This window comes from Halorubrum sp. B52 (assembly GCF_059752555.1).
Genome location: NZ_MWTG01000009.1, coordinates 1,164,405 through 1,213,822, shown reverse-complemented (window position 1 = coordinate 1,213,822; position 49,418 = coordinate 1,164,405). Strand labels below are relative to the sequence as shown.

The following is a 49,418-nucleotide window of genomic DNA, read 5'->3' as shown; positions in this document are numbered from 1 at the left end:
CTACTTCCGACGAGCGGTGTCGTTGGAGTTGATGCGTCAGGATTCGACCGCAGTCACGCCTCAAAACACTACACGAAACGCGCCGAACTCACGATTCAGCAGCTCAAAGTGACGCTGTTGGTTGATGCGAAGGTCAACGCAATCCTCGATTTCCACGTGACGACGACAGGAAAACACGATAGCCAGATCGCTCCATCGTTGATCAAGCGCAACCCCGAGAGTATTGACGTTCTGCTCGGTGACAAAGGCTACGACGACCAGAAAATCAGACGACTTGCCCGTCAACACGAGGTTCGTCTACTGATCAAGCATCGAGAGTTCACATCGCTCCATAAGGCATGGAACGCGCGCTTAGACGTTGATCTCTACGGCCAGCGGGGTCAATCCGAGACGGTCAACTCTACGCTCAAGCGAAAATATGGTGCGTTCGTCCGCTCACGACGCTGGTGGAAACAGTTCCGGGAACTTACCATCGCCTGTCTCATTTATAATGTAGACCGATCACTCTGAGCGGTCAATACAGGTGAAATATCACTCATGATTGGGTCGTTGGTTCTATCTCATCGAAGAATGCCTTAACTCGCTCTCGGATTTTATCACGAACCGCTTGATAGGAAGAGAGAGTCTCACCAGCAGATGCCTCTAACTCCCATTGACGCGCTTCTCCATCCCATTCGTCCGGGCGGAAATGCTCGACAGAGCACCCCATTGTGACAACATAGTCGGCGTCCTCAATGTCGGCTGGCGTGATTTCTCGCGGCGTTCGGTCGCTGATGTCGATGTCCACTTCTTTCATTACTTCAACAACCTCGTCGTGGACGCTATCGGCTGGATTGACGCCCCCCGTTATGATTTCAACATCCAGCTCTCGCTCATCTCGTTCAACTTCTGCGAATGCCGTTGCCATCTGGCTCCGCCCAGCGTTCCCAACACAGACGAATGCGAGTTTCATACTCCGATGTTGCAGTCGTGGCGGCAAGAGTGTGAGGGCTTAATCGCCTTGTACCCTGTCGGAAAGTACAATTGGCGTAGGGCGCTCCGGTAGAAGCCAAGCCGGAACCACTCTTGTAAGAACGACCATTCCGGTCAGTTCGATGAGTGTCTGCGTCACGACGACGGCCGGGGCTAACTCATAGCCTGCCGGGAGCGCCAGCGCAAGCGGGAGGATGACCAGCGAGTTGCGAGTCACAGAGGTGAACACGAGTGCGCGACCCTCGCAAACATCCATCCGGAACAGTCCGGCCGCCAGCCGCCCGAGTAACGGCATAATGACTAGAAACGCAACATATATCGGAACGGCCACCGCGATCTGATTGATCGAATCTTGCACGCGGGGTAGTTGCGAGGCGATGACGACGAACAGCGTGACACCCATCATCGGAACGGGCAACCAGCCCATCGTCTTCTGCCACGACTCACCTCTCGGAGACCGTTCCGCCCATACTTCGGTGAGCCAGGCGAGCGCAAGTGGGAGTGCGATGATTATCAGAAACGCCTCGATGAAGGGGCCAGCCTCGATAACCTCCGCAACCTCTGTTCCCATAAACAGCCAGAGATACACCGGAAGTAACAGGAGTTGGACCAGCATCAAGGCCGGCGTCGCCGCCGTTACCTGCTCGGCGTTGCCGTCGGCGAGGTCGGTGAAGGTGATGACGTAGTCGATACACGGCGTCAAGAGAACCATTAATACACCGACGAGAACGACCGGCTCGGGCGGGAGAAACCGAGTGAGTCCCCACACGATGATGGGGACAACGAGGAAGTTCATCCCGAGCGCGGCCGCCAAGAAACGCCCGTTCGTAAACGCCCGCCGGAGCCGAACGAACGGAATTTCGAGAAACGTTACGTACAGAAGAATCGCCAGCACGGGATTGATAAGTCCCTCAATGAAGGTAGCCGATTCAGGGCGGCCTACCCCGACACCAATCGCCAGTATGACTGCAACCGCGTACAGGGCGACCTGATGCTGTTGGAGCCAGTCCTTAGTATCCATTCTTGCGCTACTTTGGTTCCGGCGGATAAACTATCATTGATAGGTTTGCAACTCTGATCGACCGGGTGTTTCGGGTGAGAACCTATCTGAAGAAGAGGACTTCAACAGAGCCACGGAATTCAATAGGGCGATCAACGGATTACTCCGCCGATATCTACCTCAATTGCCGCACTCCCTACTATCAGTATCCTCGTCAATCAAAGAACCACTCGAAATTGTAGGCATCATCCCATGCGTCGTGTGTTCCAAAGAGCGTGGAGAGGGACATTCATACACACCATATAATTTGTTTCTATAAATCTCTCAATACATCTGTACACTTATTTAACGTCTGTTTCACTGGAGGTGGCATTTAAGTAATGTAAATTCAACAGAGTGAGTCATTTTTGATGATAGTTCAAATTTAGCTGTGGTTGCTGGCTGGACACAATCGATAATTATCACTCCAAATAAGACAGATGCAGTAAATTATAAATTTAGCCTTATCTAATTATTTCACAATGTTGAGTGCGATCATGGAAGACTATCTCAAAGCGATCTATTATCTCCAGAACGAAGCAGACGACCGGGTACGAACCTCGGTACTCGCTGAGTATATGGATGTAGAGCAACCGACGGTTACCAGTATGATGAAAAAGTTATCAGAGCGTGATTTCGTGCTGTACGAACCCTACAAGGGAGTTGAGCTCACCGATACTGGAGTTCCTATTACTCTCGAAATTATTCGCCATCACCGACTGTTAGAACGATATCTGACGGACCACCTTGAGTATGATTGGGCAGAGGTACACGACGAAGCAGATCGTCTCGAACACCATATCAGCAGTAAGTTTGCCGACCGGATTGCAGAGCAGCTAGGACAACCAGCGGTTGATCCGCATGGCGACCCAATTCCCACCGCGAATCTGGATGTCTCGGGAGCAAAGGATGGTGAACGTCTTGCTGATCATCAAGTGGGTGACAGCGTTCAGATCGTACGGGTTCCGGACACAGATCCAGATCTCCTCCGGTACCTGTCCAAACACGGGATTCTCCCCGGAACTGTCGTAGATGTTGTCGAGATTGCGCCATTTGGAATGGTCACACTTGACCCTGATAGCGGAGATGGTCCGGTTGCGCTACCCGAAGAAGTCGCATGTTCCATATCCACCCAATCTCTCACACAGAGTTCTCACTGAGAAGCTCGGAAGTCTGCTAGTCTATTTTTAGATTAGACCTGTTCGAAGTTTAGATGTGTCTAATTTATATATTGGGCTCATCCACTATCACATATGGGTATCCGAAGAGTCAACCCGTCGAGGAGATCATGCCCTCGATAGATTACGAGAGTGCGGCAGATGTCACCAAACGACTCGAACAGCGTTTGGTTGAATCACTCACTGGTGAAACGAGCGTCAGTCGTCGCACGGTACTCGGCAGTCTTGGTGTCGCGGGAAGTGCTGCCGTTGGACTCGGGAGTTCACGTGCAAGTGCGTCACCCGGCCACGAGGGCGATGATACACACGGTAACTTCGGTGCGGTGGGCGAATACCGAGATTTGGACTTCGATCCGCACGAGTTCCTCACCGCGTTCAATACCGGAGACGGCGGCCAGGATAACGTTCCGCAGCAAGTCTACGAGGAGGATGGTCGAACCGTACGGGAGTTCGAATTCACCGCGGTCGACACAACGATCACCATCGCGCCGGGCATCGAGTTCCAGGCGTGGGCGTACAACGGCCAGGTGCCGGGCCCCACCATCCGCGCCGTCGAGGGCGACCTACTCCGAATCAAGTTCACGAATCTGGGACGACACGCGCACACGATTCATCCGCACCTGAAGAATCTCAACCCGCGAATGGACGGAATCCCCCAAAACGGGCCTGGTGTCCTCGAAACGGGAGAATCATTCACCTACGAGTGGATCGCCCAGCCCGCCGGTACGCACTTCTATCACTGCCACTCGCTCCCGCTGAAAGAACACATCCACCGCGGACTCTACGGCACGATCATCGTCGATCCGGACCCCGAACGCGTCAGGGAGAATCCACGCGACTATGTCAATTACCCCGGCCCGATTACCGACGACATGCGGACGCAGTTCGTCGAAGAGGCGAAGAGCCGGAACCACGAGTACGCCGAAAACGACGCCGTCAACGAGATGGTCATGGTGATGAACTCGTTCGACACTAACTTCGACGGCGGGAACGAGGTCTACGCGGCGAACACACGGGCATTCGCATACGGGGTCGGTAGTACCGACGGCACCGGCAACTGGACGGCGGGCGAGACGAAGCGTCCCATCCAGATCGACAAGAACGAACGGCAACGCGTGTATCTCTCCAATGCGACTGAGTTCGACCTCATCAACTCGTTCCACACGCACTCGCAGTTCTTCGATTACTATGACCACGGGACTACGCTGACACCGGCGCGCAAGACCGTGGACACGATCATGCAGACGCAGGCGCAACGCGGTATCATCGAACTCGACTACTCAGATCACGAACCCGGGCTGTACATGTTCCACGCCCACCAGTCCGAGTTCGCCGAACTCGGCTGGATGAGCTTCTTTGAGGTGGTCTAACATGGCGGATAAGACACAAAAACCGACGCCAGACGGAGGTGTATCTACTGAAAACGAGGTCACACAGCCGCTGGGACTACCGCGATGGGTCAGCGCGATACTCCCGATCGTGTTGCTCGTGCTCGTCTTGGGTGTGTTCGCGTTCACGTCACCACTCGCGAGTATTCAGAGCCAGAGTGGTGAACCGCTTCCCGACGTGACGATCACGCACACGACGCTTCCGAGCGACGAAACGGTCGTGTTACACGTAACGAACAACGGGCCCGATTCCGTGACGATAGCACAGGTCCTCGTCGATGAGGCCTACTGGAATTTTCAGGTCGAAGGAGCTGGTGGCGACCAAACGCTCGCTCCGATGGAAAGCGCACAGATCGTGATCCCGTATCACTGGAATCCGGGATGGGATCTCAACGTCGCCCTCGTACTCTCTGACGGGGCGACATTCGAGAATACGATCGTCGCTCCGAGTCAGGCACCCGGATTCAGCCTCAGTCTGCTCTGGACGCTTGCAGTCATCGGGCTGTTCGTCGGTGTGATCCCAGTCGCATTAGGGATGCTGTGGTTCCCCTACATCAAGACGATGAGCGATCGGTGGCTGCACGCCGTGCTCTTGTTCGCGGCCGGCGTCCTCGGTTTCTTGGCGTTCGACGCCGGGTTCGAGGCGTTCGAACTCGCTCAACGAGTTCCGGGCGCGTACGAGGGCAACCTTTTGGTCGTCTTCGGGATCCTCGGCGCGCTCACTCTCGTTCAGGCAATCAGCGCGTGGCGCAAAGGCCGTGTCGCCGCCGGTGACAGTCGGGCGAGTAGCGGTCTCTGGATCGCATATCTGGTTGCGATCGGAATCGGCCTACACAACCTCGCGGAAGGGCTGGCGATCGGGAGTTCGTTCGCACTCGGGCGTGTGTCGCTCGGCGCGTTCCTCGTGATCGGGTTCATGCTCCACAACGTGACGGAAGGCCCGGCCGTCGTTGCACCGGTCGCCCGCGGAGAGCGCCCGTCGTTCAAGCACTTCGCCGCGCTCGGCGTCATCGCCGGTGCCCCCGTCATCCTCGGCGGGTGGATCGGTAGTCTCGCGTACTCGCCGACGATCGGAGCCTTCTTCCTCGCGATCGGGGTTGGTGCGATCCTACAGGTCAACTGGGAGATCGCGGGAATGGTTCGGGATGCAGGCGGTCGCGTGGCCAACGCCACGAACCTGCTCGCGTTCCTGCTCGGCCTCGGCGTGATGTACGTGACCGACCTCTTCGTGGCGCTCTGAGAGGTACTATCCATCTCTGTTCCAATGGCACTCAAATTCTACAATCGACGGACGGTATTGCGACTCAGTACTGCCGCCTTGGCGACGCTCAGCACCGCCGGATGTTTGAACGGACAGTCACCGTCGACCCTGACCGTCACGATGCCCGACGATCACACGTTCGAGCCGAAGACTGCGACGATCGAAACCGGAGGGACAGTGACGTGGACGAACGAGAGCGACATCCAGCACACGGTCACAGCGTATGAAGACGAAATTCCTGCCGAGGCCGTGTACTTCGCAAGTGGTGGCTTCGAGTCAGAGCGTGCTGCGAGAAACCGGGTTACTGAGGGACTCATCGCCCCGGGAGAGAACTACGAGCACACGTTCGATCAACCCGGAACGTACGGGTACTGTTGTATTCCGCATGAAAGTTCTGGAATGGTCGGGACAGTCCTAGTGAGATGATCTGACAGGAGTATTAATAACTCAACTCACAGTAATTATTAATATTTAACATAATATGGGCCAGATATCGCAGTAGAGTTAATAAATCTGTAGCGGCAAGCGGTGAGTAATGACCTCACCTGACGACGATTCCCACGACAAACGTGGCGAACCACCGAACCGAACCCACACGCACGAAGAGGGATCTCAGCATCGTCACGAGTCCGCTCAGCATGCAAAGGGTGTCGATGACACCCCCCCACCACACGGACAAGGGGATGTTGCACAGTTCTCGGTTCCGGAGATGGACTGTCCCTCGTGTGCAGGGAAAGTTGAGAACAGCGTCGAAAAACTGGACGGGATCAACAGTCTCGACCCGCAAGTGACGACGGGAACGTTGACAGTCTCATACGACTGCGAGCAAACCAGTGCTACCGAGATAGCTGATCGGGTCGAAAAAGCGGGATACACGGTCGAGGACGTCGACGAAATAACGACGAAATTCACGGTGCCCGAGATGGACTGCCCCTCGTGTGCGGGGAAGATCGAAAAGTCACTCGACAAGGCTGGAGTCACAGCATATGAGACCCAGCCAACGACCGGAACCGTCGTTGTCACGTACGATTCTTCGGAGACCGAAGAAGCTGAGATAATCAGTGCTATCGAACGTGCTGGATACGAGGTTACAGACAGTTCGAGCGACGAGTCCGAAGGTCAGAACGCGACCGAGGAACGCGAGAGCATCTGGGTGAGTCCGCGGGCACTCAAGACGTGGATCAGCGGTGGGTTCGTCGCTCTCGGTTTGCTCCTTGAATTCTTCCTCACTGGGCAGAACGTACAGATTGCGAGCCTTCTCGGCACGGAGCTGTTCGTTGCCGACGGACTGTTCCTTGTCGCCGTCGCCTTCGGGGGTCAAGAGATCCTTCGCAACGGATACTACTCGTCGCGGAATTTGAACCTCGATATCGACTTTTTGATGTCGGTGGCTATCCTCGGGGCGTTGATCGCGAGCCTCGCCTTCGGTGAAGCGCTTTACTTCGAGGCCGCCACCCTCGCGTTCCTGTTTAGCATCGCCGAGCTGCTGGAGCGGTACTCAATGGATCGCGCCCGGAACTCGCTCCGGGAGTTGATGGACCTCTCGCCAGATGAAGCGACCGTCAAGCGAGACAGTAGTACGGAGACGGTTCCAGTCGACGAGGTCGCTGTCGGTGACGTCGTCGTCGTGAAGCCGGGCGAGAAGATCCCACTCGACGGGACCGTCGTCGACGGTGAAAGCGCAGTCAATCAGGCGCCCATCACGGGCGAAAGCGTGCCTGTCGACAAGGCGATGGGAGACGAGGTGTACGCCGGTACGATCAACGAAGAGGGGTATCTCGAGGTGGAGGTTACCTCCGAGGCCGGCGATAACACGCTCTCGCGTATCGTGGAGATGGTCGAAGACGCTCAGTCGAACAAGACCGAGCGTGAGCAGTTCGTCGAGCGCTTCTCGGCATATTACACGCCGGTCGTCGTTGCCTTCGCCATCCTGACGACAGTGGGGAGCCCGTACGTCCTCGGAATCACGTGGCCCACGGCCGTCGTTTATGGGCTGACACTCCTCGTACTCGCCTGCCCGTGTGCGTTCGTCATCTCGACGCCCGTCTCCGTGGTGTCGGGGATCACGAGCGCTGCTAAGAACGGGGTCCTGATCAAGGGCGGCAACCACCTCGAAGCGATGGGGAGCGTCGACGCCGTCGCGTTCGACAAGACAGGGACGCTCACGAAAGGGGAGCTCACCGTCACCGACGTCGTTCCACTGAACGAAAATTCCGAAGAAGATGTCCTCCGGTGTGCGCGTGGGCTCGAACAGCGGAGCGAACATCCCATCGGCGAGGCAATCGTCGCTGAAGCCGGCAGTATGGGGGTCGACGAGCGCGATATCGATGACTTCGAAAGCATCACCGGAAAGGGAGTGCGTGCCGATCTCGGCGGCACGCCGCACTTCGCCGGGAAGCCGGGTCTGTTCGGGGAGTTAGGTTTCGATCTCTCACACGTCCATGCGACGACCGACGGAGGTGTCGTCAGGCAGACTGCCCGGCAGATCTGTGATCGGAACAACTGCCTCGATCTGCTCGAAGAGACGGTTCCGAAGCTTCAGTCGGAAGGGAAGACGGTCGTCCTCGTCGGCACTGAAGACGAACTTGAAGGTATCGTCGCCGTGGCCGACGAGATCCGTCCCGAAGCAGCGCGAACGATCGCTCGACTCAAAGATCTCGGCGTCTCACGGACGGTCATGCTGACCGGCGACAACGAGCGAACTGCTCGCGCGATCGCTGATCAAGTCGGAGTCGACGAGTACCGGGCAGAACTGCTCCCAGACGAGAAAGTGGCTGCCGTCGAGGAGCTCATCGAGGAACACGAGGGCGTCGCGATGGTCGGTGATGGCATCAACGACGCTCCAGCGCTCGCGACGGCAACGGTGGGTATTGCAATGGGCGCGGCCGGAACGGACACCGCGTTGGAGACGGCCGACATCGCACTAATGGGTGACGACCTCGCGAAGCTCCCGTACCTCTACGAGCTTGCGAAGGACGCAAACGGCGTCATCCGGCAAAACATCTGGGCCAGCCTCGGTGTCAAAGCCGGACTTGCTCTCGCGGTTCCGTTCGGGTACGTCCCCATCTGGCTCGCCGTCCTCGCCGGCGACGCGGGGATGACGATGGCCGTGACCGGGAACGCAATGCGACTCTCTCACGTCGAACCGGAGACAGAGAACAACTGACGCTTGAGAGTTGTAATACCGGATATTACGAATTTATCAGATCAATACGTATGAGTCAACACGGGCATGCTCACGAAGAGACGGAAGAATATGAACTAACAACCGAAACAGGCAGCAGTACGCGCCGACTTGCCCTCGTAGCGGTCGTCAATTTCCTTGGCTTCCTTGCCGAATTGGCTGGTGGACTCCTCTTCGGTTCGGTCGCTCTCATCAGCGATGCGCTCCACATGCTATTCGACATGCTTGCATACGCGATGGCGTTCGGCGCGAGCTACACCGCGGAACGATTCGAAGGCGGTGCTGAGTGGTCGTACGGACTCCATCGACTGGAGCCGGTTGCTGCGTTTCTCAACGGGATACTGCTCGTTCCGATGGTCGGGTACATCCTGTGGGAATCGTATCAACGGTTCCTGGACCCGGTTGAGATCGATCCGACAATGACGCTGATCATCGCCGTCGGCGGCTTGCTTGTCAACTTGGGATCGGTCTATATCGTACAAGGGGGCGAGATGAGCCTCAACGAGCGCGGCGCATTCTATCACCTTCTCGGCGATGCCGGTGGATCAGTCGCGGTGATCATTTCGACACTCGCCGTCGTCACGTTCGATTTACCTGTCGCCGACCCGGTGGCTGCCATCCTCATCAGCGTGTTAGTGCTCGTTTCGGCAGGAAAGGTACTCCGCGGAAGCACCTCAATCCTCTTAGAACGGAGCCCTATCTCACCGGATAAACTTCGAAATGAACTGACAGCTGTCGATGGCGTTGAAGACGTCGACGACATACACGTCTGGCAAGTATGTAGTCAGTTGACCGTAGCGACAGTGCGTCTTCAGTATGAGCCCACATCACTAGACCAACATCAGGCGATCCGCTCTCGCGTCCATCAGCTTCTTTCCGACCATGGAATCGATCACGCAACCGTCGAACTAGTGGGTGAGATGGAGAGGGACCCGGAGACTGCCGACAACACGAGTCACAACCACTGATTTTCAAATGACAGAAATAACGACACGGATTCAGTCTGTCGGGAGTGCAGTTGGGCTCACGTACGGCTCAACGGTTATTGGGTCGGTAATTGTCACCATCGTTGCCGCACTGCTGGGCGCATTCGGGGTCGATGTAACCGCTCGTCCATCGTTGCGCCTCGTAATGAGCACGATCTTGTTACAAGGGGTGACATTCGGAGGGCTCTCAATCCTCTATCTCAGATTCCGAGATCTCGACTTCGAATTCGTTTCGCTTTCGATTCCGGACAGGCGAGATGTTGCTGTAACCATCGGAGGGGTAGGTACACTCCTCGGATTACTCATTGTCTCATCACGCGTTATCTCCTCGCTCGGACTGGAATCAGCAGAAAACCAAGTAGTAACAGTTGGTCAGCAAAATCCGACAGCTTTTCTAATTCTCATTCCTCTATCGTTTCTGCTAGTCGGTCCGGGCGAAGAGCTGTTATACCGAGGACTGGTTCAGGGGACACTCCGAGAAACGCTACATCCAACCCGTGCAATCGTTCTTGCGAGCGCCCTCTTCGCATCGATCCATCTCTTCTCGTTGAGTGGAGAAGGGAAGCTCGTGTACGTCGGTATCGCATTCGTTCTAGCTCTGGTACTCGGTGCGACCTACGAGTACACCGATAACCTCGTTGTTCCGGCTCTGATTCACGGTGCGTACAATGCGATTCAATTCACGAGCGCGTATCTGACGGCAACAGGTGGAATGTAACTGTTTGCTATCTGTGGGTCTCAGATCTCAGTTCTTTCGACAGCAAACCCTTAGTTTGCTTGTGAAGCCCGTCCGACTGTTGCCGAACATATTCGCTTGCCTTCTCAAAAACAGGGATTCTGCAGTCCTCGTTTGTCGCGACAGCCCAATGTGTCGAATGAACCATGACGACACCTTTCGGTGCCCCCGGAACCGGACTGTCCCGGCGAGAATTTCTTGCTGCGACCGGCGTGACGGGCGTATCGGCGTTGGCGGGTTGTTCGTCGAAGACGATTAACGCGCCGACGGCGGCCACGAACACTCCGAACGAGGCACAGACATCTTCGTCAGATCTCCCCTACACCAGCCCTCCGACAGTCGTCAACGTCGACGATCAGGGCGGGTCAGTGACGATGGGGACGCAGCCGGCGCGACACGCCGTCCACCCGCTCGATTCGATGGGCGGGCCGGTCGAGTTCCCCCGCGTCTGGGCGTGGCAGGCCGACGACCACGACCCGAGCGTCCCGGGTCCGATCCTCCGGACGACCGAGGGGAACGACATGGAGGTGACGCTCGACAACACGAACGGGCGCCGGCCGCACACGATCCACTTCCACGGCGTCACCAAGTCGTGGAAGAACGACGGCGTCCCGACGTCGACCGGGATCAAAGTCCCCGCGGGCGAGAAGCACACCTACGAGATCCCGGCGAACGTTCCGGGGACGCACCTGTATCACTGTCACCTCCAGACCCACCGCCACATCGATATGGGGATGTACGGGATCTTCCGGGTCGACCCCGAGGGCTACGAGCCGGCGGACCGGGAGTACTTCATGACGATCAAAGACTGGGACTCGCGGATCCCGAAGAAGTGGGGCGGTGAGGGGAACTTCACGTACGATACGACCTCGCGGACGCCGGACGTCTTCACGGTCAACGGGAAGAGCGCGCCCCGGACGCTCCACCCCGAACAGGGGTCGCCGATCATCGTCGATCAGGGCGATTTGGTCCGCGTACACCTCGTCAACGGCGGGTACATGTCGCACCCGATGCACATCCACAACCATCGCTTCCAGCGCGTCGAAAAGGACGGCGGGGTCGTTCCGGAAGCCGCCCGACACGACATCGACGTCACGAACATCGCCCCCGCAGAACGGCACACGATCGAGTTCACGGCCGACGCAGATCCCGGGATCTACCTCATGCACTGCCACAAGGTCAACCACGTGATGAACGGATCGTTCTACCCCGGCGGCATGCTTACCGGAGTCGTGTACCGCTCCGTCATGGACTCGGATATCTTCGGCCAGCTCATGGAGTACGCCGGCTACGAACCGAACTGACGCGATCTGACACGGACTTCTGAACCGTCCCGAAGAACTCTACAGGACGGTTCCACGCATATACAGACTCTGAGGGCAGTCACGAGGTCCGTCTCGGGGGGAACGAGAGAGACAGATAATTGTGTGTGAGTCACTAACCCCTCGCAATGACCCAGAAAGGCGGAAAAGGGGGCGCTGGTGCTGACAGACCGAAACCTCGACGAAGGTCGCTCCGCCTACTCGTCTTGGTTGCTGTCGGGATCAGTCTCCTTTCTCTGATCCCGACAGTTTCGGCCCACGGTGGCGCTGAATCGTCGGGACTCTCACAATCGCACGGGTTGGCGATTGCTGGTATCGGTGCCCTCGTAGTCGGTACGCTCGTCCTCCTCAAGCGAAGGGGGCGGATCTCGCCGAGAACCGCTCTATACGGAATTGCGATCGGCATCGGTGTTGCTATCGCCGGCGCGATCATCTTCGAAGGCCTGGCCCCGGATCCGACGTATCAGGCGGACTCAATGCCGTTCCCGCGGTCGTGGTATCAGCCGCTCGCGATCGGAACCGGCCTGCTAGTCGTGGTCGCGAGTTTCGTCACCGGACTCGTGCGATGGACGACACGTCCACGGTACATGGCTCTCGGCATGCTGCTCGGCGGCTGGATACTGTACCCGTATCTGCTGCCCGGATTCAGCGGCTACACCAACCCGATCGGGTACGGGATCGTCCTCGCGACACCACTACTCGTCGGCTACATCCTCTGGAACGACGTTGGCACGGCACTGTCGACGATCCTTCGGGATCCGGTGGCGCGTCGGTTCGGATTCAGCGTCGGAGCCATGGTGAGCCTCTTCTTTATGGCGACGACGGGATACCTATCCTTCTTTAGTGAGGAGGGCGCTCCGCAAGAGACGACCGTGGCGGTTCTGAACGTACTGTATCAGATCGTGCGATGGCCCACCCTCGAGGTTCTGCTCCCCGACGTTCCGTTTTTCATCGCGATCTCTCCCGGTGTGGTCATCGTGATTGGACTCCTCGGCGTCCTCGTGGGGTTGAACGCGGCCGCCGTCGCTCACTCGTGGCGTCTCGATCAGCAGGCGGGAGCAACACAGAGCACGGCCGGGACGGCGACGGTCGTCGGTGCGTGTACGTGTGGGTGTTGTGGCCCCCTTGTCTCCCAAGTCGCTGTCATCGCGGCCGGCCCGACGATCGCGGCACCAATATACTGGATCTTCGTCGATTCAGCGTCGCCGCTCAGTTCGATATTCCTGTTAGGGAGCATCGCACTGTTCACCGGAACGCTCGTGTATTCGATCGACTCCCCGACACCCGTCCGGCAGGACGCGTCTGAGCTCAGTGCGGGAGTCACCGAGTAAACATCCCGGCCACGTCGATCCACGGCTGCTGATCGTTCATCGAGACTTGTTGAACACGAAGCGCGGACCCCCAGACGTAGTAACCCGAATTAGAACGCTTCAGACGGACTGACACTGTGACTTTGGGGGCGGTACCGGACAGAACCGCTACGGACTAACACGGAATTCGCCATGTTTCATCCCGAGGAAGTACGCGACCACCGAGAACGCGATCATCGAGGGAAGAACCATCATAAAGACGGTCGAGGGTGTCATCACAGCGGTTAGCGCGACCGTTGCGACGGCGACGATCACGGCGAGTGGAACTACCGAACGCAGGAAATCGAATTCCATGGAGGTAGTAGTGTCTGGACAGGATTAGTCCTTTAGAAACAGAAGCGATGCGGATCCGGGTGGCGACCTCAACGATCGGATCGACGGTGCTCGAATGATAGATAGCCACTCTTCCACGTCAGTAGGATGACTCGGCTCCGAGTTCTGGCGGCGACCGAACCTCGCTACCCGAGGAGTTTCCGTCGAGTGTTTACCGCGATCAACCCACCGCCAGCGATGACCGCGGCCGCTGCCGTCAGCGGATTGAAGAACCCGACGGCCAACGCCGCGAGCGCGATACCGTTGTAGGAGAACGCGAGGAGATTGTTCTGTTTCACGCGACGGCGGGCCGCTCCCGCAAGGTCGAACGCGGTTTCGACGGAGCGGATGTCGTTATCGACGATCGCAACATCGGCGGCGTCGGCGGCCAACGCCGTCCCGCCGCCCAGCGAGATGCCGAGGTCGGCAGCGGCGAGCGCCGGGGCGTCGTTGGTACCGTCACCGACCATCGCGACCTCCCCATCAGATTTGAGCCGCCGGATCGTCGCCGTCTTCCCCTCCGGCGGAACCGTCGCAAAGACGTGCGTCACGGCGTCGTGTCGCTTGAAGAAGTCTGTCGCCTCCTCGTCGTCGCCGGTCAGGACGACGATCTCCGTGCCTCGTTCCCCGAGCCGAGAGACGGTGTCATCCCAGCCGTCTCGCGGCTCGTCCCCGACGACGATCAGCCCCTCTGCTGTCCCGTCACGACCGACGACGACCGGAAGCTGTCCGAATTCCTGAGCGTCGGCGACCCGAGACCGGATGTCGTCGTTAACGGTCCACCCCTGTTCTGCAAATAGATCGAGGTTCCCGACGAGGTACGACGTGTCGCCGATCACGCCTTCGATACCGGACCGATGGTTCGTGAAATCGCGTATCTGACCGACGCCTTCCGTTCCGACCGCGTCATCTCCCGAGTCCGGCAGAGCCGCTGCGGCGTCGCCATCGTCACTGCCCGCGAACGCCGTCGTGATAGCGTTCGCAGCGGGGTGTGACGCCCGTTGTTCGAGTGCGGCGACGGCGTCGAGTAACTCGGGAGGCGCGTCCGCTTCGATCACCTCCATCTCCCCAGTTGTGAGTGTCCCCGTCTTATCGAAGACGACGATATCGACGTCGCGGAGCCGTTCGAAGACTGTTTCGTCGAAGATGATGATCCCGCGCCGGAGCGCACTGGAGAGGCTCTTCGCGACCGACAAGGGCGTCGCAAGTCCGAGGGCCCACGGCGAGCCGGCAAGGATGATCAACAGCGCGAGGAGGACGGCATCTGGCAGGCCAATCCCGAATGCGAGTACACCGACGCTGCCAACCGCGACAGCGGCTCCGACGACGAGGAAGACGGCGTACGACGCGAGTTGGTCGGCGTGGCGTTGGACGCCGTGAGTCGCGCTCTGTAGGTCCCAGACGGCGGTCGTTATCCGGTCGATACTACTCGTTACGTCTGGGCCGACACGGACCAACGCTGCACCGTCCGTCACGATCGACCCCCCGATCACGTCGTCTCCGGCGCGTTTGAGCACCGGAAGCGATTCACCTGTCACGATCGCTTCGTCGACGGTACAGCTGTCTTCAACCAGTTCACCGTCTATTGGAACACGTTCGCCCTGTCGAACGAGCACGACATCCCCTGTATTGAGATTCTCCACGCGAACTTCCTCAGTCTCTCCGTCCGAGTCGTACGTTCGTGCACTCTCGACCTGTGATATGGTGAGCTCGGTGAGACGATCAAGTGCCCGCTGTTTGATTGACGATTCGTAGAATACCATCGCGGTAACCGCGGCCGTGACGATGATCGCGAGATCATAGAAAATGTCGTTTTGCCCGAGGATAACGGCAGCCGTACTGTACGCGTACGCGCTGATGGCGGTGAGTGCGACCAACAGATCGGTGTTCGGGCGTCGCATTTTGAGACTGATATACGCGCCACGCAACACTGGCAGACCGGTAAAGACGAGAATGATACCAGTCATCACGAAATACAGTCGGAGGAATACGAATGCCCCTTGGCTGTCCAACCGAAATGCGCCCTCAAATATTTCGAGCACTTGCCAGTCGAAAATCGACGCGAGCTGCGCTGGATAGAGGATCGCAACGTATGGGACCAACAGAAACGCACCGAAGAGGAACCCAACGGAGTATCGCATCCCCAAGAGCTGGTCGTCTCGGCGCTTTCGAATCCCACCCATCTCCCGTGATCGACGTGTCGTGCCACCGGCCTCTCCCACGTCTGATGAGGCATCCTCACGGAGATACGCCGTGTACCCCAGAGTGCTCAACGCCTCGCGCAACGATTCCTTCGAAGCAGTGTCTGGATCGTGTTCAACTCGGATCGTCTCCGTGACGTAACTCGCCTCGGCACTGGTCACTCCCTCTTGTTTCTCGGCGAGAGATTCAAGATACGCCTCACACGTCGCGGAGTACATGCCGTCGATCCGAAGAAACGTCCGAGAACGATGCTGATCAGTAGGAACCGCGTCTTCCTCTTGATCGATCCCGTTCTCAGTTGTCTGGGTGGTATCGAGGGAATCGGGAGCTCCAAGCGTCGTGTACACATCGTGGCACCCACTTGAACAGAATGACCGCTCACTAACAGTCTCAAATGTGGAAGATTGAATCACACGACCACACAAGTCACAGTTGCCAGTCATATCTCAGTATCGGTGGGTCCGTCTGTCTGTCTGATATCAGATCGATATAAATAGAGATGATGGTACACTCTTTGTTTCCCAAAGTGGTCAAGTGGTAGAGTATCAATCGCTTATACCTCGGTACGCAGGTCGTGTTTATGTCGTTGTTGCTCTCTCCTACTCAGACACACTCTGTAGTAAATATCGTGTCGATGTTATAATATATGGGTGGACTCAAAAAACATAAATAATAGTATGTTTTAATAGCGAAACGAAGGCACGCATCAGATCCATCCTCCGAGGTTGTGGTAGTTCACGTTTTCGGGATCTCAAATTCTACCAACCACTAGATTGCTGATAATTTCTTTGCGTGGCGGTATCGATTGACAAGACAGCTATGAGTTCAATAGAGATGTGAAACAGTTGATCTGGCGACTAATGTGACGACTTGAAACCGCTCGCCGCCGCGCTCAGAACTACGATGACTTCAAAACGGATGTCGGCGGTTGATGACGACGCCCCCGCGCTCGCGGGGGCGATCGTCTATCACGCTGGGGAAGTCTGTGAATCAGTGGATCATCTCTGGCGTGTTCTTGGAGAGGTATCGATTCCAGTTGACGGACTTACCGACGACCGCCAGCAACACAAGGCCGCAAACGGCACCGAACCGATGGCTCGGGTGTATCTCTATCAGAAGATCTACGACCTCGCCCAGAGCGAGGTCGCAGATCGCCTCGAAAACCAACCATCACTCCTGAAGACGCTTGATTTGGACAAGGCACCGAGCCAGCAATCAATCTCGTACGCATGGAAGCAGTTCAGTGAACAGACCAAACTGACGCTCAACGCGGCAGCTACAGGTATCGCACAAGAAGCCGTTGACCGCGGCGTCATCTTGGAAGCACGAGTTCCAATCATCCCAGATGAAGACGATATCGAAGAAGACGGTGATGAACCAACTGTAACACGCGAACACGTTCGAAAGCAGGGGAACAAGATCGTCGAGCTCGCCCGAAGGCACGCCTTCGGCGAGTTCGACTCTGATAGGGCCCAGAATAGAGTCTACGAGGACGAACAGATCCTCGATCTGTTCGCCTCGACATGCCTCACCCAAGGAAGTGCCCATTCAGAGGGTGAAGCTGGTTGGTTTCTCGACGAGAACAACGTCTGTGACGACTCGACGTTCCTCCGAGTGATCAAACAGTTCGCAATGCCGGCTGATCAAAAGGTATCTGTCCCACTCCAAGAGCAACAGATCGAGGACATCGTGGCGTTCACCGAGGTGTTCCGCGAGTATCTCATGGACGCGTTCGATACAGCGACCGAGAACATCCTCCAGACGATACGTTACGAAGATCCATTCGACGACCGCCACGTCGTGGCGGCCGTCGATTTCACGCACGTTCCCTACCACGTCTGGCCGTGGATCGACAAGGACGAACAGATCCCAAAGTCGACGTACCCGCCGATGGTGAGCGGGTACGTCGACGACGGTGAATTGAAACACGGCTACACGTTCGCGACGATCACGATCGTCGGGAACGACGTTCCGATCATCTTGGGGATTGAGGGCGTCAAAGAACACTCAGACTGGGAACCAGCTGAGGCGCCAAGTGACTCGAAAGCAGACGTCGTTGGGCGTCTGCTTTCGAGAGCCCAGCAGTACGTCGATCTGGACGAAATTCTGTTGGATCGTGGCTTCTACACGAGGAACGTCCGTGCAGAGATCAACGGTCGTGGCCTGCTGTACACGATACCAGTACCGACGTACGAATCCGATTACGAGGCAATCAAGCACATCAAGAGCAAAGATGGGGTAGACGCTGCTGTCAACCACGACGTCCCCGTCGGAACCGACGGTGATGTCGATCATACCGCTGAGTATCTGTACGTTCCAGCCACCAGTGACGACGCTGATGGAGAGTACGCCGTGTTCGTGACCAACCGCGATCACGTCGTTCCCGACGAGATCGCTCACGTTACGAACAGTTACGGCCGTCGCTGGGACATCGAAAACCAGTACAAGTCGGTGAAGGCGTACCTCCCGAAGACCTCCTCGACAGACTACCGAATACGGTTGTTCAACTTCACGTTCGCAGCGTTACTGTACAACCTCTGGCGGCTCACCGACTTTCTGGTGAAAGTCGGCATAGAGCGAGAAATCAGGTCGCCACCAGTCGTGACCGCCAGGACGTTCGTCCGGGCGGTCGGCCACTCTCTCCGAAAAGTCGGATGAGAAGGTGCTGCTGCACCTTCCGCTCGCCTGCGGCAAGCCGCAGGACTCGCGGTCTGAGCACGATATCGACTACTCCCTCCAATCGGCCCGTCCCTCCTCGCTAGTCGGCGACCGATACATAGCATTTCCGTGAAAACATCTCAAACTTCGCCTGATTCGACCGATATTCGTTTGTAGACGCTCTATATCCCGAAAACGTGGTAGTTCCAGAGTTTCGGAGTTTGGGAGCCGATGCGTTCCTTATTTTCACGCTGTCTGCGAATGGACAGGCTTTCGTCTGGCGATTAGGATGCGGTCGCGGAGTATATATCTCAGAAAAGGTTTCTGAGTGATAGAAACGTGTAACCACAAGACTGCTCCTGTTTCACAGGTTCTTCACAAGAACAGAAGGCACGCATCAATTCCATCCTCCGAGGTTGTGGTTCTTTCAGCTCACCGACGCCGCCCGCGAGCTGTTCGACCGGAACAACCTCTTCGAGCCCGACGCATACCGAGAACTGTTCGCTGAAGTCGAGAAAACAGACGAAATCAAGGCCGCCGAGGGCGTCGAGCGGCCGAACGGCCGGAACTGATACTCACCTCGGGGCGTACGTTTTGCCAGACGGAGAACTCGACATCCAAGAGATTCCGGAAGCGTAACCAGCGCAAAGCCGCCAAGAGAGATCAGTCTCGATTTCGATTCAGAACAGATGAATCGTAACAGAAGGCACGCCTCAATTCCATCCTCCGAGGCTGTGTGAGATTGTGGTCACAATATGTCATCTTCTCCGATAGACATTTGACCACGGCTATTATTGAATTACAAAAATGGTGGATGTCGAGTCTGTTGCCGTATTCAGTTGCGAAATGGGTGAGGAAATCGAAAAACCGACCCCGGATCTTGTTGGCACGCTTGATGAAGACGATCTAGTTACTGACGCTGGTGCAGAAGCCGAGCGGATTGTCGCAAGTATGCTGCGGGACACACTTGGGCGACGTTACAATAGTGACGACACGAAGAATGCTCGCAACCACATCTTCACGGATGCTGCTCGTAGTGCATCGGTAAACCTTGAGGGTGAGGACCGTACGACTGTAGAATTACTCGAAAGAGTTCGAGATGGGAGTGACATCGAAAGTGTTGGAGAGTCTCTTTCCCAGCTCTACCTTAATGAAGCACGCTCTGTATCGGATCTTCTCATTTATACTCAATTTAGCGAGTACGACGACACCTTCGCTGCGATTCTAAAGACTCCCTACTTAGAAGGCGCTCACGAAATTGACCTCGACCACGAAGACACAGAAGCAGTATTCACCGAAAACGAGCGCGTTATCCAAGAAGAGACGGACAAAAGCGTCGTCTATCCTAAGTACGACAAATACGAGGAGCTAATTGACGAAGATAGTGCACAGCTGTATCAGGAGGGAGGGGCACAACACTACGCCAAGTATTGGTACGGGTTCCTGAATCTCAAAGCAGCTCCGCATCCGGACGAACTAGTTGAGTCTGCAATCAAGCAACGTGCCAGCGAAAATGAAACCTCGGCTGCTTATTCCACGTATCAGGACTTCACTGATGGGGGCCCAATTACGTTGGATGATGCCGATGGAACGGAGGTAGACGTTGATCAGGGAGACGTTAGTGTTCGAATTGCAGGGAAATCGATCCGTGTATCAATAAGTGAGTTGCGTGAAAGTGATAATGTCCAACTCGCACGAGACGGTGATCAGTTCTATATGCTACTGTCTGACCTACAGCCAGAGCTCACAGTCGGAAGTGGGAATGGGAAGCGCTCCTTAGTAGACGACCTGTCTAATGTTCCTGACATCCGAGACCTGTTCTAGCCTATTCAAATGACGCCTCGTGAGTTCATTCAAAGGATAGTCGCAGTTTCGAGTACCGGATCAGTCAATGATGAAGCCATCTCTAATCTCTCGATAAATACTGAGGCCAGCTCTCTGTCCGAGGGCACATTCAAAAATCTATTCGAGGCTTGGGATTCGTTTCCTGCGTATTTTAGCGGATTTCGCTTGATAGCTGATGATCAGCGGTTGTTCGAATTGTCTGGGAGAGAACTCAGCGTAAACGACGAAGGTCTAGAGGCGCTCGCAGACCGCGATCTGGATCCTGCCGTCGACGTAGATTTTTATCGCCGAGGGTTTGACCGGTACTATCCAGATGAGATCCGGAACGCTGCTGGCTTGCTTTATGAATTTGCATCAGAACTCGACGATGCGAACACTACCGTCACCATCGAACTTGGCCTTCAGAAGGGACGAATTGCTTCGGACCTCCTCAGCGAGGAGTTCTCCTCCGGATTAAACTTGAATCCTCTCCTTTGGTGGTCGCCATCGGATTTGTTCAGATGGATCGGAAGTCACAGCCCACATGAGGTTGCTGCTGAGCTATTCGAATACGAATCCTTCCCTGTATTTCTCTTTCTTCAGGATGCTCCTGATGAGGTCTTTCCCGTTACAATGTGGACCGCGAGTAGCGTTGAAGAACTCCCAAAGGAGGAGCTTGAGGAGGCTGCCGACCAGTACTTTGACTCTATGTCTGCTTCCCGAAAGTTCACTCACTGGCGTGGAGACCTTTCACCAATCCACCCTTCGATAGTTGAGGGTCTTTGGGAAACCTGCGATAGCGAACAAGTTTCTTCTCTCTATGCATATTCTCTCTTAGGAGTTCTCTCCGCAGCTGTTGACCGTGACGGTCAGACGATGCAGTTCCAATTCTCTATTGAACCTGAATTCAACCCCCGGATTGATTTGTCTGAGCAATGTGCAGAGTGGGGCAAGAGTGGAATCTGTGCGATTAGAGACCTTCATCAATCGTTTGAAGCTGAAGAGAAAAAAGACGCATTTCGAGATCTCTGGCAGCTGGCGATAACTGAACATTGTCGAGGTACGGAGCGTGGCATCGAGATGCTCCCAGAGGTCATTGAAGACATTAAATCGAGTTATCAGGACCTCCAAGTATCTGCTGTCGAAGAAAATTTCGAGGCTCTAAGTGATGTACTTGAAGACACGCAGACATTAATGGCTGGATTGACTGAGAGGCTTTCGTCGGCAGCCAATGAAACCTCTCAAGATATCCAACGGTTGACGTTCACGCTCCTTGGTGCAATCGTCGCGAACATCTTCTTAGTACTTCGATGGAGCGACCGAGATCTGGTGCCACCGTTTTCGATTTTTGTTCTTATTGTGATTGTTGGGTTCTACCTCCCCCTCATTCAAGGGAGAATTGAGGATCTGGACGACACAATCACTGAGGTGAAGAACGACTATGATTTCTATGAGAAGCACATCCGCCGGTTCAACAAGGATCTATTCCGGTTTGGTGATCTGGAAGACCGGAAATCAGCATACGTGGGGTTAGCTGAAACGCAACGTCAGCGGGCACAAACCCAACTTCGAAGGGTTTTCTACGCTTTACTCATCGTCTGGTGCGGATTGGCAATCTGGTCTGGGTTTGCATTTTCGTTCGGACAACCGCAGTCACTTGCGTTAGCGGTCTCTGGTGTAGTGCTTGCAATCCTTTCTTTTGCTCCCACTGATGGACCGTTTGGCCACAGTGGTTACGACTATTTTAGCAGAGGAGCGGCAATAGTCACTCTCATCATCATCTCTCTTTCGTTCGTTTACCCCCTACTTCCGTTATCTATCGGAATCATCCCGAACTTCTGATTTGACTGTTCCGACGACACATTTTTGAAAGCCACCTGAGTTCGATAGTCCGTGTCAATTACACGAGCGAAGTCTATCGATTCTCTCTACGAGGAATGCAAGGATTTCGACCTTGTGCTCGTGCCGGATGCGCCGATGGCGAGTGCCCTGAACCGGCGTCTTGACCAACCTCATTTTGGGCCCTTCGCTATCACACCACGGCGCTTGGCTGCCCGACGCCGAGAACAGGCCGAGGATCGACTCGCGTTCCTCGAAATCATCGAGACGACTGATCTCAACTGGAAGGAGACATCCTATGCGGTCGGGAACATTCTCCAGTGCTGGGAGTATCAGGGGACGGCTGACGCTGTTCTGGACTACGAGCAGTTCGCGACGACGGCAACGCATACCGCTGTTGACTGTATCGCAGAGATGGACACGACGTCTAATCGTCTCACTGAGTACAGTATTGAAGCCGGCACGTCGGTCGCTGTCGTCGGCTTCAAGCAGCTTACCGAACTCGAACGCTCGATCCTTCCCCCAGACTACGAGACGGTTGACCCGTTCACCGAGGAGTCATTCGATCATCCATCCTTCCGCATTCTCGACTCACCGGCCGCAATCGTCGACGCGGTCCTCGATACGGTCACACCGGAGAACGCCGACGACGTGGCTGTCGTCCTCGATGCAGCTAGCCAGTATTCCTCGCTCATTGAGTCAGCGCTGGAAGCTGCAGAGATTCCATATTACGGTGGTCCGGGGTTCAATGACGATGCTCGTCACCGCGCATTCTTACAGCTCCTTCGAAGTGCCCACGCTGGTCGGGATACACGAGTAGGCGACGTTCGACCACTCCTCACCCAACTCGGAATGCCTGTCGACATTGAACACGACGAGAAGCGTCTCTACGACCTCGACCGACCGGAAGTAAACTGGCTCCTCGAGTTCCGCGATGAAATTCGTTCCCGCACATTCGAAGAGGCCATCGACAAATACGAAGCAGTCACGGACGCCTCTATCGACGCCTTCAGAGAGGAACTTGCGACGCTCGGCATCCTCGACGACGCCGTCACCGAACCGGAAGTTGACCGTCTCGAGTTCTATCTACAGTCGTACGAAGTGCCCGTGGACCGGGAGAACGACGGTGTCCTCTTGGCGGATGCAAAATCGGCTGCTCACGTCGACCGCGCCGTCGTGTTCTATCTCGGCCTCGACGAAGGTTGGACACATTCGTCGCCTCGTCGCCCGTGGGTCGACCGAGAGCAGGAGTTCGAGCGGAACATCCGGCAGTTCCAACTCCTCCTGCAGAACGGCGTCGACCAGTACTACCTCGTGCAGGACACTGCCGGTGGAACGCCCGTGACCCCGTGCCTATACTTCGAGGAACTGTTCGACGAGGAGTTTGACCGATTCAGTGATTTGGACTCACTGCAGCATTCACGGGCATCTCGAACGACACAGGACGGATTCGAAAAAGAACCACTCGATGTCTCACCCGAGGAAGTCACCGCACTCAGCCAATCGAGCCTGAACACCTACGTCAACTCTCCCCGCGATTACTTCTTCAGTCGGCTCGTCGACATTCCGGACAAGGACCACTTTAGGGAAGGGAACCTGTTTCACGATTTCGCGGAGTTCTATGTCTCGCATCCGGACGTCATCACGACAGACACACTCGATGAGGTCGCAGCAGCCATTCTCGACGAGGTCGACCCGTTCCTCCGAGGCGTCGATCGGGAGGTTCGACTCACGAAATACCGCGTCGGGCTCCAGACCATCGTCGAATTCCTCGAAGCAAATCCGCCTCAGGGAGATGGCTTGACGACGCCGGACAGCGGCTGGGGGGAGAATTTCTTCGCAGAGTATTACGACCGCCCCATCGATGCGTCGCACACTGAACGCTGGTTCGAGAACACCGACCTCGGATTGAAGGGGAAGATCGACCTCGTTCACAGCCCTTCCCGACTCCTCGACTACAAGAGTGGTGCAAAGAAGTCGGCATACTCCATCGTCAAGCATTCGGCGCTCGATCCACCGAGCGACAAACCGAACTTCCAGGCATTGCTGTATCTCGCTCACCAGCGCACTGAGTGCCCGGATGAGGAACTACGATTCACGTTCTTCCACTTCCTCGAAACGCTCGACGATGTGGTGACTGGGGATGGGTCTCTCGACGATTGCCTCACGACAGTCACCTACTACCCACTCAGCTACGAGGAGTACATCGCAAGTCCAACTGTCTTCACCGAACTGCAGGAAGACGCCGCGAACGACTGCAACAAGACCTTCTCGAAGTCGACGTACGAGGTGTACCAAACCGTGTTGAATACGTATGAGTTCCTGGACACAAGCGATAGCGACGAACTCATCGAATCCGAATTCGGCGAAGCGCTCACTGAGCGACTGATCGCTGATGTTGGGGACTACAAGTACGTGAAGAAGGGCTGTAAACAGGCCCTGAGACACTTGCTCCGTATTCGCAACCAGAACTACTTCACTGGCGACGTGGACGCATTCGAGCAGTTCGTCCGAGATCGCCTTTCGGAGTTGAACGACCGTCGTGCCGGTGACGAGCGCTTCCCGGTTCAGGGACTCGGCGGCGACCCGAACTATCGGTACGTGGCCAACCGAGACTGCATCTTGGAGGGTGAGTCGAGATGACCGCACCGAACGATCAACAGCAAGACCTCATCGACAGCAAACAGGGCATCCACGTCGCCGACGCCGGCGCAGGGACTGGAAAAACGTTCACCGTCACCCGTCGCTACGCCGAAATCGTCGACCAGGACGACGTTGAGCCCGAGGACGTCCTCCTCGTGACGTTCACCAACAACGCGGCGACGGAGATGAAGGACCGAATCGTCGCCCACTGTGACTACGGGATGCGTGAACTCTCGGACGCACCGATCCAGACGTTCCACAGCCTCTGTCACGACATCCTCATGGAGCACGGCTTCGAGGCACCGACGCTCCTCGGCATCGACGACCGCATCACGGGGTCCACACGTGTCCTCGAAGACGAGAACGTCGAGAAAGCGCAGTTCCGCGAGTTCATCCGTCGGTTCAGCGACGACCACCCTGAGTACGACGACGTCTTCCGCGCCGTCGAGGAACCAGTCGAACTCCTCGGGTTAATCAATCAGCTTGCGGCGAAAGGTGTCTTCCCGACGGCTGATGGCTGGTATCGCAACGGCGAACGGTATCTGGACGGTGATTTCGAGGCGTTCCGCGAGATCTTCGACGAGCTGAACCAGCCCCGTAACGACGGGAACAAGCAGTCGAAGCTTCGCTCGAAACTCGGCGGCTACGGAGACGACAAGTGCTACCTCCCAGACGCGCCCGAGGAGGACGAGATCCGTGGCGGATGGGGTGAGAAGCAGGTTCCTGATGGCGTCGCACAGCTGGTGTTTGACGAACAGCGAGAGGGCCTCAAGAACTTCGTTCACGACGTCTACCACGAGTACCTTGAGTTCGCACTCAGTCGGAACTACCTCAACTTCAGCTTTCTTCAACTATTTGCGTTCGTCCTGCTCTGTGACGACCATCGACTCCGCGACGATGTCGCGTTCGAGTACGTAATGATCGACGAGTTCCAGGACTCTAGCGAGATCCAGTTCAAACTCGCTCTCCTGCTCGCGAACACGAACAACGTCTGTGTCGTTGGCGACTGGAAACAGAGCATCTACTCGTTCCAGTATGCTGCCGTCGAGAACATCACTGAGTTCGAATCCCGGCTGGATCGGTTCGTCGACGAACTCAACGAGGACCACGAGCGAGTGTCGTGGGCGACCCGCCCGATCATCGATATCGAACTCGTCGAAAACTACCGGTCGACGCAGGACATTCTCGACTTCTCCGAGCACAGCCTGGTGACGTCCGCGGCGAGCACGGACGACGTCGACGAGACAGCCGTGCGAGATAGAATTGTGTCGCTCTCCTCGAACGCAGCGCACGAGAACTCTCAGATAGCGGCGATTCAACACGAAGACGAACACGAAGCTGTTCTGACCAAGATTCAGGAGATCGTCGGGAACGACGCGTATCAGGTCGAGGAGGATGGGGAACTTCGTCTGCCAGAGTACAGTGACATCGCCGTTCTCACCCGGACTCGTGACTTCGGCCGAGAACTCCTCTCTGTCGCCGAGGCGTATGGGTTGCCGATAGCATATGAAGGAGGCATCGAGTTGTTCCGGTCTGACCCGGCGAAGCTTCTCCTGGCGTGGCTGCGAATCCTCGAATCCGACGCGGAGCGGGGATGGGCAGTCGTGCTTGAGGAAGCTGGCTACACGCTCGACGAGGTCAAACACGTGCTCGATAGCGAGGAGTACCCCACCAACATGCAGGCGTTCAAGTCCGAGCTTGCGTCACTGGAGACGGTCGGTGGGATTGCCCAGCGTGTATTCTCCCAGTACGACTACGACGAGGCCTACGCCGACGTGCTGCTGACGACGATTCAGTCCGTCCACAGCGCGACGACATTGACACGAGGTGACCTCATCCGATTCATCGAACGCGGCATCGAGGACGGAAGCACCCACGAGGTCCACGCGAGCGCCGGTGTGAATTCGGTGACGGTCCAGACCATCCACGCGGCCAAGGGACTCGAGCACCCCATTGTCGTGCTCGCGAACATGAACTCCCACCGCTTCCCACCGTCAGGCGGGAACAGTAACGCGATCACGTTCGACGATCCGATTGGACTACGCCAGCGAAAGCTCTACGCCGATGATCACGGGTATCCACATATTCACGACAACTGGCGGACTGACGTCCTCCGGAAGTGTCTGCCGCGTGGATACGACGAAGAGCGACGCTTGCTCTACGTCGCGATGACGCGGACTGAGAACCACCTCGTGTTCGCTGCAGGCGAGAGCCCGAACACGTTCATCGAAGAGCTCCCGGTTGACCTCGAGGAGCTGGAACCCAACGTTCAGGAAGACGATATCGACGAGACAACGCAGGCACACTTGCAGATTTCCGTGCCGACGCCGGATGGTCCAGTCGGTCACTCGCCGCATACGCTGATGCGTGACGATGTGTTCGAGGATGTCGATGACGGGAGAGGGACAGCGTTCGGAACGCAGACCCACGAATTCGCTGAGCGGTACGTACTTGAGGGGGACGTCGAACCCTCGAACGACGACGAGCGTCACATCAAGTCATTCCTGGACTCCCTCGGTGGAGAATTCCGAGTCGAGGAGGACGCCTATCTCCCGCTCACTGTCGATGGCGAGCAGGTCACCATCTCAGGAATCGTCGACCTCGTTCACATTCGTCCCGATACCGTCGAGATCATCGACTTCAAGACTGACCTCGGACGGCATGCTGAGGATGAGTACCGGAAGCAACTTAGCGTGTACTATCACGTGTTGGCTGAATGGTTCCCTGGCCGAGACGTGACTGCAGGTATCTTCTATACCGCCGAAGGGGATCGCGTTAACATCGACCCACTCACGAAAGCGGACCTAGCCGCACTAATTGGTCAAGAACAGCGTTCGGAAGCCAGCGTCCCCGAGTAGTCATACCGCAGATCAGATGTCTCCTTGGACATAACCGGAATTCGTTCGGGGCCAAGTTGTTCGGCGGCAACGGATTCCTCAGAGTAGAGAAGAACATCCGCGCACTCAGCACCGACCGAGATGAACTGAGGCTGCGTGTTACTTGTCCGACGCCATGCATGCGTTTATAGGGTAGAAGAGTCAAAATCAGGTCGAACAATGAGTCTTGATGAGGCGGTTGAAGAAGCGCTCGCGACGTACAATATGTCGCGCAGCGAAGAGGCCGAGGAAACGGGCCGAACAGTCGCCACCCTCCAAGACTAACAGCGCCACTTCACCGAGGTTTCGAATCTTTTCAGCAAATTCTCACTACGGTAGCCCGGGCGTTGCCTTCAGTTCCGGATATCCAGCTCGTTCGGTGGCTTCCTTGACGAATCAGTGTACTAGCTCTATTCGCTCCGCGGCTTTGCTCTATTGAACTATCGAGGGATCGCCGTATCACCGCCCTTTGGTACAACTCTGACATTCGAGACCATCTGAAATCGTTTGAAGCGGGTTGCGTTCGGTGAGTTCCCGTTCACACGACGAACATCGAACAGTATCGACTACACCGATCCCACTCCCGTATCCGAGAGTAACGGTTTGATGTATGCTACCGTCGATAAGTTCGAAATCGATCTCGCCTCGCTCGTACTCAACTTCCGTCAGAGTAAGCAGTGTGATCTGCACGTCGAGTGAGTGCCGCTCTCGGATTTCTCGTTGTCGATTGGGAAATCCACTGTCACGGCGCTCCTGTAATTCGTTGAGCGTCTCGTCGAGTTCCTCGTACTCCGATTTGAGTTCTTTCCGTTCTCGCAACGCTTGGACGCGTGAATCCTCGTCTCCTGTGTTGATCTTCTCACTCAGATCGTTGATTTTCGACGACAGGTTCGAGTGTTCTTCCTGTAGCTCCTGGAGACGCTGTTGTTGCATCTGACGGTACTCTTCAACTTCTGAATCTGCCGCACGCGAGGCTTCTCGATGAATGTCGTCGAGCTGCCCCTGTACGCTTTCCAGCAACAGTTCCCGGGCTGTTTCGAGGAGAGGCCGCACATCTGTCTTGGTCAGCTGTACAGCGCCACTAGTGGCCGACTCGCTCTCTACTGTGGTGGTCTCGAGGAATGTCTCCGCCAGTTTAGGAAGGCTCTCCTCTGACCGCGTGTCTACAGCGACGGCACGGAGAAGCTGTTGCTGGTATTCACTGACGGTCTCGATACCGACACGAAAGAGAACCACGATGGCTGTGCGGTCGTAATACGGAGTGAACTGTGCGCTCTGTACCTCGACAGAGCTGTTTTGGATCCACTCCGGACTCTCGATGTCAGATTCACTCTCTATCGACAGCTTGCCAGACGGCGATCGTTCACCCGCCTCACGGAGTAGCTGTTGAAAGAACGCGCTCTCTGGATGCAGCCCTTTCGTTCTATCATCGTCATCGTCTGGAGTACCCTCCCCCCGGATGAGTGTGTGTCTCCCGTGGGTGATCTCGGTGTCTATGTCATCGGGTACCGACACCAGCCAGTGATCGTCACTTCGCTCGATGGAACAGCCGATAGATCGGAGATACCGTTCTGTGAACTGCTCTACCACAGATTGCGTGACAGAAATCGAAGCGTCAGTCATCGCTCTCCCCCAGGTCGAATCCTTCGAACACACCGCTATTGAACTCCTCAAGTTTGTCGGCAAGTTCGCGCTGTTCTTGGAGGTCAACTGCCATCGCATCGAAGTCGTTCTCAAGATCGACTTCGGAATCAGCGGCCACCAACCGTTCGAAGATCTCGTCTTCGAAGCTTGTCCCCGACTCTTCCAAGCGGCTCAGGATTGAGCTCAGTTCTCCGACGCTCTGCTGGAAGAGATCGATCTTGTGGTACAACCGTTCCAGTACGTACTCTTCGACCGTATCTTTCAACGCCATATTGAAGATGAATACGTCTCGTTTCTGGCCGATCCGGTGTACGCGTCCGATACGTTGTTCAACACGCATCGGATTCCACGGCAAGTCTAAATTAACTAATATATTGCAAAACTGTAGGTTACGGCCTTCACTCATAGCGTCGGTTGAGACGAGGATTCCTCCTTCTTCTTCAAAGTTCTCGACAATTTGCTCCTTCTCGCTGCTTGAGTGCCCGCCGTGGAATGCGTGTACTGTGTATCCCTCCGAGGCGAGTCTGTCGAGGATCTGCTGTTGGGTTGCTCGGAACTGGGTGAAGACAATGACTCTCCCCATCTCAACGTTGTCGCGGGCTTCTTCGACGATATCCAAGAGTCGTTCCTGTTTGGTCACGGTATCGATCTCATCGATCAGATCTAAGATCGACTCCAGTTCGTTTGCGTGCGTGAGCTCCGACTGGTCGTAGAGTCGCTTCTCGATGGTCTTCTTGAGTGCGATCGGGCTGCTGACGACCTCCTTCTGAAGGAGCATCAGTACGAGCTTCTGGCCTTGGTCCTGACTGTACGCACCTTTGACGTAGTCGGAGACTGCCTGGTAGAGTTCGCGTTCCTTCGGAGTGGGATCGAACGTCCGTGTGTCGATAGTCCGATCTGTGAAATCGATATCTGTGTCTTCCCGTCGGTTCCGGATCATCACTTTGTTCAACCGGTCCTGTAGCTCGTCTCGATTCACCAGTGTCTCCTGATTACTGTTCACGAAGTAGTGGTGGAAGACGTCGCGTGTGCCGAACAGCCCAGGGCGGAGTAGTGAGACGACGTTATACAGGTCAGTCAGTTCGTTCTGAATCGGCGTCGCCGTCAGGAAGAACGCGTAGTTGTAGGAAAGCTGGTCAATGAGGTCGTAACGGTCCGTCTCTTCGTTTTTGACATAGTGGGCCTCGTCGAGTACCAGAACGTCCCAGTTGCGGTCAAGAACCGTCTGACGATGTCGCTCGCTCTTCGCAGTATCGATGCTTGCAATGAGGTAATCGTGGACGTCGAAATCTTCGAATTCGTCGTCGTAGTTGCAGACGAAGTCAAGACCGAATTTCTCTCGGAGTTCAGCCTGCCACTGTTTGGCCAACTGTGCAGGAGTGAGGATGAGGACGGATTCGTCCGTTTCACGGAAGTGCATCTCCTTGAGAATCATCCCGACCTCGATGGTCTTCCCGAGGCCGACTTCGTCAGCCAGGAGTGCTTTTCCGTCCATCTCGAAGAGAGCCCGGTAGGCTGCATCCACTTGGTGTTCGAGAAGTTTGACGGCGTTCTCGTCTAACTCTTTCAGTGATCGGAGTTCTGAATCCGGCTGGCCTGCTTGCAGACGGACTGCCTGGATACTCTGCAGATGACTCCCATCAGTACCGCCCTCAGACAGCGAATCCAGAAGATCGTCAGCAGATTCGTGTGTGACCTCGATATCGACGAGGTCGTACCCGCTCATATGTTCGTAGAAGCAGGTGTGCGTGAAATACGTTTTGTGACTACAAATCAGCAACCAGGCAGCTGTGTCTCCATTTAGGAAGTGAAAATATGCAGCTGAACTCCCACCGAATCACTAAGTGGATGTGAAATAATATTAGGGTAGGTAATCAAAGATGACCCAGTGGGCCAGTCACTACTTAGAAATCCCCGAAGCAATCCGAAGTAACGATGCCCTTCAAACGCAGATCGCCGACATCATTCCTGGTCGCCCAATCTATGGAAAGAGGGTAGAAGGTGGCGACCGAGAACAAAATGCACGAGATATTCTCATCGACTTCTTTGACTGCGAAATTGAATATCAAGAGGCATACGAACGTGTTCTACAGGAGCTTCCACGGCGCGAATCGCCGCATTCACACGATAATAATACGTTTAGCAGCGATTGGAATGAGGCCTTGATTCGAATGCAAGCTGTTCGCTTCTACAACCACGGGGCATTTCTACAACTGAAGGAACTCGGGTACTCAGAATGTTATATTCCACATTCGCCACACGAAAACAGAGGGTCAGAGTGTACCAGGAAACTAGCTGGCGACACGTGGGAAATTGACCCGCTACTTGACCGGTTGAAAGAACGGTATGATAACGAGAACTACGACACGCCTGTAACAATCCCTAGTCGGCCGAATTGCACCCACACTCCGATTCCTCCCGATATGGCTGAAGACTACTAACAAAGCCGCTGAATTCGCGGGACCATAGTGTTTATTGGGTGCCACTGAGGTTTGTTTAAGTATCAAGATGGCACAGACGGGATCCTTACCAAATACGCTCGAAGACACGGTGACCCTCAGCCGCGAGCTTCGGGAAGAAGGACAGATCGATGGGCAGGTAAAACTCTACAATGTTGACGACGACGACGAGTTCGAGTCTGACGCAGCACTCTTTTTCGAACGGACGCTGATGACTCAGGGCCTTCGAGAGGCCCTCTCGATTCTTCGTGATTCCTTGACTGGGGACGACCCGCGAGGCACGCACATCCTCTATGGCCCGTACGGCAGTGGGAAGTCTCACCAGATGGTGGCACTGTACCACTGTTTCGATGATCCCGATGCCGCGGGTGCGTGGGCAAGTGATTCGGTTGAGGGGTTCGACGCTGCGCTTCCGGAATCGGCGACGCCGATCACGGTTGCGATGCAGAACGAACAGTACGAGTACCTCTGGGAACCGTTCTTCGAGGCGCTTGATTACGATCCTGGGACGTTTGAGTCGGGTGGCTATCCCGATATGCAGACGATTCAGGAGGCCGTCGGCGACACCACTGTCGCATTCTTCGTGGACGAATTGGAGGACTGGTTTGATACGCTTCAGGGTGATCGAAAGAGCGCAAACAAGGCATTCCTCCAGTCACTGCTCGAATCGACCGCGCTCTCGGATCTCGAACTCTACACCATCGTCTCTGTGCTCCGCGAAGGATCTGAGGTTCACGACATTCTGAATCGGGAACAGGCGGTCGAGGTCAACATGAACAACCAGGTGGACAAGCGCGAGGTCCTGCGCCACCGCCTGATCGACTCCGTAAACGAGAGTGCGGCCCGCGAGATCGTCAACGGGTACTTCGACGCGTATGACCAAGCAGACGGGCACGTCGATCTCCCCGACGACTTGCTGTCGGAGATGCACGATCTCTATCCGTTCCACCCTGTGCTTCTGGACGCCCTTGAGACACGTTACTACGCCGATGAGGGCAACCAGAACACGCGCGGGATGATCTACCTCTTCTCGAAGGTCCTCTTGCAGATGCAGGATCAGACGGACCTGATCACACACGGCGACATCGACGCCATCGAGTTCGAGGACGAACTGGCGAAGATCAACTACGAACGACTGAACGCCGCTACCGGTGACATCAAAAGTCGTGTTGACACGGATGAAGTGCCCCACGGTCGTCGCATCCTGAACACGATTCTCCTCTACTCGTTGAAGCCGAGCGAAGGCGAGGGTGCGGAGGTGTCGGAGATCGTGATGGGTGCCTACCAGACAGGTGACCTCGTTTCCGACGTCGTCCTCAACCTCGAACGATTGCACGGCGTTGCATGGCACCTCCACAAGCTGAACGGGAAGTACGCCATCCGTGACCGGCAGAACCCGAACGCACTCATCCGAAACGCAGCTGTGGATGTGTCGGAGACGTCGGCGAAGGCCGAGATCGCTGACTTCATCACGGATATCTTCGGCTCGAACGCGCACCCAGTCGGGTTCCGGACGAACGATATGCGGGACATTCCGGACGACCGTGAGGTGAAGGTCGTCGTGAAAGACGGCCAGTGGACTCAGGACGAGGTGAAGAAGGTCATCACGAACGACGGTCGCGGACGCGAGTGGCGCAACACACTCGTGTTCGTCCAGCCCTCGGGAGACAAGGCCATCGAGTCCGGCACACGGTATATCGACAAGGCGCGGTACATTGAGGGCGCACGACAGGTACTCGCCGACGAGTCTCTCGACGACGAAATCCGCACATCGATTCGCAGTATGATGGAGCAGGAGGAGAACGAGCTCCGTGAAGAGCTTCAACTCCTATACGGCGATGTGATCGACGGCGACAATCTGATGGACGATGACGAGTGGGCGAAGGTGGAGCCGATGGATCTCGATGTGTTCGTCCTTGATGAGGCGGAACTCGACGCCTCGAATATTGCGGACTCTGCGGCAGCTGACCCGTTCGACCTCCAGTCGCACGTCTGGGACATCGCCGAGGACCTTCTGGAGCGACGTGGAGAAATCTCGGTCGAGGATATCTACGAGCAGTTCCTCCGTGACCCAGAGCTCCCGATTCCCGGCAGTGCCAACGACGTGTTGAACGCAACCGTCGAAGCGCTCGACGGCAAGCCGGTACTCGCCCGTGACACTGGTGGGTTCCGTGACGACCTTTCCGGAAGCTCGCTGGACACTGTGCTCGTTCAGCAGGATGACGTGGACGTGTGGGGCGTCGATGACGCCGAGCAGGAGCTCCGCCAGCGCTTCGGGAGTGGGACGACTGCGCTCGACATCGGCGACTTCGAACTGGAGCTCGTTGAGGACGGCGAGATCTGGATCGACGGCGACAGTCACGACGTTGTGATGCGGGCTATCGGCCGGCTCGCCCGTGAGGACCAGTACGTCATCGTGAAAGGGAACGAGATCCTCGACAAGCCGCAGTCCGACGCGACGCTCCGCGATGTCGGCGGTGCGGAGGTCGTCGGTGCGTCGTCCCTTGTGGACCGTATCGAGGAGCATATCGACGACGACGGGTACGCAAATCTCGACACGATTATCGGAGAGGTTCGGTCGGACGAAGCGGTGTTCCTGCCGCCGGACGAGACCGAATCGGTTGCTCGTGAGGCGGTCAACGAGTTCCTCGTCGACGACTACGTGCTGGAGGCCGGCGGTCGGTATCTCGGATCGCTCGGCGACCGGGAGCCGACGACAGTCAAGATTGTCCCGACGGTATCCGACCGAATCGGTGACCAGATTCTGGCGTACATCGAGGACTTAGAACCGGGTGACCAGTTCACGGTCAACAAGGTCACCGACCGCTTCGACGACAGCGTCACCGAGTACATGGTGCGGACGTTCCTGCTGGAGAACATCGGGAAGGACGAGGAACCGGAGTACGTGGTCAACACAACCGGGTCGGACAAGGCCACCGACTGGGTGCCCGGCTATCCGTTCCGGAAGGCCGACACAGAGGCTGATACGTGGCGCTTCGAGTACAACGGTGACGACGTCGCTGCGATGCGGAGCAAGTGGCGAAACAACCACCAGACGGGGAGCGTCGAGTACGGCGATGTCACCTTCATGCTGCCCGACAGGGAGGGTGTTCCCGGTGCTCTTCAGGGGACCGCCGACGTCGAGCGGACGCAGGTCAGCTTGACGTTGCGGTCCGAACAGGACTACACGAAGGTGCAGGACCTCTTCGAGCGGATGCCGGAAGAGGCGTCGAGCCTGAAGATCGAGATCAGCTTTCAGAAGTAGTTCTGCTTCTCCTACTGGTCGGTGCCCGCGTTTCTGATTATGGCTTCGACGAGGACTTCGTCACCGTCCGTCTCATCCAGCCTATTCCTCAGGACGGTTCCCCGATTAGTGCTGGCTGAGGTCTCCCTTGTGGGAGAGTGATCAAGATCACTCAGATCACCCTCACCAGTAAACTGCAACAAAACTTACCTCTAGATAATTTCGATTGGACGTGTTTGAGTCGGAATCTGCAACCCCTTCCTCGTTATTGATGATTCTGGATCTTCGCTGAGCAAGGGTATCACGGTCTAAGTTCACGTCTGCCTCGTCTTCCACCACTTGAGTTAGCTCCCTCAGCAACCGGGTTTCAAGTTCAAAATTCGACTCATCCGGTTGTATTGTTGTTTCACTATATGCGGTGACCAATAACTCTTCACGGCGATCTGAAGACAGACTCAGATCCCCATCTTCCTCAATATAATCAAAGTATTCGTTGTGATGTTCCCTTACGAGATCATCGGGAGCATCTTCTTCTAACTCGGCAGTATCGAACTCCTCTTTCGCTTGTGAAAATGCAGCATCAATAACGGAACTCAATTGATTCCCAATCGGTTTCGAGATACTTTTGATAACGCGAGTCAACTTAATTGGATCCCAGTCCTTCTGAATCTGCGCTTCGGATACTCTAACGTACGCTGTAAACTCGTTTTCCTCGTATAAGAACTGGCTAGGCTCTTGCCAAAGCATCTCTGGGTCCAGAGTACCAGCAATCCAGAGACTTTCAGCATCTTCCCTATCTCCATTCTCATCTTTCTCTTGAATTGCACCGTCAACCAATACATAATTCTCTAATTCACCAACGACGGGGATTTGATCTCCAAAAAGTGAGCCCATCAACTCGATAGCCTGCTTCTCTTGATTATCAAACTCGTATTCAGCGTCTTCAGCAACATCAATCAGATATTGGAATGCTTTGTAGTAGTGGAATAACTCATGACCAGAAAATTCTACATCTACCTCCAAAAGACCTCCTTTAGAGAGGTTAGACACGGAGACTCCTGACTTAGTATCCTTCTCGGTCAACTGGAGATGGGGAGATGTTTCAGCATATAATTCATCGAATTTAGACTCGATCTGAGACCGACGAACAACTTCCTCAGTATCTCTATCGACACTCACTGTCTCACGACTCGCACTTCCGCCCCCAACAACCGGGAGATGTGAAAGAGCAGCTTTCAGTCGAAACCTCCACCGCTTTCGATTCTCTGTCATATCAATATCTGTGCGAGCCTCTGTTACTTCCCGCGTCAACGAGGCTAACAAGCTGACTACACTCACCTCGTCAAGATATATGAACTCGCGCAGAGGCAACTCATCTTCATCTTCGCTCTCTGATGTCAGGAAAGAGGGGACCCACATTGGCATATCAGGCATTGTTCTCCTTACCCCCGGATTCATTTTGCTTCCCACGTCGTGATCGTTCGATCCGTCTTAATGCTAGTGCCAAATCTTCCGGTATAATCGTTGTTCGGCTGTCCTTTACACCCGAAACTGCTGCATCATTCAACAGTCGCTTTAATTCAGCACCGGTCCATTCTTCGGTCTCCTCTGCAATTCCGGTGAAGTCGACGGAATCTGCGACATTCATTTCCTCCTGTTCTGAGACGGTTTCCAATATATCAACCCGGTCCTCCATTGGTAATTCAGAAGGGAACTCTACTTCACGGTCGAACCTACCCGGACGGCGTAATGCTTGATCAATATCCTCCGGACGGTTTGTCGCAGCGATAACAATCACATCTTCGAATTCATCGAACCCATCCATCACCGTCAACAGTTGAGTTACAATTCGACGGTTGACCTCTCTTGACCCTTCCCGCGAAGAGGCAATGCTTTCTATTTCGTCAATGAATATTATTGATGGCCCGTCTCTCTGACTAGCATCCTCAAAGATCCGCCGAATTTCCCGTTCACTTTCTCCATACCATCTGCTAAGCACTTCAGGACCATTTATATTATAGAACGTTCCGTCTTCTAAACTATCAGCAACAGCCCTTGCGAACAGCGTCTTACCTGTTCCTGGTGGTCCGTGGAATAGAACACCGGTTGGAGGATCTGCTCCGATCTCGCTAAACTCGTCGCTTTTGCTTAATGGCAATTCGACAACCTCTTTAACTCGTTCCTTAATGGTTTCTAACCCACCAATATCGTCGAAAGAATTGTCCGGATTCTCTGTTCGGTAGCGACTTAAATCGGAAGATTCGCTCGAAGAATCAAATGTTGGTGGGTCAATATCCTCAATCTTACCCAGCACTCTTCCAGAAGTAGAATCCAATTCAATAGTGTCCTCAACACGTAGATCCAATTCCTCGGGATACAACACGCTGAGATGTGTATTCTCTGTCTGAACAATTATTTTCTCAGAAGATACTCGCTTGACGACTCCGACTAAGTTTCCTGAATCAGATCCATCTGGTTGGATTACCTCTACCGCATTGATCTGTTCTTCATCAAGCCGCACCGTTGCTCCGGGAGATGGATCTTCCCCCGTGTCATTGTACACCAGAATTGTGTTCTGATTGCCAAATGCGACTACCAGTTCGTCTCCATCTTCAACGACATCCTTCACAGTGAGAATTAGATTATCAACCATCGTTCTCTCGGAGTCTGTATACCGCGAACTGACACTCGAACGTGATAACAGTTCCCTGTATCGCTAGATTCCTCTTGAAAGCTAGAATAGCGTACACCACGAGAGAATTTCCACTGATCCGACGTGGCTAATTTCCAGATTACGTTCTAATTGCTTTCGTCCGTCTCCCAGTTGCTTTATCTGAGTATTAGAGATACTGCCGAACAATGGGTAGAGTTCTCGCTGGAGGTGTTTGTTGGTGGAAAGAACGCACACTTATGGGGTTCCTGCGTTATCGCTTCTACATACTGAATAATGTCTGAGCAATCTGGATCTTCGCAGGGTCGGCAGGAGCGGACGGAACTCCCCATCGAACGCGGGTTCCCCATCGAGCGCGTGAACGAGATTGCCGAGAAGGAGGGCCGAGCGAGGATGTACTACCGCCCGATCTACACGATGCACAAGTGGTGGGCGCGACGCCTCGGCTGTGTCTTCCGTGCTATATCTCTCTATACACTGCTGGACGACCCTGAACAGGTCTCGGTATTCGAACCTGGCCATAAGGGCAGCACCCTCGCGTCCTATGGTGACGACGCCGACGGCGAGTCCGACCTTGACGTCGCGTCGCTGCTCGAACGCGTGGACATGACCAACCCGGAAAGCCTCTGGGAGCTCTACCCGAAGGATGTTCGTGTCGAGGACAAGAAAATCCTCGACCCGTTTATGGGCGGCGGTACGTCGCTCGTTGAAGCGTCACGGTTCGGCGCTGAAGTCGTCGGCAACGACCTGAACCCGGTCGCGTGGTTCGTCACGAAGAAGGAACTCGAAGCGGGCCAGACCGACGTTGAAGAACTTGAGGAAGCCTTCGAGCAGGTGAAAGAGGAGGTCGCTGACGAGATCACCCAGTACTACAAGACGCCCTGTCCGAACGGCGACCACGACGCCGACGTGATGTACAACTTCTGGGTGAAGGAGTTGGACTGTGTCTCGTGTGGGCACACAGTTCCGCTGTTCAAGGATTATCGTGTCGCTGCTGGTCGTTACGAAAATGAAGGCAAGTACAACGTTCATTGCCCATCTTGTGAGGCAGTGACACTAATAGACGATTGGCAATCAGAGTGTATTTGTAACGATTGTGGTCACGATTTCATACCTAAAGAGGGGAATGTATCTCGGAGTAAGTATACTTGCCCAGACTGCGGACAAAAGTACGGTATCACCGATGCCATCCAAGAACAAGGCGGATTCGACTTGCGCCTCTACGCGCTTGAGTATTACTGTGAGCACTGCGATGCTGCAGGTGAAAACAAAAGTGCGTACAAGGGCTACAAACGGATCGAAGAAGCTGACATAACACTCTTTGAGGAGGTTAAACAGGAGTGGGAAGAAAGTCCTGGGCTTCATGAGTATGTCCCAGATGAGGATATCCCTCCCGGTCATATGACTTCGGAGAGGAATCCAGTATTCGACCATGGGTACAGTAAGTGGACAGATATGTTCACTGAAAGGCAGCTGTATTCTCTTTCTAAGCTTCTTAAGGCGATTGAGGAGGTGGAAGACGAAAATCTAAGGGAGTTCCTCCTGCTCGCCTTTTCCGACTCTATCCGGTACAACAGCACTTTCGTAACCTACAACAACGGCTATAATAAGGCAGACCATTCATTCAAACAGAACTCCTTCGTTCCTACAACAGACCCAGTTGAGAACAACGTTTGGGGTACGAAATTTGGATCGGGATCGTTCAGTGCGATTTGGGATAAGTTGTTGAACGGTGTAGAGTACGCTAATTCTCCTTCAGAGCGTTATGTGAAAGATGGAGAGACTGAGAAAGCTACTGGATTCCCCGCAATCGATAGCGACTTCACCCTTTCACTCGGCGACGCAAGACAGCTTGAGGCTGAGAATGAGTTTGATGCCGTAATCACCGATCCTCCTTATTATGACAACGTGATGTATTCTGAGGTTTCAGACTTCTTCTACGTGTGGCTTAAGCCTCTCCTTGAAGGAGAGTACGATGGATTTGCTGCGGAAAAGACTCCGCGCGCAGAGTCTATTGTGACGAACCCGTTCTTGGACAAAACTGCGGAAGATTTCGAACGTGAAATCGGACAAGCGTTCGCAGCAATTCGTAAAGCACTCAAGAAAGATGGTACCCTTGCATTCACCTACCACCATAGCGACTCTGAATCTTGGGGCGAACTGTTAGAGTCTCTTTGTAATGGAGGATTTGAAGTCACCGCAGCATATCCCCTTACTGCAGATATTAACAAGTTCATCACTGGAGAAGCAGTCTCTTTCGATATCGCCATTGTTGCCCGTCCAATCGAAGACACCCAAGCCGCGTCATGGAACTCCCTACGCCGCGAGATCTACCGTACGGCTCGGCGCACACGCCAGCAACTCGAAGAGAACCGCGACCTCTCGCGCGGCGACATCGGCGTGATGGAGATGGGCGCGTGTTTCCGCGAGTACTCGAAGCACCACGGGAAGGTGCAGCGTGATGGCGAGATTATGGACGCGAAGGAAGTCGTCCAAGAAATCTATGGCATCATCCAGGAGGCCAGCGATATCGGCGTCGAGGACGTGTTCATCGACTTGCTCGACACGCCCGACGTCTCCTACGATGACGTCAACAAGCTCTGTCGCGGGACGAATGCCACCCCGGAGGATCTCAAGGAGACGCGCCTGTACAACCAGGACGACGGCTTCGAACTCGGCACCTGGGACAACGAGAAGCGCCAGGCGTACATCCAAGAGCGCGTCAACGGCGATGGTGGTGAACACCTCTCGAATCTCGACAAGCTCCAGTTCCTCCGCTACCGGTACGAGAAGGGGCAGGCAGTCCAGAACTACGTCGAGAAGTGGGACGTCGATGACGACCTGCGCGAACTCGCAGGACGGCTCGCGGACGTGACCGGCGACGACACGTACACGCGGGTGCTCGGAGACCGGGATATCACTAGTTACTGAGCCCGGTAGCAGCTCTCCGTACCGTAGAATCGAAAAATCGGTGCGTTTCCTGTGCCCACGTCCGTCTTTGACGCCTCTTGGCTTGCACCGCCAGGCTTCCGGGATATGGTCACACAGGCTCTACGCAGCACCGTTGCGCTCGAAAGCTGATTAGCCGAGCCGTGAAATAGAGCTTTGGATGGCTGACCGAGGTACGCTGTTGGAGCAAATACCACCCTGGGAACTTTCTACCTCCTCTGAACACACGACCATATGGAATCGGGAAAGAAGTCGTTAGAGGAACTGACGACGGCAGGGGTATTCCACGTTCCGGAGTATCAGCGCTACTACTCGTGGACTAAACCGGAGTGGGATGACCTCTGGACTGATCTTTACACGCTTCCGCCGGGCAAACAGCACTACTTCGGGACGATCATCATCCAGAAGACGGACGAAACGGAAAGTGGTGGGAGTACCGGTGGCTACGGCTCTTCGAGAGAAAAGCCCATCAACCTCCTTATCGACGGCCAACAACGTCTCACCTCGCTTGCGCTGCTGGTTCGCTCGATGACGGAGTGTCTGGAGGAAATCGCACCGGAGACGGATCACGAGTCCGAGATACTCGCCGACGTCGAAGAGATGCGCGAGACACTTCTCGTTGAGGACAACATCTATCAGCTTCAGCTCCTCGACGAGGAAGACAACAAGTACCTCGAATGGCTACTCACGGGCCACGACGTTCACGAACCGGATCGCCCGTCTCAGCGGAAGATGATCGAGGCGAAGGAATACTTCGATGGCCAACTCGACGACCTCACCGCATCCCCCGATGTCGATCCCGTGGACGTCGCTACGGAACTCAAGCTACTCTGGGAGACCATCCTCGAACTCGAACTGATGGTGTACGTTGTTGACGCAGCCAATCCCGAGAAGGCGACGCTCATCTTCGATAGCGTCAACGACCGAGGTCGGTCGCTCTCTACGTTCGACAAGACGAAGTCGTTCCTGATGCGGATGGCATACCTCGCTGCGGATACTGAGAGCGAGGCCCAAGCGACCATCCGTCGAATCAGACAATCGTTCGGGGAGATGTACAACGACCACCAGACGATGTTGGAATCACCGTACGTCACCGATATTAGCGATGATGCAGTCCAGCGCTACCACTTCATTTCGTATTTTGACTGGTCGAACTCCGACGAGTACAGTGATCCCGCCTTCCTTAGCGAGCTGAAAGAGCACATCCGCAAGCTTCGACAGGAAGATCCACGAGCGTGCTTGGAATACATCAAAGACTACACCAACAGCTTGGAACGCGGATTCAACGCGTTATCGAAGGTGTTAGACTGTACCGCTGATGATGAAATTTCGACCCTTGTTCAGCGAATACACCGCCTCCGTCACGCGACGAAGTTCTACCCGTTGCTCCTCAAAGCGTGGCCGAATCTTGATGACGATGGCAGGCAGGAGCTCCTGAACGCGATTGAGACGTACATCTTCCGCGTCTACTCGATTGGGAACCATCGAAGTCACACCGGTGAGTCCAGCCTCTACGTCCGCACGCGAAACATCAGCGAAGACAGTCCAGCCGATATCTGGGTGAGCAAAGTCGTCTCCCTAATGAACCGGTACGAGGACGACTCGCAGTTCCGACGGTCCCTTTCAGCTGCGGATCTGTATTCGAAAGCGAGCTCGCAGGACCTCCGGTATCTCTTCTACTTCTACAACGAACACCGAGCTGACGAGAGGGGTGAGCGCGGTGGACCATCGCTCACAGAAGCAATGAGCAACGAATACACGGTCGAACACATTTGGCCACAGAGTCCCGACGAACTACCCCTCGAGGATGCCGACGAGTATCCCAGTCCTGAAGCGCGGTACGACGCATACGTTGATCGACTCGGGAATCTCACGCTTGCGAGCAGACCGTGGAACTCGAAGTGGGGGAACGCTACATTCGAGACCAAGTGTGATGAGGGATACGTGGAGTCGAAGCTCTGGGTGCAATGGGATATCCAGAACGACTACGACGAGTGGTCCGTGGAAAATATCGAAGACCGCGAGGAGACGATAATCGACTTTGTCCTCGACGAATGGGCGACGCCAGAGACACGTCTTGGAAATGTCGAAGAGCCGGCGGACGCGATTGACCGGCTTACGAAGGAAGAACAGTTCGTTCTCAAGGCACTCCGTCAGAACACTGGTGGCGCGGTCCGTCGTGTTATCCACGGGGACGCGACTGAGCTTCCAGACTCACCGTTCGAAGAACCGAACTCGAACGGTACAGAACGAAATGAGGTAGGTTCGATTCTGAGCCGTCTCCAGAACGTTGGCCTCGCTGAGCAGAACAAGCATACCTGGTCGCCCACCGACGAGGCGCTTGGCATTGATCTCCCGACCTAACGCCCAACTACCGCGATCGGTATAATGCACTTCGACGCGTTAACTCCCTGCAAGACCTCCGACGGGACGATTGAGGTACCGCACCCCTTTTTGACCCCTCGGCGACGTGCTATAGGTAATGGCAGCCCCCGGACAAATACCCGGACAGTACAATCTCGTCATTGAAGGCGCCTACGAGACTTTCGAACACCAGATCCCCGTGAAGGAGTTCCTCCAGCGGCTCAAGGAAGATGATGTTCCCGAGACAGTGAGTGTCGTCGGACTGTCGGATGCCCTGAGTGACGAAGACCTGGCGAACGAACTCGCCCGTGAGATGGATCAACGTGCGAACGATCTGGAGTATCAAAGTCCCACGATACAGTTCGTCATCGAAGGGTCGTTTCATCGAAGCGGGAAGACCTACGACCTTCGGTACGATGACGAGCTCTACTCGCTTCAGCAGGTCTTTGGTCCACAACTTGAACGAAAAGAAGGTGGGGAGTGGCTCGTCGCGCCGTTTTAATCCTCAGCAGTGGTCATAACCGCCGTATGTAGTGTCGTACTATTTCCAGAAGGGGTACAGAATTGACCGCACCCTATTCAGTGTGGTCTTTGAGGGTTCTACTCCGGGTAGTGCCTTTCAAAGCCTGCAGTACTCGTTCTTCGACGGCGTCGCAGGCGTCGGTGTCCACAACAGAGTACCCATCCTCCCCGCTCCTGATCTTCTCTATGAATGCTCTTCTGAACGCAGCTTTCACTGAGGGGTATTCGATTATCGGATCGTAGTGTCGGTCGAAAGTATCGTAAAGCGACAACAATGATTCGAGAGGGAGGAATGCAACTGGGATATCTTCCTTCTCCACATCCTCACTCTGCTCGAACCACTCCTGTACACGAGAGGCGACATAGGGGAATTGACCTTCTCGGAAATTATTCGAGACGAAGAGGTGGGCGTCCAGGTTTTCGTCATCTGAGAGCGAAACTGAGAGAGCACCACCGAGATTTTCCGTAACCATATACCAAGCAGCTTTGTTCTTCTCACCGGCATCGAGATCGTATCCCTTCTTTGTGTAGGTGAGTTTCGGGTCGTAACTTGCGATGAAGTAACCGTCGTCTTCAGGAATTACGAGACAGCCATCTGTTTCCGTCTCTCCTTCTCGACCCCACCGCTCGGTGAAGAGAAACATAAATTTCAGGAGATAGAACACGTCTCGTTCAAACTCGTTGTAGTCGTACTCCTCCTTCAGCTCCTTCCGCTCCTCCTGTGAGAGATCGTCGAATTCGCCTGCTGCACCCCGCTGATGTAGGTCCTGAAGGCGTTCGAACGCTTCGTCAGCCCGACCAATAATTCGGTTTCTGAACTGGGACTTGCTGTCACGAATCGCTGAGGTAAGAAGATCCTCTGGAGAATCAGTCATCAACAGGTCGTGTAGGTCAATCGTCCCGAAGTGCTCTCGCCCGTTGAGATACGCTTTCCCATAAACGACGAGAACCGAGTTTAGCAGGTATTGATTAATTCGTCGAGGAAGGCGGCCATTTCCGAGACAATAGTTGATGTACTCATACCGGTGCGTGTTGGCTTCTTTTCCTGCACTCGCCACTTCTTGGAATGTGGCTCGGATGTAGTCGTTGTGTTTCGTCTCATACCCATCGATTGAGACGTCCAAGAAGTTGATGCCATTATCTGAAAGCGTATCACGGATCTCTTTTAGCGACTCAAATGCTGCTTCATGGATCGCCTCATCGTCAACGCTGACCTCCCGCCGGATGTCGTCTCTGAAACTATCACCTTCACATTCGTCACATTCGTCCGGCTTTTCTTCCTCATATACCTCGTGACAGCGATAACACTCATATGTGTCAATCTCGGCTACGTCGATGAATTCGTTCAGAAGTGACTGTTCTTCTTCCGGTAAATCCTCGAAATATCGGTTATACGTCTCAACTGCCCCCGTGAGAATCTGGTGGAAGATGTATGAATCTCGTAGCTGGACGTCATATGGATAGATGCTATCGAATGAGATGCCCAGTTTGTCCTCGATCAGTAATCGAATTGCCTCCTTTTCTGACTCGGGCAGGTACCGGTCTTGGATCTCAAAGTAAAATCCTGTTTCTTCCCGCTCTACTTTCAGCTCGACCTTCTTCCCCGTCTTGTTGTGGTTGAAGCCGAGATGGGACAGTTCGGATAAGCTCTGAAGATCGACTAGTTCCTGAAAGACGGCTTCTGAGTTGAGATCATTTCGAACTCCCGTAGGGTTGCTGAGGGAGAGGGATGATCCATCGGGGAGATAGGTTCGTTGGAACTCTACCTCGGTGAGTGTGAGCGCTTCAATCTCATCGTTGAAGATTGACGCAAGTCCATCGATGACGTGCTGAGTTGTTTGTGATCGCTCTATTCTGTCAACTCCATCACTATCTGTAAAGGTCTTTGAGAACTTCTTGATTCGACTCTTTGCACCTCGTACCTCTATCTCACCACCACCATTTTTCCGAACGAATAGTGGGTGGGCACGCTCGAACAAGCGACTTCGGACACGATCGTCTTCCCGAGTGGTCACACGAACCTCTTTACTCGGCCACACCAGTGTAAAACCGTCAATCAACTCTTCGACGAAGAGACCCTCATCTTCGAGTCGGCGAAGTTCGTCCTCGAAATTAGTTTCCACCTGGAAACCGTTGCCTCCGCTGCTCTTTTGCGCCCATTTTTCTTCTGCCCAGATGGTGAGTAGAAGCTGTTGTGCAGGATCTTGTGATTGGTCCTTTAATTCTGCGAGTAAGTCGTCGACTGACTCAAACCGAGAGTCAATTCGTTTCGTTCGCCCAACGTAGAAATCCGATACGAGATTTTCAAGCGTCCGTTCTGACTCCGGGATTTTATCATATTTCTTCCCGAGCAGTAGACCCCAGAACCCGTCATCGTTCGAAAGGGGGTCATGTGATGTCATCTCGTTACTCATTCAACTATCTAATTAGTGTGAAACCAGGTATAAAGAGACTGTCGGACGAAACTACTGTTCAGAGCAGTTTCAGCGGTCCCTCTTTCTCCACTTCATCGGAACCATTCTGGAGGAAATAGAGGTCGATCCACTCCTGCCCGTGCTCGCGGCAGAATACCGGGATGCACGTCGTCGTATGCTCGTAGCGCTGTTCACAGCGCGTCTCGATCTGTTCTCGCGTCCAGTCACCGTCTTGCTCTAGGTCGTACCGATTGCGAACTTCCCACGAGTGTTCGTCGGCAGCGGCCTTGAGGACGCGGAGCGAGAAATCCCGAGTATCTTTGAACGTGAACGGACCGCTCATCGATGTCGCTTCGCTCAGGGCAGTCTCTTCGACGCCGTCGAGACACAGTCGATTCTCTGCGACGGCGCGGAAGGCTTCGAGTTCAGCAGATTTCTCGACGAGGACGTCGTGTAGGTAGTTGTGGACGACGTCGCCGTATCCATCCAGAGTGAACGACTGCTCGGGTGAGACGATCTGCAGTTCAGCTCCGGTCTGGGCGACTCGGCGACGCTTCGGTTTGAGTAGCGGGCACAGGAACGCGAGCCGGTCAGCATGGAGGAGGTAGGCGTAGCTGAACAACCGAGACCGAGACGGCGATTCCTTCACTGGGTCGTGGCCCTCTGCGTAGTATTTCGAGTCTAGCACAGCTAGTGTCTCGTCGCCCTCTTGTAGCGCATGGTCCGGTTCGTGGTAGATCTGGCCCTCACCCTCGAACGGATTCACGGACGGTGACCGGACGGGCGTCACGTCGTCGAGGCCGCCAAGGTGGTCGTATGACTTGATATACGAGAGCTCCCGCTCAATGACGACCTGTGAGTACTGCTCGAACAGCGACTCCATATTCAGAACGTAGTCCACGACCAGTTCTCGCGGGCCGTCTCGGAGTTGCTGGCCGAGTGACGACGACATCACCGCTTTGGCGACGTCGAACGCCTTCTGGTAATACCGGCGCTGCTTCGGGAGGTCGCTGAGCGAGAGGCGTCGATACGCGTCCATCCGGTCTAACCCGCTGCTAACACCCATACTCTCCAGGCGCTCCACCTCTCGGTGAACCTCTGAGAAGATACGGTCGTATGCAGGGTGGTCGTTCTCGTGAGAGTTCTGTCGAAAGAGCCGAAGTAGCGTCTTCCCCGCGTAGTGGAGCAGCGAGTTCGCGGCGTTGTCGTACTCGGTCTCGTTGCGTATCCAGTGTGGCTCCAGCGTCCCCTGCGCGTGGTTCATAAGCGTCTGTTCGACATCGATCTCTCCCCGACCGTCCAGACTGTCGAGCCGTCGGATGACCAAGTCGCGGATGTACCCCTGCCGATGAATCGTCTCTAACCCATCGAGGTAGTTGATCGCCAGCACAACGAAGACATCGTCGAGATGGATGTCGTCAGAGAGGAAATCCTGCAGCGGGATCCCGTGATATTCGATGGAGCGGTTCTGGTCGTAGACCGCCAGCAGCATGTCGAAGATGTGCTCCCAGTCGATCTTCGGATCGACCTGGACCTTTGACGACGGTGTGAGGCTCACAACGCCGATGATGTCCGTCGCTTCGACGTGGAGTACCTCGTTCTCGTCGCCGTCAACGGTGACTGTGACGACTTCGTACTCCTGCTCGCCGTCAAGTGCTGCTTGGCTCTTCGTGAAGACGCCGGGACTCTGCTGTGTGAAAGATGCGCGACGAAGCTGATCCCCGATGGACGACGGACAGCCCTCTATCCGGATTTCCCCGCGTTCGGGGACGTTGAAGGTGTCCTGCCCGTACTCGTAGACTTCGTCAACAGTGCTCATTACTCGTAGGAGCCCATCTGACGACGTTCCTGTTCGAGTTCTCGCTCGGCTAGCTCTGCAGCAGGGGCGAGATCGAATTCCTCGAACTCGCCGTTCATCGCGCGGTAGTGTTCCGCGATCCGCTCGATCTGCGGGAATGCGGCGGCGTTCAGGAGTCGCGGAACGATGTACGTCCGGAACGCCTGTCCGACCGCATCTTTCTGGTCATACTCGTACTCCCCGCCTTCTCGACAGCCGACGCCAAGGAAGACGGCGACGTCGCGGTAATGCATCGGGCCGAAGCGCATGATCGACCCTTGTGATGTCGATTCGTGGCCGTGGTTGATTCCCTGGTAGTCCCGCTCAAACAGGCGGAGGATCTCGCTTTCTCCGAGGTCCGTGTGGTCGGTGACGTGCGTGGTGATCCAATCTTTGAACAGCTGCCGGCGCTTATCCTCCTCGTACTCGTCCAGCTCAATCATGGCGAACCGGCGGGTGATCGCGTTGTCGAGTTCGTTCACCGTCCGGTCGGACATGTTCATCGTACAGATGATGTTCACCCGCTCGTCCAGTTCGATGGTCTCCCCCTCGTCGGTCTCGAAGATAGTCTGATGGGGGTTCTCGATGGCGGTGTACAGTGGGCCGAAGATCTTCGAGATGTCGGCTCGCGTGATCTCGTCGAGGATGACGCCGTACTCGACGTCAAATCGGCGGGCACGCTGAACAGCTTCGGACACGCATCCGAGTTTCGTTCGGTAGCTTAGCGAGTCACCGGTGTAGTCTGGGCTGATCCCGCCGATGATGTCCGACGGCGTCCACGAGGGTGTCGCAGTGTTGAGCGCGTACCCGATGCCGGTCTCACGAGCGAGCTGCTTGGCGAAGGTCGTCTTCCCTGTTCCGGTCGGTCCGTACAGGACGACGGGCTTCCCAGTTTCGAGTGCGACCTTGGCGTTGCGCTCCACATCGTTTGGGACGAGTATCTCTTCGGGCGTTTCGTCACCGCGGAGACTCACGATACGCTTGAGCCGATCCGACGCGAGTGCCGACTCAAGCACGGCACGTCGCACCCGTCCGAGTCCACGCTTCCCGTCGTGGAGTACGTCGAGTTTCTCGTCCTCGATCAGGAACTCCAGTACGTCTTCGTTCTCGGCATTACGAATCGCTTCGACGACATCGTCGGTTACACGGCGAAGAATTCCGACTTCGTCTTTTGCGTCCTCAAGCGTATAGTCGTCCGACGAGTCACTCATTATCGAATACAGGTCGCCCACAGTATATAAAAACCCGTTCAAAACAAATTTTGTAACCTGTCCAGGATGCTATTTTAACCGCATAAGTGAGCTCGGTCTGCAGAATTTTGCTCCGAAACAACCGAATAGCGATTTCGACTTACAGAACGTCCTCAAGAGCATCGTCAGCCAGCACAAGCATAGATTAGCGATCAGTGACGCGGGCGTTTTTCACTCCCCTGCCAGCGGGTGGAGGAATCAGATCGTGAGTTCACACTCCACCGCAGCGACCGGAGACGCATCCGACTCGTTCCCAACGCTGCCCCAGAGTTCT

Annotated in this window: 32 protein-coding genes; 21 read left to right on the top strand and 11 right to left on the bottom strand. The window is 55.3% G+C overall.

Annotated elements, in window-relative coordinates; all coding sequences use genetic code 11:
* A partial coding sequence (locus B4V04_RS14635; protein ID WP_498232444.1) for an IS5 family transposase occupies positions 1-510 on the top strand: 510 nt, incomplete at its 5' end.
* Between the two features lie 25 nt (positions 511-535).
* Here B4V04_RS14635 and B4V04_RS14630 read toward each other — a convergent pair.
* Both B4V04_RS14630 and B4V04_RS14625 read right to left on the bottom strand, forming a co-directional pair.
* A complete protein-coding gene (locus B4V04_RS14630) occupies positions 536-952 on the bottom strand; it encodes an arsenate-mycothiol transferase ArsC (protein WP_498232443.1) in 417 nt (138 codons plus the stop codon).
* Positions 953-991: 39 nt separating this feature from the next.
* The gene (locus B4V04_RS14625) at positions 992-1,993 is read right to left on the bottom strand and encodes an arsenic resistance protein (RefSeq protein WP_498232442.1); all 1,002 of its coding nucleotides are present in this window, start codon (positions 1,991-1,993) and stop codon (positions 992-994) included.
* Positions 1,994-2,493: 500 nt separating this feature from the next.
* On the opposite strand from B4V04_RS14625, the gene B4V04_RS14620 reads away from it, so the two are divergent.
* From B4V04_RS14620 to B4V04_RS14580, 9 genes are all read left to right on the top strand, one after another.
* Positions 2,494-3,171: a metal-dependent transcriptional regulator gene (locus tag B4V04_RS14620; RefSeq protein ID WP_498232441.1), complete on the top strand. Its 678-nt coding sequence runs from the start codon at positions 2,494-2,496 to the stop codon at positions 3,169-3,171.
* 128 nt (positions 3,172-3,299) lie between these two features.
* A complete protein-coding gene (locus B4V04_RS14615) occupies positions 3,300-4,559 on the top strand; it encodes a multicopper oxidase domain-containing protein (RefSeq protein WP_498232465.1) in 1,260 nt (419 codons plus the stop codon).
* Position 4,560: 1 nt separating this feature from the next.
* Entirely contained in the window at positions 4,561-5,817 is a 1,257-nt protein-coding gene (locus B4V04_RS14610) for a ZIP family metal transporter (RefSeq protein WP_498232440.1), read from the top strand.
* A gap of 141 nt (positions 5,818-5,958) precedes the next feature.
* Complete coding sequence (locus B4V04_RS14605; RefSeq protein ID WP_371191816.1) at positions 5,959-6,264, top strand: cupredoxin domain-containing protein; 306 nt, start codon at positions 5,959-5,961, stop codon at positions 6,262-6,264.
* A 109-nt stretch (positions 6,265-6,373) separates the two neighbouring features.
* Positions 6,374-9,004, top strand: coding sequence for a heavy metal translocating P-type ATPase (locus B4V04_RS14600; RefSeq protein WP_498232439.1), 2,631 nt, complete (start codon positions 6,374-6,376; stop codon positions 9,002-9,004).
* A gap of 50 nt (positions 9,005-9,054) precedes the next feature.
* Positions 9,055-9,990, top strand: a complete 936-nt coding sequence (locus tag B4V04_RS14595) for a cation diffusion facilitator family transporter (RefSeq protein WP_498232438.1) — start codon at positions 9,055-9,057, stop codon at positions 9,988-9,990.
* A 163-nt stretch (positions 9,991-10,153) separates the two neighbouring features.
* On the top strand, positions 10,154-10,726 hold the full coding sequence (locus B4V04_RS14590) for a CPBP family intramembrane glutamic endopeptidase (protein WP_498232437.1): 573 nt from the start codon (positions 10,154-10,156) through the stop codon (positions 10,724-10,726).
* A 164-nt stretch (positions 10,727-10,890) separates the two neighbouring features.
* On the top strand, positions 10,891-12,048 hold the full coding sequence (locus tag B4V04_RS14585; RefSeq protein ID WP_498232436.1) for a multicopper oxidase domain-containing protein: 1,158 nt from the start codon (positions 10,891-10,893) through the stop codon (positions 12,046-12,048).
* Between the two features lie 146 nt (positions 12,049-12,194).
* A complete protein-coding gene (locus B4V04_RS14580) occupies positions 12,195-13,397 on the top strand; it encodes a hypothetical protein (RefSeq protein ID WP_498232435.1) in 1,203 nt (400 codons plus the stop codon).
* A gap of 147 nt (positions 13,398-13,544) precedes the next feature.
* Here B4V04_RS14580 and B4V04_RS14575 read toward each other — a convergent pair whose 3' ends face one another.
* Complete coding sequence (locus B4V04_RS14575) at positions 13,545-13,730, bottom strand: DUF7333 family protein (protein WP_371191862.1); 186 nt, start codon at positions 13,728-13,730, stop codon at positions 13,545-13,547.
* A gap of 164 nt (positions 13,731-13,894) precedes the next feature.
* Positions 13,895-16,393, bottom strand: coding sequence for a heavy metal translocating P-type ATPase (locus tag B4V04_RS14570; RefSeq protein WP_498232434.1), 2,499 nt, complete (start codon positions 16,391-16,393; stop codon positions 13,895-13,897).
* Positions 16,394-16,868: 475 nt separating this feature from the next.
* On the opposite strand from B4V04_RS14570, the gene B4V04_RS14565 reads away from it, so the two are divergent.
* From B4V04_RS14565 to B4V04_RS14540, 6 genes are all read left to right on the top strand, one after another.
* A complete protein-coding gene (locus tag B4V04_RS14565) occupies positions 16,869-18,608 on the top strand; it encodes an ISNCY family transposase (RefSeq protein WP_498232464.1) in 1,740 nt (579 codons plus the stop codon).
* Positions 18,609-19,024: 416 nt separating this feature from the next.
* Complete coding sequence (locus B4V04_RS14560) at positions 19,025-19,180, top strand: hypothetical protein (RefSeq protein WP_498232433.1); 156 nt, start codon at positions 19,025-19,027, stop codon at positions 19,178-19,180.
* A gap of 235 nt (positions 19,181-19,415) precedes the next feature.
* Positions 19,416-20,432, top strand: a complete 1,017-nt coding sequence (locus tag B4V04_RS14555; protein ID WP_311173332.1) for a hypothetical protein — start codon at positions 19,416-19,418, stop codon at positions 20,430-20,432.
* A 9-nt stretch (positions 20,433-20,441) separates the two neighbouring features.
* On the top strand, positions 20,442-22,274 hold the full coding sequence (locus B4V04_RS14550; RefSeq protein ID WP_498232432.1) for an AI-2E family transporter: 1,833 nt from the start codon (positions 20,442-20,444) through the stop codon (positions 22,272-22,274).
* 51 nt (positions 22,275-22,325) lie between these two features.
* Complete coding sequence (locus tag B4V04_RS14545; protein WP_498232431.1) at positions 22,326-24,914, top strand: PD-(D/E)XK nuclease family protein; 2,589 nt, start codon at positions 22,326-22,328, stop codon at positions 24,912-24,914.
* Positions 24,911-27,772 (top strand): UvrD-helicase domain-containing protein, encoded by a 2,862-nt coding sequence (locus B4V04_RS14540; protein WP_498232430.1) that lies wholly within the window; start codon positions 24,911-24,913, stop codon positions 27,770-27,772. Before B4V04_RS14545 ends, B4V04_RS14540 begins: the two co-directional genes overlap by 4 nt.
* 477 nt (positions 27,773-28,249) lie before the next feature.
* On the opposite strand, the gene B4V04_RS14535 is transcribed toward B4V04_RS14540, so the two are convergent.
* Positions 28,250-29,413 carry a hypothetical protein gene (locus B4V04_RS14535; protein WP_498232429.1) on the bottom strand — a complete coding sequence of 388 codons (1,164 nt, stop codon included), beginning with the start codon at positions 29,411-29,413 and terminating at the stop codon, positions 28,250-28,252.
* Complete coding sequence (locus B4V04_RS14530; RefSeq protein WP_498232428.1) at positions 29,406-31,160, bottom strand: DEAD/DEAH box helicase; 1,755 nt, start codon at positions 31,158-31,160, stop codon at positions 29,406-29,408. The genes B4V04_RS14535 and B4V04_RS14530 overlap by 8 nt, the downstream gene beginning before the upstream one ends.
* A 154-nt stretch (positions 31,161-31,314) precedes the next feature.
* Here B4V04_RS14530 and B4V04_RS14525 point away from each other — a divergent pair, with 154 nt between their 5' ends.
* Together B4V04_RS14525 and B4V04_RS14520 are read left to right on the top strand one after the other, a co-directional pair.
* A complete protein-coding gene (locus B4V04_RS14525; protein ID WP_498232427.1) occupies positions 31,315-31,875 on the top strand; it encodes a hypothetical protein in 561 nt (186 codons plus the stop codon).
* Positions 31,876-31,942: 67 nt separating this feature from the next.
* Complete coding sequence (locus tag B4V04_RS14520) at positions 31,943-35,158, top strand: DUF499 family protein (RefSeq protein ID WP_498232426.1); 3,216 nt, start codon at positions 31,943-31,945, stop codon at positions 35,156-35,158.
* Positions 35,159-35,320: 162 nt separating this feature from the next.
* On the opposite strand, the gene B4V04_RS14515 is transcribed toward B4V04_RS14520, so the two are convergent.
* Both B4V04_RS14515 and B4V04_RS14510 read right to left on the bottom strand, forming a co-directional pair.
* Positions 35,321-36,571 (bottom strand): DUF6414 family protein, encoded by a 1,251-nt coding sequence (locus tag B4V04_RS14515; RefSeq protein WP_498232425.1) that lies wholly within the window; start codon positions 36,569-36,571, stop codon positions 35,321-35,323.
* Complete coding sequence (locus tag B4V04_RS14510; protein WP_498232424.1) at positions 36,564-37,790, bottom strand: ATP-binding protein; 1,227 nt, start codon at positions 37,788-37,790, stop codon at positions 36,564-36,566. The genes B4V04_RS14515 and B4V04_RS14510 overlap by 8 nt, the downstream gene beginning before the upstream one ends.
* 294 nt (positions 37,791-38,084) lie before the next feature.
* On the opposite strand from B4V04_RS14510, the gene B4V04_RS14505 reads away from it, so the two are divergent.
* From B4V04_RS14505 to B4V04_RS14495, 3 genes are all read left to right on the top strand, one after another.
* Positions 38,085-40,739, top strand: coding sequence for a DUF1156 domain-containing protein (locus tag B4V04_RS14505; RefSeq protein WP_498232423.1), 2,655 nt, complete (start codon positions 38,085-38,087; stop codon positions 40,737-40,739).
* Positions 40,740-40,991: 252 nt separating this feature from the next.
* Positions 40,992-43,121, top strand: a complete 2,130-nt coding sequence (locus tag B4V04_RS14500) for a DUF262 domain-containing protein (RefSeq protein ID WP_498232422.1) — start codon at positions 40,992-40,994, stop codon at positions 43,119-43,121.
* A gap of 118 nt (positions 43,122-43,239) precedes the next feature.
* On the top strand, positions 43,240-43,623 hold the full coding sequence (locus B4V04_RS14495; protein ID WP_123622896.1) for a DUF8076 family protein: 384 nt from the start codon (positions 43,240-43,242) through the stop codon (positions 43,621-43,623).
* Positions 43,624-43,696: 73 nt separating this feature from the next.
* On the opposite strand, the gene B4V04_RS14490 is transcribed toward B4V04_RS14495, so the two are convergent.
* The 3 genes from B4V04_RS14490 to B4V04_RS14480 are packed head-to-tail and all read right to left on the bottom strand — an operon-like array spanning position 43,697 to position 49,105.
* Entirely contained in the window at positions 43,697-46,057 is a 2,361-nt protein-coding gene (locus B4V04_RS14490; protein ID WP_498232421.1) for a hypothetical protein, read from the bottom strand.
* Between the two features lie 58 nt (positions 46,058-46,115).
* A complete protein-coding gene (locus B4V04_RS14485) occupies positions 46,116-47,876 on the bottom strand; it encodes a 5-methylcytosine restriction system specificity protein McrC (RefSeq protein ID WP_498232420.1) in 1,761 nt (586 codons plus the stop codon).
* Entirely contained in the window at positions 47,876-49,105 is a 1,230-nt protein-coding gene (locus tag B4V04_RS14480) for an AAA family ATPase (protein WP_311173317.1), read from the bottom strand. The genes B4V04_RS14485 and B4V04_RS14480 overlap by 1 nt, the downstream gene beginning before the upstream one ends.
* Positions 49,106-49,418 lie beyond the last annotated feature (313 nt).

Coding starts and splice junctions, on each gene's coding strand:
- B4V04_RS14630 (WP_498232443.1), bottom strand. CDS start 952: ATGAAACTCGCATTCGTCTGTGTTGGGAACGCTGGGCGGAGCCAGATG.
- B4V04_RS14625 (WP_498232442.1), bottom strand. CDS start 1,993: ATGGATACTAAGGACTGGCTCCAACAGCATCAGGTCGCCCTGTACGCG.
- B4V04_RS14620 (WP_498232441.1), top strand. CDS start 2,494: ATGTTGAGTGCGATCATGGAAGACTATCTCAAAGCGATCTATTATCTC.
- B4V04_RS14615 (WP_498232465.1), top strand. CDS start 3,300: ATGCCCTCGATAGATTACGAGAGTGCGGCAGATGTCACCAAACGACTC.
- B4V04_RS14610 (WP_498232440.1), top strand. CDS start 4,561: ATGGCGGATAAGACACAAAAACCGACGCCAGACGGAGGTGTATCTACT.
- B4V04_RS14605 (WP_371191816.1), top strand. CDS start 5,959: ATGCCCGACGATCACACGTTCGAGCCGAAGACTGCGACGATCGAAACC.
- B4V04_RS14600 (WP_498232439.1), top strand. CDS start 6,374: ATGACCTCACCTGACGACGATTCCCACGACAAACGTGGCGAACCACCG.
- B4V04_RS14595 (WP_498232438.1), top strand. CDS start 9,055: ATGAGTCAACACGGGCATGCTCACGAAGAGACGGAAGAATATGAACTA.
- B4V04_RS14590 (WP_498232437.1), top strand. CDS start 10,154: ATGAGCACGATCTTGTTACAAGGGGTGACATTCGGAGGGCTCTCAATC.
- B4V04_RS14585 (WP_498232436.1), top strand. CDS start 10,891: ATGACGACACCTTTCGGTGCCCCCGGAACCGGACTGTCCCGGCGAGAA.
- B4V04_RS14580 (WP_498232435.1), top strand. CDS start 12,195: ATGACCCAGAAAGGCGGAAAAGGGGGCGCTGGTGCTGACAGACCGAAA.
- B4V04_RS14575 (WP_371191862.1), bottom strand. CDS start 13,730: ATGGAATTCGATTTCCTGCGTTCGGTAGTTCCACTCGCCGTGATCGTC.
- B4V04_RS14570 (WP_498232434.1), bottom strand. CDS start 16,393: ATGACTGGCAACTGTGACTTGTGTGGTCGTGTGATTCAATCTTCCACA.
- B4V04_RS14565 (WP_498232464.1), top strand. CDS start 16,869: ATGTCGGCGGTTGATGACGACGCCCCCGCGCTCGCGGGGGCGATCGTC.
- B4V04_RS14555 (WP_311173332.1), top strand. CDS start 19,416: ATGGTGGATGTCGAGTCTGTTGCCGTATTCAGTTGCGAAATGGGTGAG.
- B4V04_RS14550 (WP_498232432.1), top strand. CDS start 20,442: ATGACGCCTCGTGAGTTCATTCAAAGGATAGTCGCAGTTTCGAGTACC.
- B4V04_RS14540 (WP_498232430.1), top strand. CDS start 24,911: ATGACCGCACCGAACGATCAACAGCAAGACCTCATCGACAGCAAACAG.
- B4V04_RS14535 (WP_498232429.1), bottom strand. CDS start 29,413: ATGACTGACGCTTCGATTTCTGTCACGCAATCTGTGGTAGAGCAGTTC.
- B4V04_RS14530 (WP_498232428.1), bottom strand. CDS start 31,160: ATGAGCGGGTACGACCTCGTCGATATCGAGGTCACACACGAATCTGCT.
- B4V04_RS14525 (WP_498232427.1), top strand. CDS start 31,315: ATGACCCAGTGGGCCAGTCACTACTTAGAAATCCCCGAAGCAATCCGA.
- B4V04_RS14520 (WP_498232426.1), top strand. CDS start 31,943: ATGGCACAGACGGGATCCTTACCAAATACGCTCGAAGACACGGTGACC.
- B4V04_RS14515 (WP_498232425.1), bottom strand. CDS start 36,571: ATGCCTGATATGCCAATGTGGGTCCCCTCTTTCCTGACATCAGAGAGC.
- B4V04_RS14510 (WP_498232424.1), bottom strand. CDS start 37,790: ATGGTTGATAATCTAATTCTCACTGTGAAGGATGTCGTTGAAGATGGA.
- B4V04_RS14505 (WP_498232423.1), top strand. CDS start 38,085: ATGTCTGAGCAATCTGGATCTTCGCAGGGTCGGCAGGAGCGGACGGAA.
- B4V04_RS14500 (WP_498232422.1), top strand. CDS start 40,992: ATGGAATCGGGAAAGAAGTCGTTAGAGGAACTGACGACGGCAGGGGTA.
- B4V04_RS14495 (WP_123622896.1), top strand. CDS start 43,240: ATGGCAGCCCCCGGACAAATACCCGGACAGTACAATCTCGTCATTGAA.
- B4V04_RS14490 (WP_498232421.1), bottom strand. CDS start 46,057: ATGAGTAACGAGATGACATCACATGACCCCCTTTCGAACGATGACGGG.
- B4V04_RS14485 (WP_498232420.1), bottom strand. CDS start 47,876: ATGAGCACTGTTGACGAAGTCTACGAGTACGGGCAGGACACCTTCAAC.
- B4V04_RS14480 (WP_311173317.1), bottom strand. CDS start 49,105: ATGAGTGACTCGTCGGACGACTATACGCTTGAGGACGCAAAAGACGAA.